Origin of the sequence: Streptomyces sp. NRRL WC-3626 (assembly GCF_000718785.1) — a bacterium.
Classification (GTDB): Bacteria; Actinomycetota; Actinomycetes; order Streptomycetales; family Streptomycetaceae; genus Streptomyces; species Streptomyces edwardsiae.
The window spans coordinates 57,672-109,184 of sequence record NZ_JOCA01000027.1; the positions used below are offsets into that span (position 1 = coordinate 57,672).

The 51,513-nt window shown below is 73.2% G+C and carries 48 protein-coding genes and 1 pseudogene (1 of these 49 cut by a window edge); 26 read left to right on the forward strand and 23 right to left on the reverse strand.

The annotated features are described in order from the left end of the window. Positions 1 to 2,593, forward strand: the 3' portion of a protein-coding gene (locus IF28_RS0131390) for a DNA polymerase III subunit alpha (protein ID WP_030227449.1). Its footprint begins 923 nt before the window's first position; only the last 2,593 of its 3,516 coding nucleotides appear in the window; the start codon falls outside the window, past its left edge; it ends in the stop codon at positions 2,591 to 2,593. Then, entirely contained in the window at positions 2,590 to 3,558 is a 969-nt protein-coding gene (locus IF28_RS0131395; RefSeq protein WP_030227453.1) for a DNA polymerase Y family protein, read from the forward strand. Before IF28_RS0131390 ends, IF28_RS0131395 begins: the two co-directional genes overlap by 4 nt. A 9-nt stretch (positions 3,559 to 3,567) precedes the next feature. On the opposite strand, the gene IF28_RS0131400 is transcribed toward IF28_RS0131395, so the two are convergent. Next, positions 3,568 to 3,942: a cupin domain-containing protein gene (locus IF28_RS0131400; protein WP_030227456.1), complete on the reverse strand. Its 375-nt coding sequence runs from the start codon at positions 3,940 to 3,942 to the stop codon at positions 3,568 to 3,570. Positions 3,943 to 4,023: 81 nt separating this feature from the next. On the opposite strand from IF28_RS0131400, the gene IF28_RS0131405 reads away from it, so the two are divergent. Together IF28_RS0131405 and IF28_RS0131410 are read left to right on the forward strand one after the other, a co-directional pair. Beyond that, complete coding sequence (locus IF28_RS0131405) at positions 4,024 to 4,470, forward strand: MarR family winged helix-turn-helix transcriptional regulator (protein WP_030227459.1); 447 nt, start codon at positions 4,024 to 4,026, stop codon at positions 4,468 to 4,470. Positions 4,471 to 4,642: 172 nt separating this feature from the next. After that, complete coding sequence (locus tag IF28_RS0131410) at positions 4,643 to 5,503, forward strand: alpha/beta fold hydrolase (RefSeq protein ID WP_030227461.1); 861 nt, start codon at positions 4,643 to 4,645, stop codon at positions 5,501 to 5,503. A gap of 72 nt (positions 5,504 to 5,575) precedes the next feature. Here IF28_RS0131410 and IF28_RS0131415 read toward each other — a convergent pair whose 3' ends face one another. The 4 genes from IF28_RS0131415 to IF28_RS0131430 form a co-directional block, all read right to left on the reverse strand. Continuing rightward, entirely contained in the window at positions 5,576 to 6,628 is a 1,053-nt protein-coding gene (locus tag IF28_RS0131415) for a lytic polysaccharide monooxygenase auxiliary activity family 9 protein (protein ID WP_030227465.1), read from the reverse strand. A 152-nt stretch (positions 6,629 to 6,780) separates the two neighbouring features. After that, positions 6,781 to 6,918 (reverse strand): hypothetical protein, encoded by a 138-nt coding sequence (locus tag IF28_RS38915; RefSeq protein ID WP_106982182.1) that lies wholly within the window; start codon positions 6,916 to 6,918, stop codon positions 6,781 to 6,783. A gap of 157 nt (positions 6,919 to 7,075) precedes the next feature. Further along, on the reverse strand, positions 7,076 to 7,576 hold the full coding sequence (locus IF28_RS0131425) for a DUF402 domain-containing protein (RefSeq protein ID WP_030227467.1): 501 nt from the start codon (positions 7,574 to 7,576) through the stop codon (positions 7,076 to 7,078). Then, complete coding sequence (locus IF28_RS0131430) at positions 7,557 to 8,486, reverse strand: GNAT family N-acetyltransferase (RefSeq protein ID WP_030227472.1); 930 nt, start codon at positions 8,484 to 8,486, stop codon at positions 7,557 to 7,559. The genes IF28_RS0131425 and IF28_RS0131430 overlap by 20 nt, the downstream gene beginning before the upstream one ends. Positions 8,487 to 8,557: 71 nt before the next feature. Between IF28_RS0131430 and IF28_RS0131435 the strand changes: the two genes are divergently transcribed. Beyond that, entirely contained in the window at positions 8,558 to 8,923 is a 366-nt protein-coding gene (locus IF28_RS0131435) for a GntR family transcriptional regulator (protein ID WP_030227474.1), read from the forward strand. 130 nt (positions 8,924 to 9,053) lie between these two features. On the opposite strand, the gene IF28_RS0131440 is transcribed toward IF28_RS0131435, so the two are convergent. Further along, the gene (locus IF28_RS0131440) at positions 9,054 to 10,148 is read right to left on the reverse strand and encodes a DUF5925 domain-containing protein (RefSeq protein ID WP_030227476.1); all 1,095 of its coding nucleotides are present in this window, start codon (positions 10,146 to 10,148) and stop codon (positions 9,054 to 9,056) included. A 441-nt stretch (positions 10,149 to 10,589) separates the two neighbouring features. Between IF28_RS0131440 and IF28_RS0131450 the strand changes: the two genes are divergently transcribed. Continuing rightward, positions 10,590 to 11,396: an SGNH/GDSL hydrolase family protein gene (locus IF28_RS0131450; protein WP_030227478.1), complete on the forward strand. Its 807-nt coding sequence runs from the start codon at positions 10,590 to 10,592 to the stop codon at positions 11,394 to 11,396. Positions 11,397 to 11,410: 14 nt separating this feature from the next. Here IF28_RS0131450 and IF28_RS0131455 read toward each other — a convergent pair whose 3' ends face one another. The 4 genes from IF28_RS0131455 to IF28_RS0131470 form a co-directional block, all read right to left on the reverse strand. Then, the gene (locus IF28_RS0131455) at positions 11,411 to 13,063 is read right to left on the reverse strand and encodes a serine/threonine-protein kinase (RefSeq protein WP_078621564.1); all 1,653 of its coding nucleotides are present in this window, start codon (positions 13,061 to 13,063) and stop codon (positions 11,411 to 11,413) included. Positions 13,064 to 13,072: 9 nt separating this feature from the next. Next, on the reverse strand, positions 13,073 to 14,545 hold the full coding sequence (locus tag IF28_RS0131460; RefSeq protein ID WP_030227483.1) for a sulfite exporter TauE/SafE family protein: 1,473 nt from the start codon (positions 14,543 to 14,545) through the stop codon (positions 13,073 to 13,075). Beyond that, positions 14,542 to 16,506 carry a tetratricopeptide repeat protein gene (locus IF28_RS0131465; RefSeq protein WP_030227486.1) on the reverse strand — a complete coding sequence of 655 codons (1,965 nt, stop codon included), beginning with the start codon at positions 16,504 to 16,506 and terminating at the stop codon, positions 14,542 to 14,544. Before IF28_RS0131465 ends, IF28_RS0131460 begins: the two co-directional genes overlap by 4 nt. Positions 16,507 to 16,588: 82 nt before the next feature. After that, positions 16,589 to 18,121, reverse strand: a complete 1,533-nt coding sequence (locus IF28_RS0131470; protein ID WP_030227490.1) for a DUF4331 domain-containing protein — start codon at positions 18,119 to 18,121, stop codon at positions 16,589 to 16,591. Between the two features lie 244 nt (positions 18,122 to 18,365). Between IF28_RS0131470 and IF28_RS0131475 the strand changes: the two genes are divergently transcribed. The 3 genes from IF28_RS0131475 to IF28_RS0131485 all read left to right on the forward strand — a co-directional run bounded on the left by IF28_RS0131475 (position 18,366) and on the right by IF28_RS0131485 (position 20,125). After that, complete coding sequence (locus tag IF28_RS0131475) at positions 18,366 to 18,908, forward strand: sigma-70 family RNA polymerase sigma factor (protein ID WP_030227491.1); 543 nt, start codon at positions 18,366 to 18,368, stop codon at positions 18,906 to 18,908. Beyond that, a complete protein-coding gene (locus tag IF28_RS0131480; protein ID WP_030227496.1) occupies positions 18,905 to 19,723 on the forward strand; it encodes an anti-sigma factor in 819 nt (272 codons plus the stop codon). The genes IF28_RS0131475 and IF28_RS0131480 overlap by 4 nt, the downstream gene beginning before the upstream one ends. A 126-nt stretch (positions 19,724 to 19,849) precedes the next feature. Beyond that, positions 19,850 to 20,125 carry a hypothetical protein gene (locus IF28_RS0131485; protein WP_030227499.1) on the forward strand — a complete coding sequence of 92 codons (276 nt, stop codon included), beginning with the start codon at positions 19,850 to 19,852 and terminating at the stop codon, positions 20,123 to 20,125. A gap of 113 nt (positions 20,126 to 20,238) precedes the next feature. Here the strand turns inward: IF28_RS0131485 and IF28_RS0131490 are convergent, their stop codons facing one another. Together IF28_RS0131490 and IF28_RS0131495 are read right to left on the reverse strand one after the other, a co-directional pair. Beyond that, positions 20,239 to 21,021 carry an ABC transporter permease gene (locus tag IF28_RS0131490; RefSeq protein ID WP_030227503.1) on the reverse strand — a complete coding sequence of 261 codons (783 nt, stop codon included), beginning with the start codon at positions 21,019 to 21,021 and terminating at the stop codon, positions 20,239 to 20,241. Further along, on the reverse strand, positions 21,018 to 21,989 hold the full coding sequence (locus tag IF28_RS0131495; RefSeq protein WP_030227506.1) for an ATP-binding cassette domain-containing protein: 972 nt from the start codon (positions 21,987 to 21,989) through the stop codon (positions 21,018 to 21,020). Before IF28_RS0131495 ends, IF28_RS0131490 begins: the two co-directional genes overlap by 4 nt. Positions 21,990 to 22,052: 63 nt before the next feature. Here IF28_RS0131495 and IF28_RS0131500 point away from each other — a divergent pair, with 63 nt between their 5' ends. After that, positions 22,053 to 22,766: a TetR/AcrR family transcriptional regulator C-terminal domain-containing protein gene (locus IF28_RS0131500; protein ID WP_030227510.1), complete on the forward strand. Its 714-nt coding sequence runs from the start codon at positions 22,053 to 22,055 to the stop codon at positions 22,764 to 22,766. A gap of 3 nt (positions 22,767 to 22,769) precedes the next feature. On the opposite strand, the gene IF28_RS0131505 is transcribed toward IF28_RS0131500, so the two are convergent. The 3 genes from IF28_RS0131505 to hmgA all read right to left on the reverse strand — a co-directional run bounded on the left by IF28_RS0131505 (position 22,770) and on the right by hmgA (position 26,133). Then, complete coding sequence (locus IF28_RS0131505; protein ID WP_030227513.1) at positions 22,770 to 23,930, reverse strand: type ISP restriction/modification enzyme; 1,161 nt, start codon at positions 23,928 to 23,930, stop codon at positions 22,770 to 22,772. A gap of 24 nt (positions 23,931 to 23,954) precedes the next feature. Beyond that, the gene (locus IF28_RS0131510; RefSeq protein ID WP_030227516.1) at positions 23,955 to 24,704 is read right to left on the reverse strand and encodes a GntR family transcriptional regulator; all 750 of its coding nucleotides are present in this window, start codon (positions 24,702 to 24,704) and stop codon (positions 23,955 to 23,957) included. 79 nt (positions 24,705 to 24,783) lie between these two features. Beyond that, complete coding sequence (gene hmgA, locus IF28_RS0131515; protein ID WP_030227520.1) at positions 24,784 to 26,133, reverse strand: homogentisate 1,2-dioxygenase; 1,350 nt, start codon at positions 26,131 to 26,133, stop codon at positions 24,784 to 24,786. A gap of 175 nt (positions 26,134 to 26,308) precedes the next feature. Here hmgA and IF28_RS0131520 point away from each other — a divergent pair, with 175 nt between their 5' ends. From IF28_RS0131520 to IF28_RS0131555, 8 genes are all read left to right on the forward strand, one after another. Then, positions 26,309 to 26,926: a hypothetical protein gene (locus tag IF28_RS0131520; protein ID WP_030227524.1), complete on the forward strand. Its 618-nt coding sequence runs from the start codon at positions 26,309 to 26,311 to the stop codon at positions 26,924 to 26,926. Continuing rightward, positions 26,926 to 27,543, forward strand: coding sequence for a TetR/AcrR family transcriptional regulator (locus IF28_RS0131525; RefSeq protein WP_030227526.1), 618 nt, complete (start codon positions 26,926 to 26,928; stop codon positions 27,541 to 27,543). The genes IF28_RS0131520 and IF28_RS0131525 overlap by 1 nt, the downstream gene beginning before the upstream one ends. 83 nt (positions 27,544 to 27,626) lie before the next feature. After that, a complete protein-coding gene (locus tag IF28_RS0131530) occupies positions 27,627 to 29,888 on the forward strand; it encodes a molybdopterin oxidoreductase family protein (protein WP_030227531.1) in 2,262 nt (753 codons plus the stop codon). A 134-nt stretch (positions 29,889 to 30,022) separates the two neighbouring features. Beyond that, the gene (locus tag IF28_RS0131535) at positions 30,023 to 31,414 is read left to right on the forward strand and encodes a CitMHS family transporter (protein ID WP_030227534.1); all 1,392 of its coding nucleotides are present in this window, start codon (positions 30,023 to 30,025) and stop codon (positions 31,412 to 31,414) included. Between the two features lie 38 nt (positions 31,415 to 31,452). Further along, positions 31,453 to 32,643 carry an MFS transporter gene (locus IF28_RS0131540; protein ID WP_030227537.1) on the forward strand — a complete coding sequence of 397 codons (1,191 nt, stop codon included), beginning with the start codon at positions 31,453 to 31,455 and terminating at the stop codon, positions 32,641 to 32,643. A gap of 577 nt (positions 32,644 to 33,220) precedes the next feature. After that, a complete protein-coding gene (locus IF28_RS0131545) occupies positions 33,221 to 34,558 on the forward strand; it encodes an ABC transporter ATP-binding protein (RefSeq protein WP_030227540.1) in 1,338 nt (445 codons plus the stop codon). 108 nt (positions 34,559 to 34,666) lie between these two features. Continuing rightward, the gene (locus IF28_RS0131550; protein ID WP_030227543.1) at positions 34,667 to 36,055 is read left to right on the forward strand and encodes an aldehyde dehydrogenase family protein; all 1,389 of its coding nucleotides are present in this window, start codon (positions 34,667 to 34,669) and stop codon (positions 36,053 to 36,055) included. Positions 36,056 to 36,071: 16 nt separating this feature from the next. Next, positions 36,072 to 37,157: a Zn-dependent alcohol dehydrogenase gene (locus IF28_RS0131555; protein ID WP_030227546.1), complete on the forward strand. Its 1,086-nt coding sequence runs from the start codon at positions 36,072 to 36,074 to the stop codon at positions 37,155 to 37,157. On the opposite strand, the gene IF28_RS0131560 is transcribed toward IF28_RS0131555, so the two are convergent. From IF28_RS0131560 to IF28_RS0131570, 3 genes are all read right to left on the reverse strand, one after another. Continuing rightward, the gene (locus IF28_RS0131560) at positions 37,154 to 38,119 is read right to left on the reverse strand and encodes a DMT family transporter (protein ID WP_406710874.1); all 966 of its coding nucleotides are present in this window, start codon (positions 38,117 to 38,119) and stop codon (positions 37,154 to 37,156) included. The genes IF28_RS0131555 and IF28_RS0131560 overlap by 4 nt on opposite strands. A gap of 209 nt (positions 38,120 to 38,328) precedes the next feature. Beyond that, positions 38,329 to 39,033, reverse strand: coding sequence for an ArsR/SmtB family transcription factor (locus IF28_RS0131565; RefSeq protein ID WP_030227553.1), 705 nt, complete (start codon positions 39,031 to 39,033; stop codon positions 38,329 to 38,331). A 56-nt stretch (positions 39,034 to 39,089) separates the two neighbouring features. Further along, positions 39,090 to 39,731 carry a TetR/AcrR family transcriptional regulator gene (locus IF28_RS0131570; RefSeq protein WP_030227555.1) on the reverse strand — a complete coding sequence of 214 codons (642 nt, stop codon included), beginning with the start codon at positions 39,729 to 39,731 and terminating at the stop codon, positions 39,090 to 39,092. Positions 39,732 to 39,819: 88 nt separating this feature from the next. Here IF28_RS0131570 and IF28_RS0131575 point away from each other — a divergent pair, with 88 nt between their 5' ends. The 3 genes from IF28_RS0131575 to IF28_RS0131585 all read left to right on the forward strand — a co-directional run bounded on the left by IF28_RS0131575 (position 39,820) and on the right by IF28_RS0131585 (position 42,019). Further along, positions 39,820 to 40,971 carry an acyl-CoA dehydrogenase family protein gene (locus IF28_RS0131575; RefSeq protein WP_030227558.1) on the forward strand — a complete coding sequence of 384 codons (1,152 nt, stop codon included), beginning with the start codon at positions 39,820 to 39,822 and terminating at the stop codon, positions 40,969 to 40,971. 59 nt (positions 40,972 to 41,030) lie between these two features. Next, positions 41,031 to 41,318 carry a YiaA/YiaB family inner membrane protein gene (locus tag IF28_RS0131580; protein WP_030227563.1) on the forward strand — a complete coding sequence of 96 codons (288 nt, stop codon included), beginning with the start codon at positions 41,031 to 41,033 and terminating at the stop codon, positions 41,316 to 41,318. A gap of 71 nt (positions 41,319 to 41,389) precedes the next feature. Continuing rightward, the gene (locus tag IF28_RS0131585) at positions 41,390 to 42,019 is read left to right on the forward strand and encodes a TetR/AcrR family transcriptional regulator (RefSeq protein ID WP_030227566.1); all 630 of its coding nucleotides are present in this window, start codon (positions 41,390 to 41,392) and stop codon (positions 42,017 to 42,019) included. Here the strand turns inward: IF28_RS0131585 and IF28_RS0131590 are convergent. Then, on the reverse strand, positions 42,016 to 42,477 hold the full coding sequence (locus tag IF28_RS0131590) for a MaoC family dehydratase (protein WP_030227568.1): 462 nt from the start codon (positions 42,475 to 42,477) through the stop codon (positions 42,016 to 42,018). The genes IF28_RS0131585 and IF28_RS0131590 overlap by 4 nt on opposite strands. A gap of 129 nt (positions 42,478 to 42,606) precedes the next feature. On the opposite strand from IF28_RS0131590, the gene soxR reads away from it, so the two are divergent. Next, positions 42,607 to 43,071: a redox-sensitive transcriptional activator SoxR gene (gene soxR, locus IF28_RS0131595; RefSeq protein ID WP_030227570.1), complete on the forward strand. Its 465-nt coding sequence runs from the start codon at positions 42,607 to 42,609 to the stop codon at positions 43,069 to 43,071. Positions 43,072 to 43,218: 147 nt separating this feature from the next. On the opposite strand, the gene IF28_RS0131600 is transcribed toward soxR, so the two are convergent. Further along, the gene (locus IF28_RS0131600) at positions 43,219 to 43,821 is read right to left on the reverse strand and encodes a hypothetical protein (RefSeq protein WP_030227573.1); all 603 of its coding nucleotides are present in this window, start codon (positions 43,819 to 43,821) and stop codon (positions 43,219 to 43,221) included. A 358-nt stretch (positions 43,822 to 44,179) separates the two neighbouring features. Continuing rightward, entirely contained in the window at positions 44,180 to 45,430 is a 1,251-nt protein-coding gene (locus tag IF28_RS0131605; protein WP_030227576.1) for an exo-beta-N-acetylmuramidase NamZ domain-containing protein, read from the reverse strand. Between the two features lie 167 nt (positions 45,431 to 45,597). Between IF28_RS0131605 and IF28_RS0131610 the strand changes: the two genes are divergently transcribed. The 3 genes and pseudogenes from IF28_RS0131610 to IF28_RS0131620 all read left to right on the forward strand — a co-directional run bounded on the left by IF28_RS0131610 (position 45,598) and on the right by IF28_RS0131620 (position 47,414). Next, on the forward strand, positions 45,598 to 46,371 hold the full coding sequence (locus IF28_RS0131610) for an SDR family oxidoreductase (protein ID WP_030227579.1): 774 nt from the start codon (positions 45,598 to 45,600) through the stop codon (positions 46,369 to 46,371). A gap of 34 nt (positions 46,372 to 46,405) precedes the next feature. After that, positions 46,406 to 46,843 (forward strand): annotated as a pseudogene (locus IF28_RS0131615) (AMP-binding enzyme); the annotation flags it as partial. Next, positions 46,821 to 47,414 (forward strand): TetR/AcrR family transcriptional regulator, encoded by a 594-nt coding sequence (locus IF28_RS0131620; RefSeq protein WP_030227585.1) that lies wholly within the window; start codon positions 46,821 to 46,823, stop codon positions 47,412 to 47,414. The pseudogene IF28_RS0131615 and the gene IF28_RS0131620, both read left to right, overlap by 23 nt. A 539-nt stretch (positions 47,415 to 47,953) precedes the next feature. On the opposite strand, the gene IF28_RS0131625 is transcribed toward IF28_RS0131620, so the two are convergent. Further along, entirely contained in the window at positions 47,954 to 49,168 is a 1,215-nt protein-coding gene (locus tag IF28_RS0131625; protein WP_030227587.1) for an acyl-CoA dehydrogenase family protein, read from the reverse strand. 5 nt (positions 49,169 to 49,173) lie between these two features. Continuing rightward, positions 49,174 to 50,196 (reverse strand): phosphotransferase family protein, encoded by a 1,023-nt coding sequence (locus IF28_RS0131630; protein ID WP_030227591.1) that lies wholly within the window; start codon positions 50,194 to 50,196, stop codon positions 49,174 to 49,176. 165 nt (positions 50,197 to 50,361) lie between these two features. Here IF28_RS0131630 and IF28_RS0131635 point away from each other — a divergent pair, with 165 nt between their 5' ends. Further along, positions 50,362 to 51,288, forward strand: a complete 927-nt coding sequence (locus IF28_RS0131635) for an NADP-dependent oxidoreductase (protein WP_030227595.1) — start codon at positions 50,362 to 50,364, stop codon at positions 51,286 to 51,288. The last annotated feature ends 225 nt before the right edge of the window (positions 51,289 to 51,513 follow it).

Genomic DNA, 51,513 nt, shown 5'->3' on the forward strand with positions numbered 1-51,513 from the left:
CCACTTCCCCGAACCGCATCTCGTCGGCGCCGGCCGCCGTACCGCCCAGCGGACGCTGGCCTCCCGCGCGGCGGCCGGCATGGTGCTGCGCGGCCACGCGGGGCGCCGGGAGTACTGGGAGCGGATGCACCGCGAGCTGGACATCATCGCCCACCACGGCTTCGCCTCCTACTTCCTCACCGTCGCCCAGGTCGTCGACGACGTACGGGACATGGGCATCCGGGTCGCCGCGCGCGGTTCCGGCGCCGGCTCGCTGGTCAACCACCTCCTCGGCATCGCGCACGCCGATCCGGTCGAGCACGGGCTGCTGATGGAGCGCTTCCTGTCCAAGGAGCGGGTCGTGCTGCCGGACATCGACATCGACGTGGAGTCCGCGCGGCGCCTCGAGGTCTACCGGGCGATCATCGGCCGGTTCGGCACCGAGCGGGTGGCCACGGTCGCCATGCCGGAGACCTACCGGGTGCGGCACGCCATCCGGGACGTCGGCGCCGCGCTCTCCATGGACCCGGCCGAGATCGACCGGGTCGCCAAGTCCTTCCCGCACATCCGCGCCCGCGACGCCCGCGCGGCGCTCGACGAACTGCCCGAACTGCGGGAGCTGGCGGGGGAGAGGGAAAGGTACGGCAGGCTGTGGGAGCTGGTCGAGGCCCTCGACGCGCTCCCGCGCGGTGTCGCCATGCACCCCTGCGGCGTCCTGCTGTCCGACGCCTCCCTGCTCACCCGTACGCCGGTCATGCCGACCAGCGGCGAGGGCTTCCCCATGGCGCAGTTCGACAAGGACGACGTCGAGGACCTCGGGCTGCTCAAGCTCGATGTGCTGGGCGTGCGCATGCAGTCGGCGATGGCGCACGCGGTCACCGAGGTGGAGCGGGCGACGGGGGAGCGGATCGACCTGGACGCGGTTCCGGAGGGCGACCCGGCGACGTACGGGCTCATCCGGTCCGCCGAGACGCTCGGCTGCTTCCAGATCGAGTCCCCGGGCCAGCGGGACCTGGTCGGACGGCTGCAGCCGTCCACCTTCCACGACCTGGTCGTCGACATCTCCCTCTTCCGGCCCGGCCCGGTCGCCGCCGACATGGTGCGCCCGTTCATCGAGGCGCGGCACGGACGGGCGCCGGTGCGCTATCCGCACCCGGACCTGGAGGAGCCGCTGAAAGGGACGTACGGGGTCGTCGTCTTCCATGAGCAGGTCATCGACATCGTGGCGGTCATGACCGGCTGCGGTCGCGGCGAGGCGGACCGGGTGCGGCGCGGGTTGTCCGACCCGGAGTCGCAGGGGCGGATCAAGGTCTGGTTCGCCCAGCACGCGGCGGCCCGTGGCTATGACGCAGAAACGATTCAGCGCACCTGGGGGATCGTCGAGGCCTTCGGGTCCTACGGCTTCTGCAAGGCGCACGCGGTCGCCTTCGCCGTACCGACGTACCAGTCGGCGTGGCTGAAGGCGCACCACCCGGCCGCCTTCTACGCGGGGCTGCTCACCCATGACCCCGGGATGTACCCGAAGCGGCTGCTGCTGGCGGACGCGCGGCGGCGGGGGGTGCCGGTCCTGCCGCTGGACGTGAACAAGTCGGGGGTCGCACACAGGATCGAACTGGTGTCTGAATCATCACAGGGGGAGGCGTGGGGACTGCGGCTGGCGCTCTTTGACGTGCACGGCATCAGCGAGGCCGAGGCCGCCCGGATCGCCGACGGCCAGCCGTACGCCTCCCTGCTCGACTTCTGGGAGCGGGCCCGCCCCAGCCGCCCGCTCGCCGGACGCCTCGCCCAGGTCGGCGCGCTGGACGCGTTCGGAGCCAACCGCCGTGACCTGCAACTGCATCTGACCGAACTGCACCGGGGCGCCCGCGGCGGACGCGGCGACCAGCTGCCCCTGTCCGGCGGCCGGAAGACCGCCTCGGCCGGGCTGCCCGACCTCACCCCCGAGGAGCGGCTCAGCGCCGAACTGGGCGTGCTGTCCATGGACGCCTCCCGCCATCTGATGGACGACCACGGCACCTTCCTCAAGGAACTCGGCGTGGTCTCCGCGCGGCGGCTGCGTGAGGCACGGCACGGGGAGACGGTGCTGGTCGCGGGTGCCAAGGCGGCCACCCAGACCCCGCCCGTCCGCTCCGGCAAGCGGGTCATCTTCTCCACCCTGGACGACGGCACCGGCCTGGTCGACCTCGCCTTCTTCGACGACTCCCACGACGCCTGCGCCCATACCGTCTTCCACTCCTGGCTGCTGCTGGTGCGCGGGGTGGTGCAGCGGCGCGGCCCGCGCAGCCTCAGCGTGGTCGGCTCCGCCGCCTGGAACCTCGCCGACCTGCTCCGGGTGCGCCAGGAGGAAGGGCTGGAGGGCGTCGCGGCCCGGCTGGCCGGAGCGGACGGAAGCCGGGACGGCGACCCCGGGGACGGCCCGGCGCGCAGACGGCTCGCCGGTTCGGACGGGCGGCCCGCGCCGGCCGGATCCGCCGCCCGGGACCCGATGGAGGACAGGAGGATCCGCATGCCCACGGGGTACGAGATGCATCCCTGGGCCGATCTGCGCCCCGCGGGCGAAGGACCCGCGGTGGGAAGGAAGCTGTGGCACCAGAGTCCGGGGAGTGCGGGATGACCATCCTCTGCGTACGTTTCCAGCTGCCTCCGATGTACGAGGCCGCCCTGCCGGGGCTGCTCGGCCTGCTGGAGGAGTTCACCCCCGTCGTCCAGGCCCTGCCGCCGGACGGGGCGCTGGCCGATCTGCGCGGCGCCGAACGGTACTTCGGACGCACCGCCGTCGAACTGGCCTCGGTGATCCGGGTCCGCGCCCTCGCCCTGCACGGCGTCGACTGTGTGATCGGTGCCGGGCCCGGCCCGATGCTGGCCCGCATGGCACTGCGGGACGCCCGGCCGGGAGTCACCCGCGCGGTGGCCGGGGACGAGGTGCGGGACTTCCTGGCCGGCAAACCCGTCGCCGCACTGCCTGGCGTCGGCGCGAGGACCGCCCGTACCCTGTGCGAGTACGGCCTCGACACCCTCGGCCGGGTCGCCGCCGCCCCGCTGTCCACGCTCCAGCGGCTGGTGGGCGCCAGGGCCGGGCGGGAGCTGCGGGAGAAGGCGAACGGGGTCGACCGCGGCCGGGTCGTCCCGAACGCCGTCTCCCGGTCCCTGGCCACCGAACGCCCCTTCACCCGTGACGAACTGGACCCCGGCCGGCACCGCCGCGCCCTGCTCTCGGCAGGCGAGGAACTGGGCGCCCGGCTGCGCGCCCTCGACACGGTCTGCCGGAGCCTCACCCTCACCGTCCGCTACGCCGACCGGACGGCCACCACCCGCACCCGCACGCTCCCCGAACCGACCGCGCACTCGGCCGCGCTCAGCGCGGCGGCGTACGGCCTCTACGAGGCGCTCGGTCTGCAGCGCGCCCGGGTGCGCGCGATCGCGCTCCGCGCGGAGGGTCTCGGCCCCGCCGAGCAGGCGTCCCACCAGCTCACCTTCGACCCGGTGGACGAGAAGCTGCGCCGGATCGAGGAGGTCGCGGACCGCGCGCGGGCGAAGTTCGGCCCCCGCGCGGTGATGCCGGGGTCGCTGGCCGCGTAGCGGCCCGGCTCAGTTGGCCCACGGCGGCACGATGCGGGTGCCGTCGGCGAGGGTGGCCTCCAGACCGTGGGAGGTCGTGACCCAGGAGACGGCGGTCCCGTCGCCCGGGTTCTCCACGGCGAGCGTGGCGCCGGGGTGGACGACCACCGTGTCGCCGGCGGTGACGCGGTGGGCGGTGCCGTCGAGGGTGATCAGCAGCTCACCGGAGAGGAGATGGAAGATCTCCTCCCGGCTGACGGTGTGCGCGGGCGCGCGGGTGCCGGCGGGGATCTCCCCCCGCCAGGCGCACAGCTCCCTGGTGCCGGTGGACGGGGCGGCGTACGAGACGAAACGGGCGCCGTGCATCTCGTGGACGACGGCGTCGGAGGGGCGGACGACGGGCATGACGGTCTCCTTGGATAGTCAAGTTGCTTGACCATATGGTCAACCCGCTTGACCATTTCGTCAAGGTGCTTGAATTTCCCCGTGCAGAACTCCGAGGCCATGGCCCTGTCCGCCGCCCTGCTCGCCGTCGCCGGCGGGCTCGTCCAGCGCATCCACGACGGGGTGGTCGCGCGGGGCTTCGAGGGGGTGCGGCCGATGCACGGTTTCGCCTTCACCCGGCTCGCCCCCGACGGCGCGACGGTCACCGACCTCGCCGTCCATCTCGGGGTGACCAAGCAGGCCGCGAGTCAGCTCGTCGACGACCTGGTGCGCAAGGGGTACGCCGAGCGGCACCCGCACCCCGTGGACGCGCGGGCCCGGCTGGTGGTGATGACCGAGCGGGGCCGGGCCTGCACCCGCGCGGCCGAGGAGGCGGCGGCGGAGGCCGTACGGGAGTGGAGCGAGGTACTGGGGGAGGCGGAGGTGCGCGAACTGGCGCGCATGCTGCCGCGGATCGCCCCCGGCGGGCCGATCCGTCCCGCTTGGTGACGTCGTATCAGTGGCGCGCGTACCGCCGCTGGTTAACACCGGAAGTTTTTACCGACGCGTAACTTCCCACTTTTGCTACTCGCCCGTAACTTGACGAGTGAACAGCATCCCGTGATCCGGATCACAGGGCGTAGGACCCCACCCTTCCCCCGTACCGCAAGGAGATCACGCGATGCTGCCCTGGAAGCGACTGGTCAGACCCCTTGCCGCGCTGCTGCTGGCCGTGGGCGTCACCCTCCCCACCGCCGCCGGTGCCCACGCCGCCGCAGCCCCCAGCTCCGGCTGGAACGACTGGTCGTGCAAGCCCTCCGCCGCCCACCCCCGCCCGGTCGTCCTGGTCCACGGCACCTTCGGCAACTCCGTCGACAACTGGCTGGGTCTCGCGCCCTATCTGAAGAACCGCGGCTACTGCGTCTTCTCCCTCGACTACGGACAGCTCCCCGGCGTCCCCCTCTTCCACGGCCTCGGCCCCACCGAGAAGTCCGCCGAACAGCTCGACGCCTACGTCGACAAGGTGCTCGCCGCGACCGGCGCCGCCGAGGCGGACCTCGTCGGCCACTCCCAGGGCGGCATGATGCCGCGCCACTACCTCAAGTTCCTCGGCGGCGCCGACGAGGTGAACGCCCTGATCGGCATCGCCCCCAGCAACCACGGCACCACCCTCGGCGGCCTCACCCGGCTGCTGCCGTACTTCCCCGGCGCCGAGGACCTGCTGACCGAGGCCACCCCCGCCCTCGCCGACCAGGTCGCGGGATCCGACTTCCTCACCCGGCTCAACGCGGGCGGCGACACCGTGCCCGGTGTCCGCTACACCGTCATCGCCACCCGGTACGACGAGGTCGTCACCCCCTACCGCAGCGCGTATCTGACCGGACCGGACGTACGCAACGTCCTGCTCCAGGACCTGTGTCCGCTCGACCTGTCCGAGCATCTGGCGATCGGACTGCTCGACCGGATCGCCTTCCACGAGGTCGCCAACTCCCTCGACCCTGCCCATGCCGAACGCACCACCTGCGCCTCGGTGTTCAGCTGACACGTGTCCATGCGGGCGCACATGGCGGGGCCCTGTCCGGCCTGAGCCGCCGGACAGGGCCCCGGGTCATCCTCAGGCGCCGTGCCGCCCGGTGGCCGAGCGTCGCCGCGCGGAGGCGAACAGGGCCGCCGAGCCCAGCGCCAGCGCCGCGGCGCCGCCGACCATCAGGAACGGGGTGCTGTCGTCACCGCCGGTCTCCGCGAGGTTCCGCGCCTGACCGGCCGCCTCGGGCTGGTTGGCGGTGGTGCCGTCGTCGGCGGCCTCCTCCTGGGCGGGGTGGTCGTCGTGCCCGGCGACCGGCTGCGCCGAGGTGCTGGGGTCGTCGTCGCCGTGTCCGTGGTTCTCGACGGTCGACTTGTCGGCACCGTCCTCGATCTGCCGCTCGGACGGGGCCGAGGCGACCGGCGCCGGGGCGGCGGCCTCCTTGGGTGTGTCCCCCGTGTCCCCCGTGTCCGACGTGTCCGTCCCGCCGCCGCCGGCGCTCGCCGGACCTCCGCCGAACGCGACGTCCGAGCAGGAGTAGAACGCCTCCGGGCTGTCCGACCGCTGCCACACCGCGTACAGCAGCTGCTTGCCGGAGCGCTCCGGAAGGGTGCCGGAGAAGGTGTAGAAGCCGCCCTCGGCGGCCGGGTCGGTGGACGTCGCCACCGGGTTCGCCAGATCCAGGTCGCCCCAGGCCAGCGGCTGCGACGGGTCGTAGCCGGGCTTGGTGATGTACACCTTGAACGTCCCCTTGTGCGGGGCGGTCACCCGGTACTTGAAGGTGTACGAGCCGCTGCTCACGCTCGTCGCCGGCCAGTCGGCGCGGGCCAGGTCCAGGCCCTTGAACTCCTCGCTGTTGGCGCTGCACAGCTTGCCGTCGGGGATGAGCTCCTGGTGACGGCCGCCCGCGTCGCCGATCCGGATGCCGTTCCAGTCGTAGAGCGCCTGGGTGCCGCCCGCCGCGACCGCCGCCTTGCACGCCTCCGACCTGGGGCTCTCCGGTCCCTCGGCGTAGCACTGCGAGACCCGGCTGACCGGGTCGCCCATCGAACCGTGCGCGGCCGCCGGCGCGGCGGACAGCCCGGTCAGGGCGAGCGGAACGAGACCGACGGCGGCGACAGCGGCCTTGCGGCGTGCGGACATGGGGCGACTCCTCGACAGCGATCACTGGATCGGGGGGGGTGAATCCCGTGGGGGGTGGCTCAGAAACTAGCCGCCCGGACCAGCGAAATCGCCTGCCGAAGGCCTTGGAGGGAGATCCTTATGGCCGCGTTAAGGGGGTGCTCAGGCTGGGATCAGGTTCCGTCCGGCCACCAGGTGCGGGCGATGTCCCCGCGGACCTCGGGCCGCCCCGCCGGACGCTCCTCGGCCTCCGCCCGGACCCGGCGGGCATCCGTCTTCCTCGGGGGCTTCTGCACGGTGACACGGCGCATGGCTGCCTCCTTCGAGGTCCACCGGCTTCCGCGTTCGCACGGCGGCGGACCTTTCGGGGGAGAGTTCCTCATCGGTCCCGATCTGTCTGTGGCAGCGGTCACGAATCGATTGTCAGTGGCAGGTGTCACTCCGGGGCCATGCCCCCTCCGCGGCCCCTCAGCCGAGCAGTGTGCCGAGTCCGTCCCCGCGGGCCAGTGCGTCCAGTTCGTCGAGGGCGGCCACCGCGGCGGCCGCCGCCTCGGGGTCCGTGGTGAGCAGCCCGCTCGCCGCGAACTCGTCCTCGTCCAGGCGCCGTACGTCGGTGCCGTCCGCGGAGACCCACAGGTCCAGGTCGAGATCCTCGACCACCAGCCGGCCGGCGGCGAGCTCCGCCGGGCGGGTGATGTCGCAGTAGTGGCCCTTGAGAGTGCCGTCGGGGGCGCGGACCTCCTTCACCGAGTACCACCGGTCGCGCCAGTAGTGCTCCGTGAACACGTCACCGGGCTCGAAGCGGACGAAGCCGAAGTCGCGCACGCCCTCGCCCGCCCAGGGGGCGCGCACGGTGGCACGGGTGCCGTCGTCGGCGACCAGCTCGGCCGGATAGCGGATCTTCATCCGCCCCGCCTTCACGAGGACGACCTCCAGCATCGGGGGCCCGTCAGCCGAGTGCGCGGACATAGCGCACCTCCGTCCCGCAGATCTCGTACCCGAACCACTCGTTGATCGCGATCATCGGCCCGTTCCCGGTGTCGTTGCCCGTGAACGCCTCCGAGTACCCGGCCGCGCGGGCACGATGCAGGGAGTCGTTCTTGGCGAGCTTGGCCAGCCCCCGGCCCCGGTGGGCGCGGGCGGTGCCGGTCATGACCGTGCCGTACCGGGTGCCGCCGTCCGTGCGGGCCGCGGAGAACGCGGCGGGGCGGCCGTCGACCAGTGCGACCGTGGTGAGTTCGGGGCTGAACAGGGGATGCCGCCAGGTCTCCTCCAGCCAGGCCTCGTAGTCCGTGAACTCGGTGTCCACATCGCTCGGCTCGTCCGCCGTGGTCTCCGCGTCCAGCTCGAACAGCGGGCGCGGATCGGCGGCGAAGGCGGAGGCGGGGCGCAGTTCCACGTCCGGCGGGAGGTCCCGGAGCGGCGGGAGGGTGCCGTTCGCCAGGTCCAGGCGGAGGAAGTGGGCGCTGCGGCTCGCCGTGTAGCCGTGCAGTTCGGCGAAGGCGCGGTTGCCCGGCTCGTCCAGCACCCAGGCGAACAGCCTGGTCGCCCCGTGCGCGGCCAGATGCTCCTCGGCGGCGCGTACCAGCAGGGTGCCGGCGCCCCGGCGCGTGTGCTCGGGGTGCACGTACAGATTGACGTTGCCCTGGCCGGGCTCGGAGCTCTCATGTGTCAGATGCACCTGTGCCGTGCCGATCACCTCGCCGTCGGCCACGGCGATCAACGGCCGGTAGTGGGCGTCGGGGTGGAGACGGGTGAGGTCGTGCACCAGGGACTCGGGGGTGATGAGGATGAACGGCAGGGCGGCGTGCCGGACCCGGGCGAAGCCCTCGAGGTCGGCGCGGGCGTCGGGGCGCAGCTCGCGGACGGTGACGGTCATATGGGCGCACGCTACGGGGGAGCCGTCGGGGGCGCCTCTCATTTTCGGCCGGGGTGCGGGACAATCGGGCCGTGACCTTGAAGATCCGGATCGATGACGGCACACCCCCGTACGAGCAGGTACGGGCGCAGATCTCCGAGCAGGCGCGGTCGGGGGTGCTGCCGGTGGGGTACAGGCTGCCTACGGTGCGGGGGCTGGCAGAGACGCTCGGACTCGCGGCGAACACGGTCGCCAAGGCGTACCGGGCGCTGGAGGCGGACGGGGTGATCGAGACGCGGGGGCGCAACGGGACGCTGATCGCTGCCGCGGGGGAGGGGGCGGAGCGGGAGCTGGCGGTCGCCGCGCAGTCGTTTGCCGCTCGGGCGCGGCGGCTCGGCTCTTCCGAGGGGGAGGCGGTCGCCGCGGTGCGGGAAGCACTGCGTGCGGCTTATCAGTGAACGCCGGTGCCTTGCGGGCCGCTTGTGCGGGAGCGCCGTGGCGGTGGGGCTTTGAGCCCCCGTGCGGGTTCGTGGGGGCTGGTCGCGCGGTTCCCCGCGCCTCTTGAAGGCGGGCGCCGCCACCGTGTGTTTACAAGTACAGGCCCGCCTCCGTGTCCGTGCGGGGTTCCGGCAGGGATGTGGGGGACGTGCCCCGGCGTAGGGCGTAGAGCTCGGCCAGGGTGGCTCCCTCCCGGGGGACGCCTTCCGTCGTGCCGAGCCAGTCGGCCGACTCCTCGCGGGTCAGGCGGCCCACCTCGATGCGGGCCAGGCAGCGGCCGGGGCGGACCACGGCCGGGTGGAGGCGTTCCAGGTCCTCGTTGGTGGTGACGCCGACCAGGACGTTGCGGCCCTGGCCGAGCAGACCGTCCGTCAGGTTCAGCAGCCTCGACAGCGCCTGCCCGGCGGTGTGCTTGGCCTCGCCCCGGATCAGCTCGTCGCAGTCCTCCAGGAGCAGCAGCCGCCAGCGGCCCTTGCCCGTCGAGTCGTCCTCGCCGATCGCGATGTCCATCAGATAGCCGACATCGCTGAACAGCCGCTCGGGGTCCAGTACGCAGTCCACCTGGCACCAGTCCCGCCAGGACCGGGCCAGCGTGCGCAGCGCGGAGGTCTTGCCGGTGCCCGGCGGGCCGTGCAGCAGGAGCAGCCGGCCCGAGACGTCCTCGGGCGTCGTCTTCATCAGGCGGTCCATCGCGTCCGCCACCGGCGCCGTGTAGTTGGGCCGCACCTCTTCCCAGGTGCCCGCCGAGATCTGCCGGGTGGTGCGGTGCGGACCACGGCGCGGGGAGACGTACCAGAAGCCCATGGTGACGTTCTCCGGCTGCGGTTCGGGTTCGTCGGCCGCGCCGTCGGTGGCCTCGTCGAGGATCTTCGCGGCGAGGTCGGCGCTGGTCGCGGTGACGGTGACATCGGCGCCCCGGTTCCAGCGGGAGACCAGCAGGGTCCAGCCCTCGCCCTCGGCCAGGGTGGCGCTGCGGTCGTCGTCGCGGGCGCTCCGCAGCACCCGCGCGTTCGCGGGCAGCAGGGTCGCGCCGGAGCGTACGCGGTCGATGTTGACGGCGTGCGAGTGCGGCTGCTCGCCCGTCGCGAAGCGGCCGAGGAACAGCGCGTCGACGACGTCGGTCGGGGAGTCGCTGTCGTCGACGTTGAGCCGGATCGGCAGGGCGTCGTGCGGTTGGGCGGACATGCCGCCATGATCGGTCACCCGGGCGCCGGGTGCACCCGGTTTCCGGGCGCGCACGGCCGTGGCTCGGGCCTCGGCCGGCCGATCCGGTCCCGCACCTGCCGGACCCGGCGGACCATGGCGTACGCCGTGGCCGGCGCGCGGTCCCGGGCGAAGGCGTGTACGACGGACCGGCGCTCCACCAGCCGGGCGAACTCGGCGGCCGGAGCAGCCGCAGGGTTACGCGAACGAGGCGGGTACGGTGCCCGGCAGTCGGCTTTGCCCCCTGAAGCGCCGAATGTCGGGCTTCGCGGCGCCCCTCGTGACGGGCCGTCAAGGGCGGAAAATTCCGGCGTCCTGAACTCGTACAGGTTCGAACGGCAACAGTTTTGGCATGGACACTTCCGGTCAACACGCGTAGTTGGTACCACAGTCAGGGCAGAGATCCTGCTAAACGGAGGTTCCATGAGACGTTCCCGACTTATCCTCTCTTTCGGCTCACTCCTCCTCGCCGTCACCACCGCCCTCACCGGGGCCACGACGGCACAGGCGTCCCAACAGGCCGCCGCCGACGGCTACGTGGCGCTCGGCGACTCCTACGCGTCCGGTGTCGGAGCCGGCAGCTACATCTCCGGCAGCGGCGACTGCAAGCGCAGCACCAAGGCCCACCCGTACCTCTGGGCGGCCGCCAACTCACCCTCGTCCTTCGACTTCACGGCCTGCTCGGGCGCCCGAACGGGTGATGTTCTCTCCGGGCAGCTCGCACCGCTCTCCACCTCGACCGGGCTCGTCTCGATCAGCATCGGCGGCAACGACGCCGGCTTCGCCGATGTCATGACGACCTGTGTGCTCCAGTCCGACAGCTCCTGCCTCTCACGGATCAACACCGCGAAGGCGTACGTCGACTCGACGCTGCCCGGCAAGCTCGACAGCGTCTACACGGCGATCCGCGACCGCGCCCCCAACGCCCGTGTCGTCGTGATCGGCTACCCCCGCTTCTACAAGCTCGGCGCCACCTGCATCGGTCTCTCCGAGACCAAGCGGAAGGCCATCAACGACGCCGCCGACCTTCTCGACAGCGCCATCGCCAAGCGTGCCGGCGCGCACGGCTTCACCTTCGGCGACGTACGCACCACCTTCACCGGCCACGAACTCTGCTCCGGCAGTTCCTGGCTGCACAGCGTGGACTGGTTCAACATCGGCCAGTCGTACCACCCGACGGCGGCCGGACAGTCCGGCGGCTATCTGCCCGTGCTCGACTCCGCGGCCTGAGCGTCCCGCGTCCGTCAGTACCCGTCGTCCGCACCGGAGGGAGAAGCGGAGGCCCCGCCCGTCGGGGTCTCCGTCTCGCACCTCACCGAGAACGGCACCGTCTCGGACGTCGTGTGCACCGGCTCCCGGACCTCCACACCGATGTCGCTCTCGAACACCCCGGTCTCCGAGTACGTCGTCACCACCACCGTGTCGTGCTTCGTACGCCCCCCGCCCTCGGGGAACGACAGCTTCCGCCAGCCCGGGTCGGCCACCGAACCGTCCTCGGACACCCAGCGGTAGGAGACCTCGGCCGGCAACCGCCCCACCGTGAACGTCGCCGTGAACGCGGGCGCCGCCTCGTGCGCCGGCGGACAGCCGCCCACGTACTCCGTGTGCGCGCCCTTCACCGTCACCGACACCGTCTGCGGCGGGGGATCGGACGTCTCCTCGTCGTCGCCCCCGGTCGGGGACGGCGCCGGATCGTCCGTCCGCGTCGTCCCGCCGCCCTCCTCCTCGTCACCGGTCCGCGCCGGCGAACTCGCCCCTCCGCCGGTGCCCTTGGCGTCGGGGTCGTCGTCCCCCCGGTTCAGCAGCGCGTACGTGAGCCCGGCCAGCGCCAGCACGAGGACGACCACACCGGCCACCAGGGCGGCCGCGGCACGCCGGTCCCGTCCGGGCCGGGTGGGGGTGGTGGCGGTGGTGACCAGCGGCGGCACGGGGGAGGGCGTCCGCGGGTGCGGGCCGGGCCGCGGCTGGGGGAGTGCCGCCACCGTCGGGGTGTACGGCGCCGAAGGCGCGGTGTCCGCGCGGAGGGTGCCCCCCGCCGCCACGAGCCGCAGGTCCTGCAGCGCCCGTTCCGCCGGCAGCCGCTCGGCCGGGTCCTTCCGCAACAGCCCCTCGATCACCGGGGCGAGCGGGCCGGCCCGGCGCGGCGGCGGCAGCTCCTCGTCGACGATCGCCCGCAGCGTGCTCAGCGGGGTGTTCTGCCGGAACGGCGAAGCGCCCTCGACCGCCGCGTACAGCAGCACACCGAGCGACCACAGATCCGACTCGGGCCCCGGCGTGCGCCCCAGTGCCCGCTCCGGCGCGAGGAACTCCGGCGACCCGACGACCTCCCCGGTCATCGTCAGCGCCGAACTGCCCTCGACCATGGCGATCCCGAAGTCGGTGAGGACGATCCGGCCGTCGTTCGCGATCAGCACATTGCCCGGCTTCACGTCCCGGTGCAGCACCCCCGCCGCGTGCGCGGCCCGCAGCGCGGCGAGCACCTCCGCGCCGACGTGCGCGGCGCGCGGCGGCGCGAGCGGGCCCTCCGCGTCCAGCACCTCGGCCAGCGACAGGCCCCGGACCAGCTCCATGACGATCCACGGGCGCCCGTCCTCGGCCGCCACGTCGTACACCGTCACCACATTGCGGTCGGTGATCCGGGCCGCCGCCCACGCCTCCCGCTCCAGCCGGGCGTACATCCGCTCCACCTCGGACGCCGGCAGCCCGGCCGGCGCGCGCACCTCCTTGACGGCGACCTCGCGGTGCAGCACCTCGTCGCGGGCCCGCCACACGGTGCCCATCCCGCCCTCGCCCAGCGGTGACAGCAGCCGGTACCGGCCCGCGATCACCCGCTCACTGCCCGGTTCTTCGGACACGGCGCCCCCATTCGCATCCGGGCGAATTCCCCTTTTCCTCATGAAAGTAGCTCAGCCGAGCGCGGATGCCGCCCCCCTGAACACCAATCCGGCGCCGAGGACCACGACGACGAACGCCGAACCGAGGGGCGCACTCCGGCGCACAAGTGCCGCCCACGGGGCCGTCGTCCAGCGGGGGCGCCGGGCGAGCAGCCTGTTCACCCCGCTGCCCGCCTTGACGACCGCGTACCCGGCGGCGGTGAGCGTCAGGGCGAGGCCGACGCCGTACGCGACGACGAGCAGCAGCCCGAACCACGCCTGGCCGAGCGCGGCGGCCCCGACCAGCACCACGACGGCGGACGGACTCGGCACCAGCCCGCCCGCGAAGCCGAGCAGGATCGTGCCGCGCAGGGTGGGGGCGGTCGGGTGGGTGTGGGTGTGACCGCCGTGCGTGTGGGTGTGGCCCTCGTGCGTGTGCGGATGTCCGTGTGTGTGCGGGTGCTCGTGGTGGTGCGTGGGGCTCCGGTGGCGCAGGGCGCGGCGTACGAGGCCGGCCCCGGCCAAGGTGACGAGCACGCCGCTCGCGATGCCCAGCCACGCGATCACCGAGGGCGCGGCGGCCGAACCGGCCGTGACCAGCAGGCCCAGGGCGACCACACCCAGCGTGTGGGTGACCGTCACCGATGCGGCCATGGGCATGACGTCCTTGAGCCGGGCCCTGCCCCCGCGCGCCGCCGCCGTCGCGGCCATGAGCGTCTTGCCGTGCCCGGGGGCGAGCGCGTGCATCGCGCCGAGCCCGACGGCGATCAGCAGCGCGAGCGCGGCGAAACCGGCGGTCAGGTCGCGCCGCGCGACCAGGTCGTCGAGGGCGCGGGTCCAGCGGTCGGCACCGCGCGGGAGTACGGCCGAGGCGGGCGCGTCATCCTCCCGCGCCGCCAGTGCCGGACCGCCCGGACGGATCCGCAGGGCGGCGGTCCGGGTGTCGGCCGGCGACGAGAGCAGCTTCTCCGGGTACCGGGTCAGTTCGCGGGAGGGCGAGGCGGCCGGTACGTCCGAGGCGCTGAGCGTCGTACGGTCGCCCCGCGCGGTGATCTCCCGCCAGCCGGGGCCGGACCGTGCGCCCGCCCCGCGGAAGCGGAGGTCCACCGTCCTGTCCTCCGGGAGCGGAGCGGTCAGCGCGCACTCCACACGCAGGGTGTCCAGCCCGGCCTGGCCGGGGCGCACGCGCGCGTGCGTGGTGCGTACGGTGAGCGGGACCGCGCTCCCCTCCACACGCACCTCGCTGTCCCGCGCGGCCGTGGCACAGCGCTGCCGGGCCCAGGCGTCCCTGCCCAGCCGCTCGATGTCCGGACCGGCCTGGGTGGCCGGGATCTCGGCGAGGTCCTCGACGTGCCGGACCCGGAGCTCACCCGGCGCGGCCACCAGCCCGTCGTAGCGGTTGACGGTGAAGTTGCCGAGCGGGTGCGCGCCCGCCGGGCCGGCCGGGACCAGCGCGAGCACGCCGGCGGCGGCGAGGACGGCGGCGACGCGACGACGGAGCCTCACCGTGCCGCCTCCAGTTCCTTCAGGGCGGTCCGGGCCTCGCGGGCGCCGAGCGGCGAGAAACCGGGGTTCAGCTCCAGCGCGGCGGTGAGGGAATCACGGGCCGCGCCGTCGCGCCCGGCGGCCCGCTCGATCATGCCCCGGTGGTAGAGGAACGCGGCGTTGCGGTAACCGGTCGCCGTGGCCCGGCGGGCGTACGGCAGGGCCTCCTCGTCACGGCCGTTGACGTGCAGCGCCCAGGCGAGGGCGTCCGCGGTGTGCACGCTGTGCCGCCGGTCCCACTCCGCGCGGGCCGCGCGCAGCGCCTCACCGGGGTCCCCGTGATCGGCGGCGGCGAGCGCGGTGTCGAGGTCGGCGTCCATCCCGCCGGCCCGGGCCAGCGCGGTCCAGGCGTCGACGAGGGCGTACAGGTCGCCCGCCTTCGCGCGGTCGCCGTCGGCGCCGCGCGCCTCGTACAACTCGCCCAGCGCGACCAGCGGGCCGGGCAGCGGGGAGCCCAGGACGACCTGCTCCAGCGTCTCGATGGCACCCGCGCGGTCACCGCTCGCGGCCTGCGCGCGGGCCCGGCCCTCCAGGGCGGGGAAGTGATTCTCGTCGGCGGCGAGCGCCCGCGCGTAGTGCGTCAGCGCCGTCCGGTACTCGCCCTGGTTCCAGGCGAGCTGCCCGAGCATGGTCGCGACGTACGCCACGTCCTGGGGCGAGGACGCGCTCTCGAGGGCCCGTCGCAGCACCTCCCGCGCGGTGCCCACGTCGCCGCGCAGCTCCCGCACGTACGCGTACCGCGTGAACACGGGCACCCCGGGCCGCCTGCGGTCGGCCGTGGTGGCGGCGTCGGCGGCCTCGTCGTACCGGCCCAGCTCGACCAGCGCGTCGATACGGGAGCACAGGGCGCGTTCGCTGTAGGGGTTCTGCTCCAGCGCCCGGTCGGCGTAGGCCAGGGCGCCGGTGAAGTCGTGCCGCGCGGCGGCGAGGGCGGCCCGTCCCGCGAGGGCCCGCTCGTTGCCGGGGCCGAGGGCGAGGGAACGCTTCAGCGCCCGCTCGGCCTGCGGATAGCGGGAGGGGTCGCCTTGGGTGCGGGCCTGCTCGACGTAGGCGGTGCCGAGGGTGGCCCAGCCGTCGGAGTCCCTGGGCTGCGCCCGCAGATGGGCCTGCAGGGACCGGATCCCCGCACCGAGGTCACCCCCGGCGAGCACACCGGCGGCCACCGCCCCGGCCGCGGGTGCCGCGTCGGCCCCGTCCCGGCCGCCGCCCACCGCGACACTCCCGGCGGTGAGCGCGACGGCCAGCAGGACCGCGCACGAGGCGACATGGAGCCCCCGCCCGCGCCGCGCGGCAGCGGCGAACCGCCGCCAGGCATCCGCCCGCCGCCCGGCGATCTCCCGGTCGGCGCCGTCGTCCCCCTCGCCCGTCCGCGCCCGCCGCCCGCTCACCGGATCGCCCTCCGACGCGCCCCGCCCCTCGGGTGCCGGTGCCGCGGGGCGGCCGGGCTCGTGGTGCGGCTCAGCGGGGTCACGCTCGCCCTCCAGGAGGGCGCCTGCCGCCGGCCCGCGTTCGGCCTTCACGAGCTCGCGGGTCCCCGGCCGGGGCGCGGTCTGAGCCGGGTCACCGGTCCCGTGCTCGACCTCGGCCGTGTGCCGTACTTCGCGGTCCGGCTCGGTGGGTCGGCCGGTGTCGGGCCGGCGGGTCGCCGGCCCGCGCTCGCCTTCCGCGGAGTGGCGGGCCCGCGGCTCGGACACCGGCCCGTGGTCGGGTCGCGCCAGGTGGCCGGAGCCCGGTTCGGTCAGGGTTTCCGTGCCGTCGGCGGTGTCCCGTTCGTGCTCGGGCTCCGGGTCGGCGGGGGCGGGCTTCCGCCCCTGCCCGTCCGCCTGCCCGGTGGGCAGGCGCGGGGTGTCGGGACCGGAGGCCGGTGGCGCCGGCGGCGCCTGCCCTTCCTCGCCCGTGCTGTCGTTCGTGCCCGGAGCCATGACCTCTCCTCAGTGGTGCGGGGGCGCGGCCCGTGCCGCGCGGAACGGTGGGGCGGGCCGGGGCGGACCGGCCCGTCCGGGGTCAGTACGCCCGGCTGCGCATCCGGCGCCACCACATCAGCGCCAGGCCGATCAGCAGCAGCCCTCCGGCCCCCGCACCGGCGGACGCGGCGATCAGGGTCGTGTTGTCGGCTCCGTCCGCACCGGCCGGCCGCAGCGCGTCACCGAGCTGGTTGCGGACGTCGTTGCCGCTGTCCACGCCCTTCGCGAGCGGGCCGCGCGAGCCCTCCGTCGGGTTCGCCAGATACGGGAAGGCCGCGCCGAACTCCTTGTCGTTGGCGTCGACCGCGTCCCCCAGGTCGTTCTTTGCCCCGACCAGTTCGCCCTCGACGACCTGCAGCGCGGCGTCGATCACGTCGTCCGTCAGCCGGCGCCCGTTGGGGAAGCCGGCGTTGTCCCCGTCCAGCACACCCAGCCGCTTCGGCTCGGCGGCCGGCTCGATCGAGGTGTTCAGCCGCAGCATCTCCGACGGCGTCACGTGCGGCGGCTGGTTGAGCCCCTCGACACCCTTCAGGAACACGTCGACGAGGTCGTTGCGCGGCTCGTCCGGCGCGGGGATCTTGTAGATCGCCTCGATGAGCTTCGGCAGCTCCGGCTCGGTGACGTTCTTCAGGAACTGCGCGTCCTCCCACGGCGCGGACGCGTTGAACGTGTCCTTGTCCTTCAGCGGGTTGACGACCTCGTTGACCAGCGGACTGCCCAGCCGCGACACCTGCACGAAGTGCCCCTCGGCGTTCTTGCGCTGCGTCGTCGACCAGATGCCCACCACCGGCTGGTCGGCCGACTCGGCGATCAGGTGCGTCGGCACCTGCAGGGCGAGCGAGTTGACGTTGTAGCCCTTGAGGGTGTCGTTCCCGACCTCGGAGAGGTTCCCGCCGTAGAGCAGGTCGAAGACCCGCAGGTCCAGGAAGAACGGGTCGTCGGCCTGCCCGGCGAACGTCGTCGTCCCGCCCGCCAGTTCGTGCACCGCCTCCTTGCGCAGGGTGTCGTAGTCCGGCATGGACGCCTTGCCGACGTTCGACGGCGCCACCGGCACATCGTCCGCGATCTTCGTACGGGACACCGCGCGCTGGTCCTTCAGCTTCAGCAGCTCGATGTCGTAGGTCTGCGTGATGTTGAGGTCCGGGTCGTCCAGAGCGGTGACCGGGCCGGTGTTGTAGAGGAACGTCCTGTCGTTCTTCGTATGGGTCCTGAACGTGTAGCGGAACAGCAGTTCGCCCTGCGCGTCCCCGTTGTTGTCGATGTGGATGTCGTACTGCGCGTCCTCGGCGAACGTGAAGAAGTTCGGTCCGCCGGCCGGCTCCTCGAAGGGGATCCAGTTCGCGATGATCGTCGTCGTGTCCGGCTTGTCGGGGCTGACGAACGCGTAGAGGTCCGTGTTGTCGTACTGCGGGGTGCCCGAGATCAGCGGGGCCTCCCGGTGGGAGGAGGCGGCGGCCTCCCCGGGTTCCAGCGCGGTGACGCCGGCGGCCGCGAGGCCCCCGGCGGCCAGCGCCCCACAGATCAGGGTCGCGACACTCCTGCGCCCCACACCGGTACTCGAGTCAGTCGTCATGCCGTCCGTCCTCCGTGCCGACTTGCCTTGACGCATGGGATTTCGGAGCGAACGACGGGCCGGATTGGTCGAGTTCGGATTTTCTTCCGACCCCCTCCGGCCGGGGCCGTACGCCCGTAGCATTTCTCGCTGCCGGCCCGCGTTTTCGGTGCGCGCATCCGTACTTACCGTCCGGAGGCTCGCTCGCCGCGCATGCCTCAGGTGAACAGGGCGGCCCGGAAGAGGGCCGGAGAGGGGACGCGCGTTGGAGGCGGACGAGCTGCTGGTGCAGGTGGCCGGCGGTGACCAGAAGGCGTTCGAGGACCTGTACGGGCTGGTCTCCGGGCCGGTGTACGGGCTGGTCCGGCGCGTGGTGCGCGATCCCGCCCAGTCCGAGGAGGTGGCCCAGGAGGTGCTGCTCGAACTCTGGCGCTCCGCCGCGCGGTTCGACCCCGGCCGGGGCAGCGCGCTGTCCTGGGTCCTCACCCTCGCCCACCGCCGCGCCGTCGACCGGGTGCGCAGCGCCCGCGCGGCCGGCGAACGCGAGCAGCGCGAGGCCCGGCGCGGCCACGGACCCGCCTTCGACCAGGTCGCCGAGGAGGTCGAGGCCGGACTCGAACGCGAATGGGTACGCCGCTGCCTGGACCGGCTCACCGCGCTCCAGAGACAGTCGGTCACCCTCGCCTACTACGACGGCTACACCTACCGCGAGGTGGCGGAGCGGCTGTCGCTGCCGCTGGGCACGGTCAAGACCCGTATGCGCGACGGACTGACCCGGCTGCGCGACTGCCTGGGAGGCGCGGCATGAGCCTGTTCGACCGACTGCCGCGCCGCGCGGACCCGCACTCGCTGGCCGCCCCCTACGCCCTGGACGCCCTGGAGCACGCCGAACGGGTGCGCTTCGAGAGGCATCTGGACACCTGCGCCCGCTGCACCGCCGAAGTACGGGCCCTCGCCGAGGACGCCGTCCGGCTCGCCTGGTCCACGGCCGCCCCCGCCCCGGCCGCGATGCGCGACCGGGTCCTGGCCGCCGTACGGACCACCCCGCAGGAGCCCGCCGCCACGGAACCGGCCCGCGCGCGGGCGACACAGCTCCCGCCGCACGTCTGGGGCGCCGCGCCCCCGCCGCGCACGCGCGGGCGGCGCCGCGCCACGCTGTTCGTGCCGTTCGCGACGGCCACCGCCGCGGCCGCGCTCGTCGTCGCCGCGCTCTTCGCCGTCCAGGCGAACGGCACCCAGGAGCGACTGGACGCCGAACGCGACCGGTCACGTGAGATCGCCCACGTTCTCGCCGCCCCGGACGCCCGTGCCAGCAGCGGCCGGGACGCGCGGGGCCGCACGATCGGAGTGATCGCCTCCGCTTCGGTCCGCGGCGCGGTCGTCACCCTCGGCGGATACGGCGACCCTCCGAACGGACGTGTGCGCCAGCTCTGGCTCATGGGCGCGGACGCGCGGCCGCGCTCCCTGGGCCTGTTCGAGGGCGACGCGCCCCTGGTCGCCTCCGGCCTCGACACCGCCGCCACGTCACTCGCCGTGACCGTGGAACCCGACGGCGGGTCAGCGCGGCCCACGTCCCGGCCCATCACCCAACTCGCCCTGAAAACGGTCGGATTCGGAGAGTAATCGACGAGTGTTCGTCAACCCCCTTATGGGGAAGGTGAATCCTGTGACCTCGATACACGAGTGCCCGGTTGGGGCGATAGGGTTACCCTGCCCGGGCCGGGTGGACTCGTACGGGTGGGGAGTGACATGGAACAGATAACAGTGCGCAGCAGGGCCAGGGTCCCTGCGATCACCTGCGGGAGCAGCGCGACCAGCTCGCGCCTCGACCGCCATCTCTCGGTTCTCGGGGGGCCCGCGCTCCCTCAGCGGGAGACGGCCGAGGCGACACTGCTGATGCGCGAGCTCATCGCGCGTGACACCGCGCACGACCGCGGTGCCAGGAGCGCGCGGGCCCGGGCGAGCCGCGTCTCGCTCTTCGCTCCGCTGCGCCGACTGCGCCGCTCCCTGTTCGGCAGCCGCTAGCGCCGGCGCCCGGACGGCCCCACCGTCCCGGCGCCCCGCCCGCACCGGCACCCTTCCCACCCGGCACCCCACCGCTCAGTCCGCCCTGGCAGGAACCTGACACTTCGCGGGACTCACCCCCTCCCGCGCCCGTACTGCCGTACCGCGAGCGGTACGAACACCGCGAGCAGCACCGCACACCACCCCAGTGACCCGGCGACGGGATGCGCCACCGGCCAGGCCGCCCCTTCGGGCACGGGCGCGTTGCCGAACAGCTCCCGCAGCGCCGTCGCCACCGCGCTGATCGGATTCCACTCCGCGACCGTGCGCAGCCCGTCGGGCAGCCCCGCCGTAGGGATGTAGGCGCTGGACAGCAGGGGCAGCAGGAAGGTCGCCCCGCCCAGTTGACCGGCCGCCTCCTCGTTCCGGGTGAGCAGCCCCAGGAACATCCCGATCCACACGCAGGCGAACCGGAACAGCAGCAACAGCGCCAAGGCGCCCACGGCGCCGAGCGCGCTCCCCTCCACCCGCCAGCCCACCGCGAGCCCCACCAGCAGGAACGGCACCGTCCCGGCCGCCGTGACCAGCACGTCCGCCGCCGCCTGGCCCACCGGCACGGCCGCCCGGCTCATGGGCAGCGTGCGCAGCCGGTCCGTCACTCCCCGGTGGACGTCCTGCGCCGACTGGAACATGCCGGTCATGACACCGCCCGCCGCCGTCGCCACCAGGAGCCCCGGCACCAGGAAGGACCGGTACCCGGCGCCCGGCACGGCGAGCGCGCTGCCGAAGACGTAGCCGAAGAACAGCAGCATGCTGATGGGCATCGTCTGGGTGAGGATCAGCAGCCCCGGATTGTTCCGCGCCCGCCGCAGCTGCCGGCCGAGCATCGCGGTGCCGTCGTACGCCAACGTGCTCATGCGGCACGCTCCTTGTCGTCACGGGGGTGGTGGACGTGGTGTCCGTCCGTCAGCCGCAGGAACACGTCGTCGAGGGTCGGTGGCCGCAGGCTCGCGTCGAGCAGCGGTACGCCGGCGGCGTCCAGCGTGCGCACCAGATGCGGGAGGGTGAGCGTCGGGTCCTTGGCGACCGCGCCCACGGCGTTTCGCTCCGGGTCGACGGACGGCAGGGAGCCGGTGAGCCGGTCGAGCACCCCGGCCGCCGCCGGGAGTGCGTCGGCGTCCGCGACGACCACCTCCGCATGCGTGCCGACCAGCGCCTTGAGCTCGGCCGGTGAGCCGGTCTGCGCGACCCGGCCCCGGTCCACCAGGGCGATGTCGTCGGCGAGCCGGTCGGCCTCCTCCAGATACTGGGTGGTGAGCAGTACGGTCGTGCCCTCGCCGGTCAGCTCGCGCACCACGTCCCAGATCAGATTGCGGCTGGCCGGGTCGAGCCCGGTCGTCGGCTCGTCCAGGAACAGCACCTCGGGACGCCGGATCAGGCTCGCCGCCAGGTCCAGCCGCCGCCGCATACCCCCCGAGTAGCCGGACGCGGGCCGGTCGGCCGCCTCGGTCAGCCCGAAACGGTCCAGCAGTGCGGCGGCCCGTACGGCCGCCCCGTCCACCCGGTGCAGCCGGGCGAACAGTCGCAGGTTCTCGCGGCCCGTCAGGTCGCCGTCGATCGAGGTGTCCTGGCCCGTGACGGCGATACGGCGCCGTACGGCGGCGGCCTCCCTGACGAGGTCGTGGCCCGCGATCCGCGCGGAGCCGGCGTCGGGCCGCAGCAGCGTGGTCAGCAGCCGGACGGCCGTCGTCTTGCCCGCGCCGTTGGGCCCGAGCACCCCGCACACCGTGCCCTCGGCCACCGCCAGATCCAGCCCGCGCAGGGCGTGGACCGTACCGAAACGCTTCTCCAGACCCTCACTAAGTACAGCGTACGTAGTAGTCATGGCTCGACCATAACGCACTACGTACGTTGTACGTAACTACGATGGTGGGCGAGGTGATGAACGATGGCGGGCCGAGCGGCCGAACCCGAAGTGATCTGGGCGCGCCCCGAGCGCACCGGCCGTGGACCGAGACCGGCGTACACCCGCGCCGACATCGCGGCGGCGGCGGTGCGGATCGCCGACGCGGAGGGCCTGGACGCCGTCACCATGCGCCGGGTCGCCGCCGAACTGGGCTGCGGCACCATGTCGCTCTACAACTACGTCCCCCGCAAGGAGGACCTGTACGAGCTGATGGTCGACGCGGTCGCCGGCGAGCACGAGCTGTGGGAGCCGGACGGCGACTGGCGCGCCGCCATGGTCCGGGTGGCCCACCAGTCCCGGGCGCTGATGCACCGCCATCCGTGGCTGCCCCGGCTGATGTCACCGGTCTACGGCTTCAGCCCCAGCTCCCTGCGCTACCTCGAACACTGTCTGGCCTGTCTCGACCCGCTCCCCGCGCCCTACGGCACGAAGCTCGAGCTGATCGCGATGCTGAACGGCATCGTCACCACCTACGTCACCAACGAACTGGCCACCGCCGAACGCACCCGCTCGCTGCCCTGGTCGCAGGAGCGGGAGAACGCGATCCGGATCGCCTATCTGGGCGGCAGGATCGCGACCGGTGAGTACCCGCGGATGGCGGCCGCCTTCGCGGAGGACGCCGGACCGATCGATCTGGAGGCGGTGTTCGAGCGGGCGATCGGGCGGATGCTGGACGGCTTCGAGCCGCGTCCCTGATCCTCAGATCAGGGCCAGCTGTCCCTCCGGTCCCTCCTCGTGGGCGTCCAGGACCGAGGCGGGGCGGCGGGCGGAGGCGGGCACCGGGAGTACGCCCGCCTCACGGAGTTCGGCCGGGGTGATCGGCGCGCTGCCCGTCGGCGCGGTCCGTCGTGGGCCCAGTTCGGACAGGAGGGCCAGGACCGTGATGAGCTCCAGGAGTTCCGACGTCCGGGACTGGGGCCAGGCGGACGGGCCGATCGCGGCCAGGGTGCCGGGTTCGGACGGCCGGGTGCGGGCCGTGAACCACTCTTCCAGCACCCGGACACCACCGGCCTCGAAGTCCCAGGCCCCGGGCGGCACGGGGGAGATGCGGCCCTCGTCGAGGAGGAGGGTCTCCTCGTCACGGTCGTAGCCGATGGTCAGCGGCCGGGAGGGCAGGGGCGCGCGTACGTAGGGGCGGCGGCCGCCGGGGAGTCTGGGACGTTCGCCGTCGCGCAGTGACAGCCACAGCATGCGGCGGCCCACCGTCACACCCCGCTCCCAGGCGTCGGCGTCCCCGGTGAGCGGCACCGCGGTCCCGGCGGGCGTGCTGCGGGCCGCCGCCAGCGTCCAGGCGAGGACGTCCGCCGGCCGGACCTCCAGGCCGAGCCGGGCGGAGAGGTGGCCGACCAGGCCCGGGGCCAGGTTGGGCTCGGCCGCGCCCGGCCTGCGGTACAGCGGGCGGACCCGGGCGGGGCGGAGCAGCGGGAGGAAGGACGTCGCCAGCAGGGGCGGGCCGGTACCCGGCTCCACGACGAAGATCTGCCGCTCGTCCGCCACCCGCCACAACTCCGGCCGGGCCGCGTCGATCAGCCGCTGGTCGGGGATCAGCCACTGCTCGTCGAACGGCGCGTACAGCACCCGTACCGGCTCCGCGCACGGGCCGGCGGCACGGGCCAGCCTCTCCGTGCCGCCCTCGCCGCCGCGCAGTCGCCCGACCGCCGTGTGCGCGGTCCGCGCGCGGGTCGGCTGGAGCAGGGCGTCGCGGTCCTGGCCGTCCGCCTTCAGCAGGGCGTCCCAACGGGCCCTCAGGGACGCCGCGTCGGGTGCCGCCGGCCACGCCCGGCCCAGCCGCGGCGGTGCGACGGACCACGGCATGAGGTCCGCGAGGAGCGGAGCGTCGTCGTGCGTCACGCAGGGCATCGTACGACCTCGGGGTGCGGCGGATCAGGTGGCGTCCAGGGTCACTGTGAAGGAGAAGCGGTCGCCCCGGTAGTTGATGACGGCCACGTCCAGCACACGGCCGTCGCTGTCGTAGGTGATGCCCGTGTAGTGCAGGATCGGGCTGAGCAGCGGTACCTGGAGCAGCCGCGCCGTCTCCGGGTCCGCGAGCCGCGCCTCCACCGTGTCCGTGATCCGGCTGATGTCCGCCCCTACGGCGTCGCGCAGCACCTTGGTCATCGGCCAGCGCACCAGATCGGCCGGGTCGATACGGGCGGCCAGTTCGGGACGGACGTAGTTGCGGGCGTGATTGGTCGGCTCGCCCGTCTTCTCGTCACCGCGCAGCCGGTGGTACGCCGCCGCCTCGGACAGGTCCGGGAAGTGCACGGCGAGCTCCGCCGGCAGCGGCGCCGGACCGTGCTCGAGGAGCTCGGTCGTCATACCGGACTGCTGGGCCACGATCGCGTCCACCGAGCCCAGCAGCCGCACCGGGGCACCCCGCCGGGCGCCGGGCTCGATGAAGGTGCCACGCCGCCGGTGGCGGGTGATCAGCCCCTCGTCCTCCAGCTCCTTCAGCGCCTGCCGCATCGTCAGCACGCTCACCCCGTAGTGCCCGGCCAGCTGCTCCTCGGTGGGCAGCCGCAGCGGGTCCTGGGGCGAGCGGCCGAGGATCGAGGCGCGCAGCGACTGCGACACCTGATACCAGAGCGGCAACTTGCGGTTCAGGACGATCGAGTCCGGAGCGAAGGAGGTCACGGGGCTATCCGTACCGGTCGGGGAACGTTCCGTGCAATGCGGGCCGCGAGAGACCGGAACGCCCCCGGGGCGAACGTGGTCAAAGCGCCCGGAAGTGCCGCTCGAGGCCCTGCCACACCTGGTCGTAGCCCTGCTGCAGATGCTCCGCGCGTGCCGCCTGCGGGGTCAGGGACACCGGCCAGCGGGTCTCGAACATGAAGGCTAGACCGTCGTCGATCTTCTGCGGGCGCAGCTCCGCCGCGCTCGCCCGGTCGAACGTCTCCCGGTCCGGACCGTGCGCCGACATCATGTTGTGCAGCGAGCCCCCGCCCGGCACGAAACCCTCCGCCTTCGCGTCGTACGCGCCCTCGATCAGGCCCATGTACTCGCTCATCACGTTCCGGTGGAAGTACGGCGGCCGGAACGTGTCCTCGCCCACCAGCCAGCGCGGCGCGAACACCACGAAGTCCACCCCGGCCAGGCCCGGTGTGTCGCTCGGAGACGTCAGCACCGTGAAGATGGACGGGTCCGGATGGTCGTACGAGATGGTGCCCATCACATTGAAACGGCGCAGATCGTAGGCGTACGGCACATGGTTGCCGTGCCAGGCGACGACATCCAGCGGCGAGTGGTCGTACAGGGCCGACCACAGGTTGCCGCAGAACTTGTTGACCACCTCCACCGGCCCTTCGACGTCCTCGTACGCGGCGACGGGCGCCCGGAAGTCCCGGGCGTTGGCCAGCCCGTTGGCGCCGATCGGGCCGAGGTCGGGCAGTCGGAACGGCGCACCGTAGTTCTCGCACACATAACCGCGGGCAGAGTCCTCGAGAAGGTCCACACGGAACCGCACCCCACGAGGAATCAGCCCGATGTGTCCCGGCTCCACATGCAGAAGTCCGAACTCCGTGCGCAGCAGCAGCCCGCCGCGCTCGGGGACGATCAGCAGCTCACCGTCGGCGTCGCTGAAGACACGGTCCATCGAGGCGTTGGCGTGGTACAGGTGCGCGGCCATGCCGGTGCGCTGGGTGACGTCCCCGTTGCCGCCCAGGGTCCACAGGCCGGCCAGGAAGTCCGTCCCCTCGGCGGGCTCCGGCAGCGGGTTCCAGCGCAGCCGGTTGGGATCGGGCACGGTCTGGGCGAAGGGCGCCGTGCGCAGCGACCCGTTGCCCGTTCGGGTGAACGCCGGGTGGGCGGCCGACGGGCGGATCCGGTACAGCCAGGAGCGCCGGTTCTCCGCGCGGGGCTCCGTGAACGCCGTACCGCTCAGCTGCTCCGCGTACAGCCCGAGCGGCGCCCGCTGGGGGGCGTTGCGGCCCACGGGCAGGGCGCCCGGGACCGCCTCGGAGCTGTGCTCGTTGCCGAAACCCGAGAGGTGTTCCAGCCCTTCGGCGATCTTGCGCGCTCCCGCGTGCTCGAACGCGCTCGCGCGGGTGGTACGCCCATCGCTCATGCCCGGTGCTCCCTTGCCGTCGGATTCCTATGCAGCACCATAGGATTGCGTTTTCCCCGGCGCAAGAGGGCCACGCGCTCGCCGGCCCGCCGGTGTCCTCCTCCTCTCGGCGGAGTACACGGACCCGACTTCAGGGGGATCCGCGATGTCGTACCGGTGTTCTACGCTCCCCTGCATGTCGTGGACGCGGAGCCTGATCACCGCGCTCGCGGTCTGTGTCGCTCTCGGCGCCGGATCCGCGGGCTGCGGTCCGGACGAAACCCGGGGGCGGGACGGGGTGTCGCCCTCACCGGCGGGGAAACTCCTGGACGAACGGGACGAGGAGGGCAGCCCCTACCGTGAGGTGGACGAGAGGGGCGCGCCCGCCGTCGGCGTCCAGGTCACCCCGGACTCCGAGGGCGGCTGGGACGTACGGCTGACCGTGCGCAACTTCCGCTTCACCCCGGACGGCGCCGGCGACCGCGCGGTGGCCGGCCGCGGTCTGGCGCACCTCGAACTGAACGGCCGCCGCGTCGCCCTGCTGCGCACCCCCCAGTACCACCTCTCCGCCGCCTCCGTCCCGCGCGGCACCCACCAGGTCACCGCCCGTCTGTACGCCGACGACGGTTCGGTGTGGGCCGTGGACGGCGAGCCCGTGGAGAGCACCGCCGACATCACGGTGTCGGAGCAGGCACCGAGCCCCGACCCGAGCGTCGAGCCGATCGCCACCACACCCCCGCAGCAGGCGCGCGTGAGGGACGGGCGGGGCCGTCGCGGAGGGCGGGGTTCACCGGGCACGGCCGGGCGGGCATGATGAGGCCCGTGCCCCACGCGACACCGCTCCGCCGGGCGCCGGTACAGCGGCGCAGCGCCGAACGGCTGGCCAGGATCCTCGACGCCTGCGCCGCCCTCCTCGACGAGGTCGGCTACGACGACCTGAGCACCCGCGCCGTCGCGGAGCGCGCCGGAGTGCCCATCGGCTCCGTCTACCGTTTCTTCGGCAACAAACGCCAGATGGCCGACGCGCTCGCCCAGCGCAACCTCGAGCGCTTCACGGAACGGGTCGCCGAACGCCTCGAGGTCACCGGCGACCGTGGCTGGCGCCACGCCATGGACGTCGTACTCGACGGATATCTCGACATGAAGCGCACCGCCCCCGGCTTCTCCCTCGTCGACTTCGGCAACCAGATCCCCGTGGGCACCCGCCGCGCCGAACCCAACCACCGCGTCGCCGACCGCCTCACCACCCTGCTCGCCGGCTATCTCGGCCGCGAGGCCGACGACGATCTGCGCCGCGCCTTCCTCGTCGCCGTCGAGACCGCCGACGCCCTCGTCCACCTGGCCTTCCGGGTGACGCCCGAGGGCGACGAGAAGGTCATCGGCGAACTGCGGGAGATGCTGCGCGCCTATCTCGCCCGGACCCTGGACTGAACCGGCCCCTCCCCAGCATGCATACCGGTCGGTATGCTCGGCTCGTCCGTGCGTCACCGCAGCCGCCGTACCCGGGAGGTCCCGTGTCCCGCACCGCCCTTCGAATCTGCCCCCTGTGCGAGGCCACCTGCGGCCTGACCCTCACCATCGACGAGGGCAGGGTCACCGGCGCGCGCGGCGACCGCGACGACGTGTTCAGCAAGGGCTTCATCTGCCCCAAGGGCGCCGCCTTCGGCGCCCTCGACTCCGACCCCGACCGGCTGCGCACCCCGCTCGTCCGGGACGGCGGTGAGCTGCGCGAGGCCACCTGGGAGGAGGCGTTCGACGCCGTGGCCGCCGGGATACGCCCCGTCGTCGAGCGGTACGGACCGCACGCCGTCGGCCTCGTCCTCGGCAATCCCAACGTCCACACCATGGCCGGCGCCCTCTACCCGCCCGTCCTCCTCGCCGGGCTCGGCACCCGGAGCCTGTTCACCGCCTCCACGGTCGACCAGATGCCCAAGCACGTCTCCAGCGGACTGCTCTTCGGCGACGCCAACGCCATCCCCGTACCCGACCTCGACCGCACCGGCCATCTGCTGCTGATCGGCGCCAACCCCCTGGAGTCCAACGGCAGTCTGTGCACCGCCCCCGACTTCCCCGGCCGGCTCAAGGCCCTGAGGGCACGCGGCGGCACCCTCACCGTCATCGACCCGCGCCGCACCCGCACCGCCCGCCTCGCCGACCGGCACCTCGCCGTCCGGCCCGGTACGGACGCGCTGCTGCTCGCGGCCGTGGCACACGTCCTGTTCGACGAGAGCCTGACCGACCCCGGGGAACTCGCGCCGCACCTGACGGGCCTCGACGAACTCGCCGCGGCACTCGCGGACTTCACGCCCGAAGCCGTCGCCCCCGCCTGCGACGTCGACCCCGGCACCATCCGCACCCTCGCCCGCGAACTCGCCGCCGCCCCCACCGCCGCCGTCTACGGCCGCATCGGCAGCTGCACCGTCCCGCACGGCACCCTCGCCAGCTGGCTCGTGGACGTCCTCAACATCCTCACCGGCAACCTCGACCGGCCCGGCGGCGCCCTCTTCCCGCAGGCCGCCACCGACAGGACCCCGCGCCCCGCGGGACCCGGCCACGGCTTCGCCCTCGGACGCTGGCACTCCCGGGTGAGCCGGCACCCCGAGGCCAAGGGCGAACTGCCGCTGTCCGCCCTCGCCGAGGAGATCGACACCCCCACCGACGAGGGCGAGCCGGTCCGCGCCCTCATCGCCGTCGCCGCCAACCCGGTGCTCTCCGCCCCGGACGGCGACCGCCTCGACAAGGCGCTCGGCTCGCTCGACTTCATGGTGAGCGTCGACCCGTACCTCAACGAGACCTCACGCCATGCCGACGTCGTCCTGCCCCCGCCCCCGCCCGCACAGAGTCCCCACCACGACTTCGCCTTCAACACCCTCTCCGTGCGCAACCAGGTCCGTTACACCCGCCCCGCCCTCCCGCTGGAGCCCGGCCGCATGGCCGAGACGGAGATCCTGGCCCGGCTGATCCTCGCCGCGACCGGAATGCACGGCGCCGACCCCGGTGCCGTCGACGCCATGGTCGTCGACCAGACCCTCGGCAAGGCCGTCCGCGAACCGCACTCCCCGGTCCACGGCCGCGACCCGAAGGAACTCGCCGCCCTCCTCACCGGGACGGGCGGCCCCGAACGGCGCCTCGACATGATGCTGCGCCTCGGCCCCTACGGCGACGGCTTCGGCGCCGACCCGGACGGGCTCACCCTGCGGAAACTGCTCGCCCACCCGCACGGCATCGACCTCGGCCCGCTCCGCCCCCGGCTGCCCCAGCCGCTCAAGACCCGCAGCGGCACGGTGGAACTGCTCCCGGACCCCATCGCCGCCGACCTCCCCCGACTGCGCGCCGCCCTCCGGGAAGGCCCCGGCGGACTCGTCCTCGTCGGCCGCCGCCATCTGCGCTCCAACAACAGCTGGATGCACAACGTGCCCGCCCTCACCGGCGGCTCCAACCGCTGCACCCTGCACCTCCACCCCGATGACGCCGAACGCCTCGGCGTACGGGACGGGGAGCCCGTACGCGTCAAGGGAGCCGGGGGAGAGGTGACCGCGCCCGCCGAGATCACCGACGGCGTACGCCCGGGCGTGGTGAGCCTGCCGCACGGCTGGGGCCACGACCGGCCCGGCACCCGCACCCGGCACGCCGCCGCCGACCCCGGCGTCAACGTCAACCAGCTCCTCGACGGCAGCCTCCTCGACCCGCTGTCGGGCAACGCCGTCCTCAACGGCGTGCCCGTCGAGGTGGCCCCGCTGGCCGCCGTGACCGAAACGTGCGCCGCGCTGACCTGAGCAAAGCTGTGACCTGGTGTTTTGCGCTTATTGCTCGCACGTCAACATCTTGTTAACGCGGCTTCACGGCACCTAACGTCCATCGGACCGCCGGCCCTGGTGGGAGTTCAAGGGCGAACGTTAGGTGTCCACTCATGCTGACCATCCTCGGCTTCGTCATGATCGCGACCTTCCTGGTCCTGATCATGCTGAAGAAGATGTCGCCGATCGCGGCGCTCGTGCTGATCCCCGCGCTGTTCTGCGTGTTCGTCGGCAAGGGCGCCCACCTCGGTGACTACGTCATCGACGGCGTGTCGAGCCTCGCGCCCACCGCGGCGATGCTCATGTTCGCGATCGTCTACTTCGGCGTGATGATCGACGTCGGACTCTTCGATCCGATCGTCCGCGGCATCCTGCGGTTCTGCAAAGCGGACCCCATGCGGATCGTGGTCGGCACCGCGCTGCTCGCCGCGATCGTCTCCCTGGACGGCGACGGCTCCACCACCTTCATGATCACCGTCTCGGCGATGTACCCCCTGTACAAGCGCCTGAAGATGAGCCTCGTCGTGATGACCGGCGTCGCCGCCATGGCCAACGGCGTGATGAACACCCTCCCCTGGGGCGGCCCGACGGCCCGCGCGGCCACCGCGCTCAAGCTCGACGCCGGCGACATCTTCGTCCCGATGATCCCCGCCCTGCTGGTCGGTCTGCTCGGCGTCGTCGTCCTCGCCTACGTGCTCGGGCTGCGCGAGCGCAAGCGGCTGGGCGTGCTCACGCTGGACGAGGCGCTGGTGAAGGAGGAGGCCGAAGAGACCGTGCTCGTCGGCGCGGGCGGCGGCGGTGCCGCCGAGAAGAGCGCGGGCGGCTCCGCCGGTGGCGGCGGTACGGACGCGGACGACGACGACTTCCAGGGCCTCGACCCGAACCGGGACACCCTGCGCCCCAGGCTGTACTGGTTCAACGCGCTGCTCACGGTCGCCCTGCTCACCTCCATGATCATGGAGGTGCTGCCGATCCCGGTGCTGTTCCTGATCGGCGCCGCCCTCGCGCTCTCCGTCAACTTCCCCCACATCCCCGACCAGAAGGCCCGCCTCGCGGCCCACGCCGACAACGTCCTCAACGTCTCCGGGATGGTCTTCGCCGCCGCCGTCTTCACCGGAGTCCTCCAGGGCACCGGCATGGTCGACCACATGGCCGAGTGGATGGTGGACGTCATCCCCGAAGGCATGGGCCCGCACATGGCCCTCGTCACCGGTGTGCTCAGCCTGCCGCTCACCTACTTCATGTCCAACGACGGCTTCTACTTCGGTGTCCTGCCCGTGCTCGCCGAAGCCGGCGCCGCGCACGGCGTCACCCCGCTGGAGATGGCCCGCGCCTCCCTCGTCGGCCAGCCGCTGCACATGTCCAGCCCGCTGGTCCCCGCGGTGTACGTCCTGGTCGGCATGGCCAGGGTCGAGTTCGGCGACCACACCCGGTTCGTGGTGAAGTGGGCGGCCCTGATCTGCCTGGTGATCCTCGCGGCCGGAATGCTGTTCGGCATCGTCTGACCCGTCCCGGCCCGCTCGTCTCAGGAAGGACCCCGATCATGGCGCCCGGTGGGAACCGCGGCTGGCTGCTCCGCCTCGTCATCGCCTTCGGCTTCGCGCAGGGGGCGGTGTCGATGGCCCGGCCCGCCGTCTCCTACCGGGCGCTCGCGCTGGGCGCGGACGAGCGGGCGATCGGCGTGATCGCGGGCGTGTACGCGCTGCTGCCGCTGTTCGCCGCCGTACCGCTCGGCCGGCGCACCGACCACGGCCGCTGCGCTCCGCTGCTGCCTCTCGGCGTGGTGCTGATCTCCGGCGGCTGTGTGCTCAGCGGCCTCGCCGGATCGCTGTGGGCGATGGCCCTGTGGAGCGGGGTGATGGGACTCGGGCACCTCTGCTTCGTCATCGGGGCCCAGTCGCTCGTCGCCCGGCAGTCCGCCCCGCACGAACAGGACCGCAACTTCGGGCACTTCACGATCGGGGCGTCGCTCGGGCAGCTGGTCGGGCCCATTGCGGCGGGCGCGCTGATCGGGGCGGACATGGGGCGCAGCAGCGCGGTGGCGCTGGTGGCGGCGGGGGTGGGGGGCGCGGTCGCGCTCACCTCGCTGTGGCGGATCGAACGGCCGGGGGTGGTGGTCCGGACCCGTGCGGGCGGGGGCGTGCCGGTGCGGGGGATCCTGCGGGCGCGTGGCGTGCCGGCGGGGATTCTCATCAGCCTGGCCGTGCTGTCCGCGACCGACATCCTCACGGCGTATCTGCCGGTGGTCGGGGAGCATCGGGGGATCGACCCGGCCGTCATCGGCGTACTGCTGAGTCTGCGGGCCGCGGCCACGATCGCCTGCCGGCTGGTGCTCACTCCGCTGCTGCGGCTGCTGGGGCGGACGGCGCTGCTGGCGGTGACGTGTCTGGTGGGGGCGGTGCTGTGCGCGGGGGTGGCGCTGCCGTTGCCGGTGTGGGGGCTGGGGGTGGTGCTGGTGGTTCTCGGCTTCTGCCTGGGGGTCGGCCAGCCGCTGTCCATGACCACGGTCGTCCGGGCCGCGCCCGCGGAGGCCCGGTCCACGGCGTTGGCACTGCGGCTGACCGGCAACCGCCTGGGCCAGGTGGCCGCGCCGGCCTCGGCGGGGCTGATCGCGGGGGTCGCGGGCGTGGCAGCCCCCTTCGTCATGCTGGCCGCACTGCTGCTCCTGGCGTCGGGGGTCGCGCTGCGAGCACCGCGGGAAGAGGCGAGCGGCGCGGGGGCCGCCCGGAAGTAAGACGGGCCGAGCCCACCCGCGCATGCCACGGCGTACCCGCCGCCCATCCGTGTTCGGCGCGCCCACCGCGTGCCGCGCGCCGCGCCGCCGCCGATCTGCGTGCCGCGCCGCCGCCGATCCGCGTGCCTGCCGCCGCCGATCCGCGTGCCGCGTGCCGCGCCGCCGCCGCGCTGCCGCCGCGCCGCCGCCGATCTGCGTGCCTGCCGCCGCCGATCCGCGCGCCGCGCGCCGCGCGCCCGCCGATCCGCCGATCCGCCGATCCGCCGATCCGCGGGCAGTCGTGCCGCCCCAGCGGCACGACTGCCCGCAGCTACGCGGACTGCGGCGGCACGACTGCCCGCAGCTACGCGGACTGCAGCGGCACGACTGCCCGCAGCTACGCGGACTGCGGCGGTGCGGCCGGCCGCAGCTGCGGATGCAGAAGCGTGGCGTCCGGTCTCGGGTGGTGGACCGGTGAGGGCCGATCGCGTCCGGTGTCTTCCCCCGGGTGCTACTTTCCGTTAGCTTCCGTGACTCGTACGTCCCATGCGGCCCGCAGGGGACGTTCCGCGCCCTGAACCGCCCCGGGGGCACCCGAATGACACGCGCCATCTCCCTGCACGACGTGAGCAAGGCATTCACACGAGGCGTCCCCGTCGTGGACCGGCTGTCGCTGGACATCGCGCCCGGTGAGTTCCTCGTCCTGCTCGGCCCCTCCGGCTGCGGCAAGTCCACCGTCCTGCGGATGATCGCCGGACTGGAGGAGATCGACGACGGCCGGCTGTTCCTCGACGGCGAGTACGCCAACGACCTGCCCCCCTCCGACCGCGACATGGCGATGGTGTTCCAGAACTTCGCCCTGTACCCCAGCATGACCAGCCGCGACAACATAGGCTTCCCCCTCCGCATCGAGTCCCCCGGCGCCGACCCCGCCCCGCGCGTCGACGCCACCGCCCGGATGCTCGGCATCGAGGACCTCCTCGACCGCTTCCCCGCCCAGCTCTCCGGCGGTGAACGCCAGCGCGTCGCGATGGGCCGGGCCATCGCCCGCCACCCCTCCGCCTTCCTGATGGACGAGCCGCTGTCCAACCTCGACGCCAAGCTCCGCAACCGACTGCGCGCCGAGATCTCCCAGCTCACCCGCGAACTGGGCGTCACCACCGTCTACGTCACCCACGACCAGGCCGAGGCGATGTCGCTCGGCGACCGTGTCGCCGTCCTGCGCGGCGGCGTCCTCCAGCAGGTCGGAACCCCGCGCGCGGTGTACTCCCTGCCGAGCAACGTCTTCGTCGCCGCGTTCGTCGGCACCCCACGGATCAATCTGCTGCGCGGCCTGGTGCGCGCCCCGCTCGACGGGGCGATGACCATCAGCCTCGGCAAGCAGTTCCTGCGCCTGCCCGAGCCCCTCAGCCTGGACCACCGGCTGCTCAGGGTGCAGCAGGGCCGCGAGGTCATCGTCGGCCTGCGCTCGGAGGCCGTACGGATCGCCAAACCGGCCGCCGCCAGCACCGGCGAGGTGGCGCTCACCGGACTGGTGGAGCACCTGGAGTTCCAGGGACACGAGGTCCTCGTCCACTTCAACACCGGCTCCAGCCCCGCCGTCGTCCCCGAGTTGGAGGCCCCGCGCCCGAGACCCGAGCGCCCCGACCGGCGCCGCCGCCGCGACGGCACCGTCCTGCACCGGCTGCGGGTACGGGCCGGGGCGCGCCGCGCGGGCACCGTGGCGACGCTCGACCCACCGGGAAAGGCACCCCGCCCCCCGTCCACCGAGCCGCGCGTGCCGGGTGACCTCATCGTCCGCACCACTCCCGACATCCCCCTCCGGCACGGCATGCAGGTGCCGCTCCTGGTCGACCTCGCCCACCTCTTCGTCTTCGACCAGAGCGGCGAACGGATCTGCCCCAGCCCGGCGCGGCTGCCCGACCTGGAGGAGTGACACCGCCGTACGGAGACCCCTGGCGCGAGAAAACTAACACCGCTAGTTTAGGAGCCGTCGGCCGAACCGAGCGGCCGGCCGGCGACGCCCCGCCCCGGAGGAAGCGCGATGAAGGCATACGACGGCATGTACATCGACGGCGCCTGGCGCCCCGCCGCCGGTCCGGACGTGATCGAGGTGGTGAACCCGGCCGACGAACAGGTGATCGCCACCGTCCCCGCGGGCACCGTCGAGGACGTCGACGCCGCCGTACGCGCCGCCCGGGCGGCCCTTCCCGGGTGGGCCGCCACCCCGCCCGCCGAGCGCGCCGCCCGGCTGGCCGCGCTGCGGGACGTGCTCGTGGCCCGGCGGGCCGAGATCGCCGAGACGGTGACCGCCGAACTCGGCTCGCCGCCGAAGCTCTCGGACGCCGTCCACGCCGGTGTGCCGATCGCCGTGGCCGGCTCGTACGCCGAACTGGCGGCGACGTACGCCTTCGAGGAGAAGGCGGGCAACTCGACGGTGTTCCACGAGCCCGTCGGCGTGGTCGGGGCGATCACCCCCTGGAACTACCCGCTGCACCAGATCGTCGCCAAGACCGCCCCCGCGCTCGCGGCCGGCTGCACGATCGTCGTCAAGCCCGCCGAGGACACCCCGCTGGTCGCCCGGCTGTTCGCCCAGGCCGTGCACGAGGCCGGGATCCCGGCGGGCGTGTTCAACCTCGTCACCGGTCTCGGCCCGGTCGCCGGGCAGGCCCTCGCCGAGCATCCGGGCGTGGACCTGGTCTCCTTCACCGGCTCCACCGCCGTGGGCCGCCGTATCGGCGCGATCGCCTCGGGCATGGTGAAGAAGGTCGCCCTCGAACTCGGCGGCAAGTCCGCCAACGTGATCCTGCCCAGCGCCGACCTGGCCCGCGCCGTCAACGTCGGCGTCGCCAACGTGATGTCCAACTCCGGCCAGACCTGCAGCGCCTGGACCCGCATGCTGGTCCACGAGGACCGTTACGACGAGGCCGTGGAGCTCGCCGCGGCCGCCGCCGCCAAGTACGGCGACCGCATCGGCCCCCTCGTCAACGCCAAGCAGCGGGAACGCGTACGGGGTTACATCGACAAGGGCGTCGCCGAGGGCGCCCGGCTGGTCGCCGGTGGCTCCGGCTCCCCGCACGAGAAGGGCTATCACGTCAGCCCCACGGTCTTCGCCGACGTCACCCCGGAGATGTCCATCGCCCAGGAGGAGATCTTCGGCCCCGTCCTGTCGGTCCTGCGCTACGCGGACGAGGAGGACGCCCTGCGCATCGCCAACGGCACCGTCTACGGTCTGGCCGGCGCCGTCTGGGCCGGCGACGAGGCGGAGGCGGCGGCCTTCGCCCGCCGTATGGACACCGGCCAGGTCGACATCAACGGCGGCCGCTTCAACCCGCTGGCCCCCTTCGGCGGTTACAAGCAGTCCGGGGTGGGCCGCGAACTCGGCTCGCACGGTCTCGCCGAGTACCTCCAGACCAAGTCCCTCCAGTTCTAGGGGAGTCACAGCCGCCATGACCGTACGTGCCGCAGTTCTGCCCGCCGTCGGAGCCCCGCTGGAGATCACCGGGATCGATCTGCCCGAACCGGGCCCCGGCCGGGTCCGCGTCCGGCTCGCCGCCGCCGGGGTGTGCCACTCCGACCTGTCCCTGTCCGACGGCACCATGCGACTGCCGGTCCCGGCCGTCCTCGGCCACGAGGGCGCGGGCACGGTCGTCGCCGTCGGCGAGGGCGTCACCCATGTCGCCCCCGGTGCCGACGTGGTCCTCAACTGGGCCCCCTCCTGCGGCTGTTGCCCCGCCTGCGCGCGCGGCGAGGTGTGGCTGTGCGCGGACGCCCTGGCCGGCGCCGCCGAGGTGCACGCCCGGCGCGCCAACGACGGCACCGACCTGTACCCCGGACTGAACGTCGCCGCGTTCGCCGAGGAGACCGTGGTGGCCGCGTCCTGTGTGCTGCCCGCCCCGGACGGCGTCCCGCTCACCGACGCCGCCCTGCTCGGCTGTGCGGTGCTCACCGGTTACGGCGCCGTCCACCACTCCGCGCGGGTCCGGCCCGGCGAGCGGGTCGCCGTGTTCGGCGTCGGGGGAGTGGGCCTCGCCGCCCTCCAGGCGGCGCGGATCGCGGGCGCGTCCACGATCGTCGCGGTCGACGTCTCCCCGGAGAAGGAGGAGCTGGCGCGGGCCGCGGGCGCCACCGACTACGTCGTCGCCTCCGACACCACCGCCCGGCAGATCCGCGCCCTCACCGGCAAGGAGGGCGTGGACGTGGCGGTGGAGTGCGTCGGCCGCGCGATCACCATCCGCACGGCCTGGGAGTCCACCCGGCGCGGCGGACGCACCACGGTCGTCGGCATCGGCGGCAAGGACCAGCAGGTCACCTTCAACGCCCTGGAGATCTTCCACTGGGGCCGGACCCTCTCCGGCTGCGTCTACGGCGACTCCGACCCCGCCCGCGACCTCCCGGTCCTCGCCGGCCACATCCGCGCCGGCCGCCTGGACCTCTCCACCCTGGTCACCGACCACATCGCCCTGGACGGCATCCCCGCCGCCTTCGACAACATGCGGGCGGGCAAGGGCGGACGGGCGCTGGTGGTGTTCTAGCGCGGCTCGCGGGCGGTCTCCTCCCGGGCGGCCTCCGGCGCCGCGGGGAGAGTGGCCACCCGCGCCGCCGCCCGCGACCGGGACCGCGAGACCGCCACGCCCGCGAGGCACAGAACACCGCCCACCAGGGTCAGCGCGCCCGGTACCTCACCGAGCGCCAGCCACGACATCAGCACGACCAGCGCGGGCACCGCGTACGTGGTCGCGCCCATCCGGCTCGCGGTCGTACGGGCCAGGGCGTAGGCCCAGGTGGTGAAGGCGAGAGCGGTCGGGAACACGCCCAGATAGACCATGTTGAGCGTGGCGGACAGGGGCGCGTCGGCCGCCTCGCCCACCAGCTGCCCGGCGAACGGCAGACACGCCACCGCCCCCACCAGACACCCGTACGTCGTCACCTGCAACGGGCTCGCCGCACCCAGGGCCGGCTTCTGCGCGACCACGCCTCCCGCGTACGCCACGGCCGCCAGCAGGCACAGCACCACCCCGAGCACCGACGACCCGCCCTCGCCGGACATCGAAAGACCCACCGTCACCGCGCCGGCGAACGACACCGCCATCCCCGCCAGCAGCCGCGGCGGCATCGAGTCCCCGAGCAGCCGGGCGCCGAGCAGGGCGATGAGGATCGGCCCGATGTTCACCACCAGCGCCGCCGTACCCGCGTCGACCTGCTGCTCGCCCCAGTTGAGGGCCACCATGTAGAACCCGAACCAGAGCAGCCCCGATATCAGGATTCCCCGCCACGCGGCCCGCGGCGGGGGCCCCTCCCGCCGCAGCAGACAGAGCACCCCCAGCGTCAGCGCCCCGGCCAGCAGCCGCCCGAGCGCGAGCGCACCCGGCGAGTACGCGGCCCCCGCACTGCGGATCGACACGAAGGCGGAGGCCCACAGCACGACGGTGACACCGGCCGCACCGGCGGCCAGCACCTCCGGCCGGGGGGCGGAACGCGAGGAGAGCTTCATCATGCTCCAGAGGCTAGAAGGGGACACGGGCGGAACGCCCGCGGATTTCGGACGAGGGGGTGCCGGCGGCGGAGGGCCGGCGTGCCGGTCGGCGCGGTGTCTGCGTGCCGGCTTCGGGAAGGGGCGTGACGGTCGGCACAGGGTTCGCGCGGCGGCTCCGGGGGCGGGGAGCGCCGGCCGGCGCAGGGCCTCTCCGGACGGAGGCCCGCCGGTCAGCGCAGCTTCTCCGCCTCGATCCCCAGCAGTTCGGACAGCGCGCGTTCGCCCGCCGCCGTCACCTTCACCGCCCGTTCGGTGCCGATGCGCACGCACCATCCCGTGTCGAGGGCGTGCCGGCACAGGGCCGCGCCCGCCACTCCGGCGAGATGAGGGCGGCGCTCCGTCCAGTCCAGGCAGGCGCGGGCCAGCGGACGGCGGCCCCGGCGGTCCAGCCCGATACCGGCCGTACCGAACCACCGCAGCCCCGCGTCGGTGAGCGCGAACCCGGTGTCCTGGCGCAGCAGCCCGCGCCCGGTGAGCGCGTCGGTGACGGCGATGCCGAGCCGCCCGGCGAGATGGTCGTAGCAGGTGCGCCCGCGCGCCATCGCCGAGCCGGCGCCCGCCTGCCGCAGGGTGCGCGGGCGTGCGCCCGGTGCCACCCGCGCGGCCAGGTCCTCCACCAGCTGCGCGATCCGCGCGTCGGCCAGCCGTACGTACCGGTGCCGGCCCTGCCGTTCCTCGGTGAGCAGCCCGCCCGCGACGAGTCTGCTCAGGTGCTCGCTGAGGGTGGACGCGGCGACACCGGCGTGCCGGGCCAGCTCGCCCGCCGTCCAGGCCCGCCCGTCCAGCAGCGCCAGCAGACATACGGCCCGCGTCTCGTCGGCGATCAGCGCGGCGAACCGCGCCAGTCCGGCCGCCCGGGGGTCCTCGGTGGTCATGCCCCCAGCATGGGCCACGGACGCTTCGGCGCTCACCGAAGTGTCCCGGGGGCGGGCTATGGCGTGGCCCGCGCCCGCTCGTACTGCAGCGCCAGCCCGTCCAGCAGCGCCGTGAGTCCCGCCTCGAAGGCCCGTTCGTCGATCTTCTCCTGCTGCTCGGCGAGCAGATGGGCCTGTCCGAGGTGCGGGTAGTCCGCGGGATCGTACGCGCTCGCGTCGTCCACGAAACCGCCCGCGAAGGAGCCGAGCGCGGAGCCCATGATGAAGTACCGCATCAGCGCGCCGATGGAGGTGGCCTGCGCGGGCGGCCAGCCCGCCTCGACCATCGCGCCGTAGACCGCGTCGGCCAGCCGCAGCGCCGCCGGGCGGCGGCCCGGACCGCGGGCCAGCACCGGGACGATGTTCGGATGGTCACGCAGCGCGGCCCGGTAGGAGACCGCCCAGTCGTGCAGCGCGGTCCGCCAGTCCCGGGCGTCCTCGAACATCGACAGGTCGACCAGCGCGCTCACCGAGTCGGCCACCGCCTCCAGGATCTCGTCCTTGGTCCGGAAGTGGTTGTAGAGGGAGGGCCCGCTCACCCCCAGTTCCGCGGCGAGCCGGCGCGTGGAGACGGCCGCGAGGCCCTCCGCGTCCACCAGCGCTCGGGCCGTACCGACGATCCGGTCGGTGCTCAGCAGGGGCTTGCGCGGTCGGGCCATGGCGCACATAGTAGGACCGCGACCAGAAACTAGCAGTGCTAATTTAAATGTGCACGTTCTCGGCGGCCTTCCCATGGGGTGACTCGGTATGAATCTGGAGCTCAGCGAGGAGCAGGAGGACGTCCGCCGGCTCGCCCGGGACTTCGTGGAGCGTGAGGTGGTGCCCCACGCCACCGCCTGGGACCGTGCAGAGGAGGTCGACCGCGGCATCGTGAAGAAGCTCGGCGAGGTCGGCTTCCTGGGCCTGACGATCGACGAGGAGTACGGCGGTGGCGGCGGTGACCATCTCGCGTACTGCCTGGTCACCGAGGAGCTGGGCCGCGGCGACTCCTCCGTGCGCGGCATCGTCTCCGTCTCCCTCGGCCTGGTCGCCAAGACTATCGCCGCGTGGGGGAGCGAGGAGCAGAAGCGCGCCTGGCTGCCCGGCCTGACCTCCGGCGCGTACGTGGGCTGCTTCGGCCTCACCGAGCCGGGCACCGGCTCCGACGCCGGCAGCCTCACCACCCGCGCGGTGCGCGACGGCGACGACTACGTCGTCGACGGAACCAAGATGTTCATCACCAACGGCACCTGGGCCGACGTCGTCCTGCTCTTCGCCCGCTCCACCGACGCCCCCGGCCACAAGGGCGTCTCCGCCTTCCTCGTCCCCACCGACACCCCCGGCCTGACCCGCCGTACCGTCCACGGCAAGCTCGGCCTGCGCGGCCAGACCACCGCCGAACTCGTCCTCGAGGGCGTGCGCGTGCCCGCCTCCGCGATGCTCGGCGAGGAGGGGAAGGGCTTCTCCGTCGCCATGTCGGCCCTCGCCAAGGGCCGGATGTCGGTCGCGGCCGGCTGCGTCGGCATAGCGCAGGCCGCCCTGGACGCGGCCGTGCGGTACGCGGGGGAGAGGGAGCAGTTCGGCAAGCCCATCGCCCGGCACCAGCTCGTCCAGGAGCTGATCAGCGACATCGCCGTGGACGTCGACGCCGCCCGGCTGCTCACCTGGCGGGTCGCCGACCTGATCGACCGGGGCCGGCCCTTCGCCGTCGAGTCCTCCAAGGCCAAGCTCTTCGCCTCGGAGGCCGCCGTCCGCGCCGCCAACAACGCCCTCCAGGTCTTCGGCGGTTACGGCTACATCGACGAGTACCCGGCCGGCAAACTCCTGCGCGACGCCCGGGTGATGACCCTCTACGAGGGCACCAGCCAGATCCAGAAACTGGTCATCGGCCGCGCGCTGACCGGGGTTTCGGCTTTCTGAGTACGGTCTGAGTAGCTGAGCGGATGTGGCCGCGGCCACATCCGCCGATTCTTGTCCCCATGAGCGACACACCGGTCAAGCAGCAGAGCACGGCCGCCTTCTACGGTCAGGCCGTCGCGTCCTTCGGAGTGGCCCTGGGCGCCACCGCGGTCGGCATCTTCAACCTCCAGACCGACGCCTGGGTCCGTGCCTTCCTGGGCATCGCGGTCCTGTACCTCGTCACCTCCGCCTTCACCCTCGCCAAGGTCATCCGTGACCGTCAGGAGGCCGGGCAGATCGTCAACCGGGTCGACCAGGCCCGGCTGGAGAAGATGCTCTCCGAGTACGACCCGCTGCAGAAGCTGTGACGAAGGGTGCGCTAAGCGCCCGCTCACCCTTGCCGGTATGGTGTTGCCCCTGTCAGCGAATGGGGTGAGCGATGAGTACGGCGGAGGAGACGGCCGGCGGTGAGGCGCAGCCGTGGGGTGAGGTCACGCCCGACGCGGCCCGACGGCTGCTGCTCGCCGCGGTGGAGGCGTTCGCGGAGCGCGGCTATCACGCCACCACGACCCGCGACATCGCGGGCCGCGCCGGGATGAGCCCGGCCGCGCTCTACATCCACTACAAGACCAAGGAAGAGCTGCTCCACCGCATCAGCAGGATCGGCCACGAGAAGGCCGTCGAGATCCTGCGCACGGCGGCCCGCGCCGAGGGCAGCCCGACGCGGCGGCTCGCCGAAGCGGTCAGCTCCTTCGTCCGCTGGCACGCGGGCGGCCGCACCACCGCCAGGGTCGTGCAGTACGAACTCGACTCGCTGGGCCCCGAGGCCCGCGCCGAGATCGTCGGGCTGCGCCGGCAGGTCGACGCCGAGGTGCGCGGGATCATCGAGGAGGGCGTGCGCTCCGGCGAGTTCGACGTCCCCGACGTGCCGGGCACGACGCTCGCCGTGCTCTCCCTGTGCATCGACGTGGCCCGCTGGTTCAACGTCGACGGGCCCCGCACCCCCGAGGAGGTCGGCGCGTTGTACGCCGACCTCGTGCTCAGGATGGTCGGGGCCGCGCGGGGCTAGAGGTAGTAGCGGGCCACCGACTCGGCGACGCACACCGGCTTGTCGCCGCCCTCGCGCTCCACGGTGAAGGCCGTGGCCACCTGCACCCCGCCCTGCACCTCGTCGACCGAGGTGATCGTCGCGGTCGCGCGCACCCGTGAGCCGACCGGCACCGGGGCGGGGAAGCGGACCTTGTTGGTGCCGTAGTTGACACCCATCCTCACGCCCTCCACCGCGATCAGCTGGGGGCCGAACAGCGGGAGCAGCGACAGCGTGAGATAGCCGTGCGCGATCGTCGTCCCGAACGGTCCCGCCGCCGCCTTCTCCGGGTCGACGTGGATCCACTGGTGGTCCCCGGTGGCCTCGGCGAACAGGTCGATCCGCTTCTGGTCGACCTCCAGCCAGTCGGTGTACCCCAGCCGCTCGCCCACCGCCGCCTTCAGTTCGGCGACGGACGTGAAGATCCTCGGCTCTGCCATGTTCCGGCCTCTCGCGTCACGTGGTCGCAGCGCATCGGTATGCGCATGCCTAAGCAACTGCTTAGCATGGTGTGCCGGACAGTCCCTGTCAACGGAACCGGCCGCCGGACGGGTGGGTAGGGTTCGGGGGTGCACCGGATTCCCGAGAAGATCCACGAGCTCACGGTCGGACAGCTCTCCGCACGCAGCGGCGCCGCGGTCTCGGCCCTGCACTTCTACGAGTCCAAGGGCCTGATCAGCAGCCGCCGCACCTCGGGCAACCAACGCCGCTACAGCCGTGACACCCTGCGCCGGGTCGCCTTCGTCCGCGCCGCCCAGCGGGTCGGCATCCCGCTCGCCACGATCCGCGAGGCGCTCGCCGAGCTGCCCGAGGAACGCACGCCCACCCGGGACGACTGGGCGCGGCTCTCCGAGGCGTGGCGCTCGGAGCTGGACGAACGCATTCGGCAGCTCAACCGTCTGCGTGATCACCTCACGGACTGCATCGGCTGCGGCTGTCTCTCGCTGGACAGCTGCGTCCTGTCCAACCCCAACGACATCTCCGGCGACCACCTCACAGGCTCCCGCCTGCTCCCAGAACCAAACCCCCACTGACCACAAGCACGCTCCCGCACGGCGCTCGCGTCCTCGTCCGCCGCGGCGACACCGTGACCGCGCACCGCCCGCCAGTACAGGTCGTCCCCGGAGCCAACGGGGGTGCGGCATCCCCGGCGCACCCCCTTGCCCCCGTTGCTCCCTCTCTCAGGCCGACACCAGCAGCCTCGCGCTGCGGGCGTCCGCCAGGGCTCCGGAGGTGAGCACGGGGCGCGGTACCAGGATTCCGCAGCCCGTGCAGACCGGGCCCGTCGACGGCTCGTGATCCAGGTCGTAGCGCCACATGAGCCGTTCCCCCCGGCACACGGGGCATGCCGCACCCGGCTCCCGCTCCAGCGCGGCTATCAGCCGCCGCAGCACCTCCGCCAGCGGCTCACGCGGGTGCACCCGCGGGTCGTCGCACCAGGCCACACCGAAACCGCCCCAGGTCAGCCGGTGCCAGTCGTCCACACTGCCCGGCCTGCGCAGCCCGTCGTGCTTCTCCTTCCTGCGGCGGTCGGCGAACTCCACCTCGTAGGCCAGCCAGACCGCCCGGGCCTCCTCCAGTTCGTCCAGTGCGGCCACGAGCCGCGCCGGGTCGACGGAGCGGTCCTCGGGATCGAACCCGGCCCTCGCGCACAGATGGTCCCAGGTCGCCCGGTGCCCATAGGGAGCGAACCGCTCAAGGCACTTGCGCAGCGAATAGCGCCGCAGCGCCAGATCGCTCCGGGGATCTCGGACCTGTCTCGCCAGACTCCGGAAACCGGCCATCGTCCTGCACCTCCGTCACACCTGCACCTGTAATCCGGTCACTTCGGCGTCGTCGAACGGACGTCGCCGAGTAGACGTATCGACACGCGATTCGGCTCCATCCTTTTTTCGATGGCCCCCGTCAGCCGGCCGCGGGGACCCACCGGTCAACTCCCGTGGTCCCTGCTTCAGTTGTGGTCGCACACGGGGATACCGGCGGTAACCCGCTCCCTGCCTTCCCCGCGGGGAGAAACCTCTCCCCGACAGCCTGAGAACTCCCCGCGGCCTCTACGGGTTCCTGAAGACCGGACCGATATGCGTGCCCGACGGAAAACGGCGGCGGGCCACCGCCCACCGCCGTCCGCCCCGCACCACCCGCTCAGCGGTACAGCAGGTACCCCCGCCGCATCCGCCGGAACCCCGCCAGCTCATCCCGCCAGCCGGCGACCACCTCGTCCGTGTCCGCGCCCGCGTCGATCATCGTGCGTACGCGCGTGGAGCCGGTCAGCCTGTCGATCCATTCGTCCGGACGCCAGGCGAACCCGCTCCACGAGCGCTTGGCGCTGATCAACAGCCCGATCCCGGTCCGCACCGGATCGAACGCCGCGCGGTCGTGTACATGCAGCTGGACACCCCCGATGGTCTTCCCCTGGAACTTGGAGAACGTCGGCGCGAAGTACGCCTCCCGGAACCGCACGCCCGCGAGCCCCAGCTCGTTCGCCGCCTCCGCCCAGCGCCCGTCGATCCCCTCCGCGCCCAGCAGCTCGAACGGCCGGGTGGTCCCGCGCCCCTCCGACAGGTTCGTCCCCTCGAACAGACAGGTCCCCGGGTACACCAGCGCCGTCTCCGGTGTCGGCATGTTCGGGCTCGGCGGCACCCACGGCAGCCCGGAGGCGTCGTAGAAGTCCGACCGCCGCCAGCCCGACATCGTCACGGTCTCCAGCGGCACCGGCGTGGTCAGGAACTCCCCGTTGAACAGCCGTGCCAGCTCCGCGACGGTCATCCCGTGCGCCTGCGAGATCGGCTGCCGTCCGACGAACGTCGCGAACTCCTTGTGCAGCACCGGCCCCAGCGCGGCCCGCCCGGTGACCGGGTTCGGCCGGTCCAGTACGACGAACCGCCTGCCCGCGAGCGCGGCCGCCTCCATGCAGTCGAACAGGGTCCAGATGTACGTGTAGAAGCGCGCGCCGACGTCCTGGATGTCGAAGACGACCGTGTCCACGCCCGACGCGGTGAAGACGTCGGCGAGTGCCTGACCGCTCTTCAGATACGTGTCGTAGACGGGCAGGCCGGTCGCCGGGTCGTCGTAGCGGCCCTCCGAGCCGCCCGCCTGGGCGGTGCCCCGGAAGCCGTGCTCGGGACCGAAGACGGCGGTCAGGGCCACCCGGTCGTCGGCGTGCATCACGTCCACGATGTGCCGCACCTCCCGGGTGATGCCCGTCGGGTTGGTGACCACGCCCACACGCTGCCCGTCGAGCAGCGCGTAACCGTCCGCGGCGAGCCGGTCGAACCCGGTGCGCAGCCCCCGGCCGGGCCCGTGCCCCGGCCCGGACGCGGCGGCCGCCGGTGCGGCGGAGGCCGCCACCGCGGCCGTGGTGGTGGCGAGCAGGCTTCGTCTGGACAGCTTCATACGGTGACCTCCGTGATCGCGGCGGGTGTCATGAGCACGCACGCTAGCGCGCGTGACCGCGCCGGGGAACGCACCGCACCGGGCCCGCGCCCAGCACCCCTTCCACCGGGCATACCGACCGGTTAGTCTGACGCCGGAACCGCTGGGAGCCGCGTCGAAGGAGTCCGATGATGCAAGCCGAGCAGAGTGCGAAGGTGGTCGTCACGGGGGCCGGGGGCGGCATCGGGGCGGCACTCGCCCGCCGCTTCGCCGCGCAGGGGGCGCGGGTCGTCGTCAACGACCTCGACGCCGGCCGCGCGAAGGCCGTCGCGGAGGAGATCGGGGGCCTGGCCGTGCCGGGCGACGCGTCCTCGATCGTCGCCGAGGCCCGGGACGCGCTCGGCGGCACGGTCGACGTGTACTGCGCCAACGCGGGCGTCGGACGGGACGGCGGGGAGCCCGGCGAGCCGCTCGACGAACAGGGCTGGGCGCTCTCCTGGGACGTCAACGTCATGGCGCACGTCCGCGCGGCGCACGCACTGCTCCCCGACTGGCTGGAGCGCGGCAGCGGCCGCTTCGTCTCCACCGTCTCCGCCGCCGGACTGCTCACCATGATCGGCACCGCCCCCTACAGCGTCACCAAGCACGGCGCCTACGCCTTCGCCGAGTGGCTGTCACTGACGTACCGCCACCGCGGGGTGAAGGTCCACGCGATCTGCCCGCAGGGTGTGCGCACCGACATGCTCGACGCCACCGGCAGCGCGGGCGACCTGGTCCTCAAGCCGACCGCGATCGAACCGGAGGACGTGGCCGACGCCCTCTTCCGCGGTATCGAGGAGGACCGCTTCCTGATCCTGCCGCACCCCGAGGTCGCCGAGTACTACCGCACCCGCGCCACCGAACCGGACCGCTGGCTGACCGGCATGAACCGCCTCCAGCAACAGTGGGAGGCCACCCGGTGACCGCCTCCCGCCACGCCGGCAAGCCCTGGCCGAGGGGCTGGTCGTCGAGCAGGGCCGGCTCCGCGTCGTCGACCGCAGGAAGGACATGATCAACGCGCCCGCCGGGGGTCTGGGGGCGTCCCCCGGAGAACGCGGCAAGGTGTGGCCGCGCGAGGTCGAGGACGTCCTCCACACGCACCCGGCGGTACGCGAGGCCGCCGTCGTCGGCGTCCCCGACGGCTACCCCGGGGAGACCGTCAACGCCTTCGGCAGCCTGCGCCCCGGCGCCGAGGCCGACCCGGACGCACTCGCCGCCCCCTGCGGGGAGAGACTGGCCGCCTACACGTATCCGCGCCAGGTGGAGATCCTGCCGCAGCTGCCGAAGGCGGCCAGTGGGAAGATCCTCCGGCGGGAACTGCGTTCCCCGGCCCACGAGAACCAGCAGCGACACGGAAAGGCGGGTGGCGGAAGTGCCCAGGACGACGGACGGTGACGGGACTCCCGTGCCACAGCGGCTCCTGGCCGCCGCCACCCGGCTCTTCGCCGAGCAGGGATACGACCGCACCTCGGTGCAGGAGATCGTCGAGGCGGCCGGCGTCACCAAAGGGGCCCTCTACCACTACTTCGGCTCCAAGGACGACCTGCTCCACGAGGTGTACGCGCGCGTGCTGCGCCTCCAGCAGGAACGCCTCGACCGGTACGCGGACGCCGACGAGCCGATCGAGAAGCGGCTGCGCGGCGCGGCGGCCGACGTCGTCGTCACCACGATCGAGAACCTCGACGACGCGTCGATCTTCTTCCGCTCCATGCACCACCTCGGCCCGGAGAAGAACAAGCAGGTACGCGCCGAGCGCCGCCGCTACCACGAACGCTTCCGCGCGCTGATCGAGGAGGGCCAGCGCGAGGGCGTGTTCTCCACGGCGACCCCGGCCGACCTGGTGGTCGACTACCACTTCGGCTCCGTGCACCACCTGTCGACCTGGTACCGCCCCGACGGCCCGCTCAGCCCGCAGGAGGTCGCCGGCCATCTGGCCGACCTGCTGCTGCGGGCCCTGCGTCCCTGACGCCCCCGGGGCGGCCCGCCGGCAGGTCGAGCAGGGCCGCAGCGGCCGGGTCGCGCGGCCTCGGCCCCGCCCGGCCGGGCTGCGTGTGCGTCGCCCCCGCCCGGCCGGTACCCACCGTGCGCCCCGGATCGGGCCGGCGGACCGTGACGCACGGCAGCCCGCCCGCTCACGATCGGCCGGGGCGGCGCCACCCCCGATCCCGGCCCGCACCGGCTCCACCGGCAGCCCCGCCTGCGCGACGTCACACGTGAGGCGACGCCACAGCCCGCAGTGCGCGGCCGGCCGCCGTACGGCCGTCTCCCCGGACCGGCCCCCGCGCGGAAGCCCGTGAACGGCTCCTCCGCCGGATCCGCGATCAGGGTCCGGCCGGCCGCGGCGAGCGGATCTCATACCGGCGCGGTGGGCCACGGACCACGCGCCCCCGAAGCCCTCACCGCGGCCCGGCCGCCGGCCCGCAGTCCCCTGCCGCCTGCGCGCCTTCCCGCGGGCACCGGCGCTGCCGGACCACGCACCTTCCGGCGGCTACCGGAGCCGGGGCCTCACAGGTACTTCTTCAGCTCCCGGCGGGCCAGTGAGCGCTGGTGCACCTCGTCCGGGCCGTCGGCGATCATCAGCGTGCGCGCCCCGGCGTACAGCTCGGCCAGCGGGAAGTCCTGGCTGACCCCGCCCGCGCCGTACAGCTGGATCGCCCGGTCGAGGATGCCGACGACCGTACGCGGGGTCGCGATCTTGATCGACTGGATCTCCGTGTGGGCGCCCCGGTTGCCGACCGTGTCCATCATCCAGGCCGTCTTCAGCACCAGCAGCCGCAGCTGCTCGACCGCCACCCGCGCGTCCGCGATCCAGTTCTGCACCACGCCCTGCTGCGCCAGCGCCTTGCCGAACGCGTCACGCGACACCGCGCGGCGGCACATCAGCTCGATGGCCCGCTCGGCCATGCCGATCAGCCGCATGCAGTGGTGGATCCGGCCGGGGCCGAGCCGGGCCTGCGCGATGGCGAAGCCGCCGCCCTCCTCGCCGATCAGGTTCGACACCGGCACGCGCGCGTGGTCGAAGACCACCTCGGCGTGACCGCCGTGGTAGTGGTCCTCGTAACCGAACACCCGCATGGCGCGCTCGATCGTGACACCCGGCGTGTCGCGCGGGACGAGCACCATGGACTGCTGCCGGCGGATGTCCGCCCCGTCCGGGTCGGTCTTCCCCATCACGATGAAAACGGCGCAGTCCGGGTGCATCGCCCCGGAGATGTACCACTTGCGGCCCGTGATGACGTACTCGTCGCCGTCCCGCTCGATGCGCGTGGTGACGTTGGTGGCGTCCGAGGAGGCCACGTCCGGCTCCGTCATCGCGAACGCGGAGCGGATCTCACCGGCGAGCAGCGGCTCCAGCCACTGCTTGCGCTGCGCCTCGTCGCCGAACTGCGCCAGCACCTCCATGTTCCCGGTGTCCGGCGCCGCGCAGTTGGTGACGGTCGGGGCGATCTGCGGGGAGCGGCCCATGATCTCGGCGAGCGGCGCGTACTGGAGATTGGTGAGCCCGGCACCGTACTCGGATTCGGGCAGGAACAGGTTCCACAGCCCCTGCCGGCGCGCCTCGGCCTTCAGCTCCTCCACCACGGGCACGTTCTCCCACGGCGAGTCCAGCCCGGCCCGCTGCTCGTGGGCCACCGCCTCGGCCGGGTAGACGTACTCGTCCATGAAGGCGAGCAGCCTGCCGCGCAGTTCCTCGGTGCGCGCGTCGAACGCGAAGTCCATGTCCGTCAGCCTTCCTGGAGAGTGGTCAGACCGTGCTGGATGAAGACCGGGACCAGATCGCCGATGCGGTCGAAGCCGCGGCCGACCGTCTGGCCCAGCGTGTAGCGGTAGTGGATGCCCTCCAGGATCACGGCGAGCTTGAACCAGGCGAACGCCGTGTACCAGGACACCGCGGAGACATCGCGCCCCGACCGCGCGGCGTACCGCTCGATCAGCTCGGCCGGCGTGGGATGCCCGGGCGCCTCGGCGGTCGTGGAGACGGGGGAGTCCGGTGTGCCCAGCGGCATGCTGTACATCACCAGCAGCCCCAGGTCCGTCAGCGGGTCCCCGAGCGTGGACATCTCCCAGTCGAGAACGGCCTTGATCCGGTCGTCCTGTCCGATCAGCGCGTTGTCGAGGCGGTAGTCGCCGTGCACCACGGCCGGCGCGGGGGAGTCCGGCAGTTCGCGGCCGAGCGCCGCGTGCAGTTCGTCGATCCCGGCCAGCTCACGGTTGCGGGAGGCGTCCAGCTGCTTGCCCCAGCGCCGCAGCTGCCGGTCCAGGAACCCCTCGGGCCGCCCGAAGTCCCCGAGCCCCACCTCGACGGGGTCGACGGCGTGCAGCTCGACGAGCGTGTCCACCAGGTTCAGCACGGCGTCCCGGGTGCGCCCGGCACCGAGCGGGGCGAGCTGGCCGGCCGTCCGGTACGGGGTGCCCTCCACGAACTCCATGACGTAGAACGGCGCCCCGAGCACCTCCTCGTCCTCGCACAGCAGCACCGTGCGCGGCACCGGCACGGCGGTGGGCCGCAGCGCGCTGATCACCCGGTGCTCGCGCCGCATGTCGTGCGCGGTCGCCAGCACATGGCCGAGCGGGGGCCGCCGTACGACCCACTTCGAGGTGCCGTCGGCGACCGCGTAGGTGAGGTTCGACCTGCCGCCCTCGATCAGCCGGCCGGTGAGCGGGCCGTCGACCAGGCCGGGCCGCTCCCGTTCGAGCAGGCCGCGCAGCCGGTCGAGATCGAGTCCGGGCGGGTGGTCGGGGCTCATCGTCGCTCCTACGGGCAGGCGAACAGTACCCGCCCATGATGCCGACCGGTCGGTATGCCGTCCAGAGCGGCAGCCGAACGTGATCGGGCCCACGATGCCACGCGAATGGCGTATCTCGAGCCGTCCGGCTTGCACCGGGGGCGCGCACCCCGGAGGGTCGGACCCATGAAGGCGATCAGCTACGCACGGTACGGCGGCCCCGAGGTGCTCGGAATCGGGGAGGTCGACGACCCGGCGGTCGGTCCGGACTCGGTGCTGGTGAAGGTGCGGGCGGCGGCCGTCAACCCGGTCGACTGGAAGTGCCGCGAGGGCCATCTCGACTCCGTGCTCAAGCCGGTGTTCCCGGTGATCCCCGGCTGGGACGTCTCGGGCGTGGTCGTCCGGCCCGGGCCCGCCGTACCGGAGTTCGCGGCAGGCGACGAGGTCATCGGCTACGTACGCGAGGACATGCTCTCCCGGGGCACCTTCGCCGAGTACGTGGCCGCCCCGGTCCGCACCCTCGCCCGCAAGCCGCGCAGCCTGTCCTTCGAGGAGGCGGCCGGCCTCCCGCTGGCGGGACTCACCGCGTACCAGGTGCTGCACCGCGTCCTCGACGTCAAACGGGGTGAGACCGTCCTGGTGCACGCGGCGGCCGGAGGCGTCGGCTCCGTCGCCGTACAGCTCGCCGCCCACCTCGGCGCCCGTGTCATCGGCACGGCGAGCGAACGCAACCACGACTTCGTGCGCGGGCTGGGCGGCGAGCCGGTGACGTACGGCGAGGGCCTGACCGAACGGGTGCGGGGACTGGCCCCCGAGGGCGTGGACGCGGTCTTCGACTCGGTGGGCGCAGACGCCCTGAAGGCCTCGGCGAACCTCCTGGCCCCCGAGGGCCGCCTGGCCTCGATCACCGACCCCGAGGTGGTCACCTACGGCGGCCACTACTGGTTCGTCCGCCCCGACCCCCAGGACCTCCAGCACCTGGCGGACCTGGCGGACCAGGGCACGATCAAGATCCACGTGGCCCGGACCTTCCCCCTGGAGGAGGCGGCAGAGGCCCACCGCCTGAACGAGGAGGGCCGAACGAGGGGCAAGATCGTGGTGAGGGTGAGCTGATTTCAGCCCGTCCGGCGTTCGAGGACGAGGCCCGAAGGGCCGGAAGGGGGGTCTGGGGCGCAGCCCCCAGGGACGGGAGGGGGCGGCGGGGGCGAAAAGGACGTCACCCCTCCACCACGATCACCACCCCGCACACCACCATCCCCACCGTGCACAACACCGCCCCGGCGGCAGCCCGGGGCGCCATGACGACCGGCCCCCCACCACCCCCACCCCTCGGCTCCC

Bases quoted from the DNA above. Each gene is read 5' to 3' on its own strand.
- IF28_RS0131580 (WP_030227563.1), top strand. From the start codon at position 41,031: ATGAGCGACACACCGGTCAAGCAGCAGAGCACGGCCGCCTTCTACGGT.
- IF28_RS0131425 (WP_030227467.1), bottom strand. From the start codon at position 7,576: ATGTCCGCGCACTCGGCTGACGGGCCCCCGATGCTGGAGGTCGTCCTC.
- IF28_RS0131520 (WP_030227524.1), top strand. From the start codon at position 26,309: ATGTCGTGGACGCGGAGCCTGATCACCGCGCTCGCGGTCTGTGTCGCT.
- IF28_RS0131505 (WP_030227513.1), bottom strand. From the start codon at position 23,930: ATGCCCTGCGTGACGCACGACGACGCTCCGCTCCTCGCGGACCTCATG.
- IF28_RS0131545 (WP_030227540.1), top strand. From the start codon at position 33,221: ATGACACGCGCCATCTCCCTGCACGACGTGAGCAAGGCATTCACACGA.
- IF28_RS0131400 (WP_030227456.1), bottom strand. From the start codon at position 3,942: ATGCCCGTCGTCCGCCCCTCCGACGCCGTCGTCCACGAGATGCACGGC.
- IF28_RS0131550 (WP_030227543.1), top strand. From the start codon at position 34,667: ATGAAGGCATACGACGGCATGTACATCGACGGCGCCTGGCGCCCCGCC.
- IF28_RS0131470 (WP_030227490.1), bottom strand. From the start codon at position 18,121: ATGACGACTGACTCGAGTACCGGTGTGGGGCGCAGGAGTGTCGCGACC.
- IF28_RS0131565 (WP_030227553.1), bottom strand. From the start codon at position 39,033: ATGACCACCGAGGACCCCCGGGCGGCCGGACTGGCGCGGTTCGCCGCG.
- IF28_RS0131555 (WP_030227546.1), top strand. From the start codon at position 36,072: ATGACCGTACGTGCCGCAGTTCTGCCCGCCGTCGGAGCCCCGCTGGAG.
- IF28_RS0131465 (WP_030227486.1), bottom strand. From the start codon at position 16,506: ATGGCTCCGGGCACGAACGACAGCACGGGCGAGGAAGGGCAGGCGCCG.
- hmgA (WP_030227520.1), bottom strand. From the start codon at position 26,133: ATGAGCGATGGGCGTACCACCCGCGCGAGCGCGTTCGAGCACGCGGGA.
- IF28_RS0131455 (WP_078621564.1), bottom strand. From the start codon at position 13,063: ATGAGGAAAAGGGGAATTCGCCCGGATGCGAATGGGGGCGCCGTGTCC.
- IF28_RS0131410 (WP_030227461.1), top strand. From the start codon at position 4,643: ATGCTGCCCTGGAAGCGACTGGTCAGACCCCTTGCCGCGCTGCTGCTG.
- IF28_RS0131415 (WP_030227465.1), bottom strand. From the start codon at position 6,628: ATGTCCGCACGCCGCAAGGCCGCTGTCGCCGCCGTCGGTCTCGTTCCG.
- IF28_RS0131480 (WP_030227496.1), top strand. From the start codon at position 18,905: ATGAGCCTGTTCGACCGACTGCCGCGCCGCGCGGACCCGCACTCGCTG.
- IF28_RS0131600 (WP_030227573.1), bottom strand. From the start codon at position 43,821: ATGGCCGGTTTCCGGAGTCTGGCGAGACAGGTCCGAGATCCCCGGAGC.
- IF28_RS0131500 (WP_030227510.1), top strand. From the start codon at position 22,053: ATGGCGGGCCGAGCGGCCGAACCCGAAGTGATCTGGGCGCGCCCCGAG.
- IF28_RS0131490 (WP_030227503.1), bottom strand. From the start codon at position 21,021: ATGAGCACGTTGGCGTACGACGGCACCGCGATGCTCGGCCGGCAGCTG.
- IF28_RS38915 (WP_106982182.1), bottom strand. From the start codon at position 6,918: ATGCGCCGTGTCACCGTGCAGAAGCCCCCGAGGAAGACGGATGCCCGC.
- IF28_RS0131535 (WP_030227534.1), top strand. From the start codon at position 30,023: ATGCTGACCATCCTCGGCTTCGTCATGATCGCGACCTTCCTGGTCCTG.
- IF28_RS0131540 (WP_030227537.1), top strand. From the start codon at position 31,453: ATGGCGCCCGGTGGGAACCGCGGCTGGCTGCTCCGCCTCGTCATCGCC.
- IF28_RS0131440 (WP_030227476.1), bottom strand. From the start codon at position 10,148: ATGTCCGCCCAACCGCACGACGCCCTGCCGATCCGGCTCAACGTCGAC.
- IF28_RS0131625 (WP_030227587.1), bottom strand. From the start codon at position 49,168: ATGGACTTCGCGTTCGACGCGCGCACCGAGGAACTGCGCGGCAGGCTG.
- IF28_RS0131485 (WP_030227499.1), top strand. From the start codon at position 19,850: ATGGAACAGATAACAGTGCGCAGCAGGGCCAGGGTCCCTGCGATCACC.
- IF28_RS0131560 (WP_406710874.1), bottom strand. From the start codon at position 38,119: ATGATGAAGCTCTCCTCGCGTTCCGCCCCCCGGCCGGAGGTGCTGGCC.
- IF28_RS0131495 (WP_030227506.1), bottom strand. From the start codon at position 21,989: ATGACTACTACGTACGCTGTACTTAGTGAGGGTCTGGAGAAGCGTTTC.
- IF28_RS0131525 (WP_030227526.1), top strand. From the start codon at position 26,926: ATGAGGCCCGTGCCCCACGCGACACCGCTCCGCCGGGCGCCGGTACAG.
- IF28_RS0131570 (WP_030227555.1), bottom strand. From the start codon at position 39,731: ATGGCCCGACCGCGCAAGCCCCTGCTGAGCACCGACCGGATCGTCGGT.
- IF28_RS0131395 (WP_030227453.1), top strand. From the start codon at position 2,590: ATGACCATCCTCTGCGTACGTTTCCAGCTGCCTCCGATGTACGAGGCC.
- IF28_RS0131430 (WP_030227472.1), bottom strand. From the start codon at position 8,486: ATGACCGTCACCGTCCGCGAGCTGCGCCCCGACGCCCGCGCCGACCTC.
- IF28_RS0131630 (WP_030227591.1), bottom strand. From the start codon at position 50,196: ATGAGCCCCGACCACCCGCCCGGACTCGATCTCGACCGGCTGCGCGGC.
- IF28_RS0131450 (WP_030227478.1), top strand. From the start codon at position 10,590: ATGAGACGTTCCCGACTTATCCTCTCTTTCGGCTCACTCCTCCTCGCC.
- IF28_RS0131585 (WP_030227566.1), top strand. From the start codon at position 41,390: ATGAGTACGGCGGAGGAGACGGCCGGCGGTGAGGCGCAGCCGTGGGGT.
- IF28_RS0131610 (WP_030227579.1), top strand. From the start codon at position 45,598: ATGATGCAAGCCGAGCAGAGTGCGAAGGTGGTCGTCACGGGGGCCGGG.
- IF28_RS0131635 (WP_030227595.1), top strand. From the start codon at position 50,362: ATGAAGGCGATCAGCTACGCACGGTACGGCGGCCCCGAGGTGCTCGGA.
- IF28_RS0131575 (WP_030227558.1), top strand. From the start codon at position 39,820: ATGAATCTGGAGCTCAGCGAGGAGCAGGAGGACGTCCGCCGGCTCGCC.
- IF28_RS0131590 (WP_030227568.1), bottom strand. From the start codon at position 42,477: ATGGCAGAGCCGAGGATCTTCACGTCCGTCGCCGAACTGAAGGCGGCG.
- IF28_RS0131605 (WP_030227576.1), bottom strand. From the start codon at position 45,430: ATGAAGCTGTCCAGACGAAGCCTGCTCGCCACCACCACGGCCGCGGTG.